A 43,305-nucleotide genomic window follows, 5' to 3' on the forward strand; every position below is an offset into this window, starting at 1 on the left:
CACCTTCCGCCCGGTGGATGGTGCCCTGCAGATGGGCGATACTGCCCCGACCCTGCCGGATGTACCGCCGCCACCACCGGTGGATAGTGATGACGGCTGTGGTGCGCTGGGCATTATTGTGTTGGTGGTGGCTGCGGTCGTTTCTGGTGGCGCTGCGCTGGCGGCATATACAGCGGTATCCGGTGCTATAGCCGGTATTGGCGCTCTTGGAGGCTTGGCCGGTGTTGCTGGCTTCGTTGGTGGGGTCGCCGCAGCCGGGATCGTTTCACAGGGCATTATGCAGACTGGCGCTATTATCGCGGGTTATCAGGATGGCTACAGTTTCAGTTGGAAAGATGTCGCAAAAGATGGGCTGATAGCTGCTGCAACCTTTGGTATTGGCGAATTGGCCGGGGTTGGCGACAAAGTGAAAGGTCTGGCCGAAGCGCAACAGGGGCTGGCAGTTGCGCAACAAACGAAAAATGCGGCAGAAGTCGCCCGGCTTACCAACCAAGTGGCCAAATTGCAGCAGGGTCTGCGGGTCACAAAAGCATTGGTAGCCGGTGCCAGCAGCATAGCGAGTCAGGGAATCAACAAAGCATTTGACAGCGAATATGAATTCAAGTGGGAGTCCGTCGCCAGCGCTGCCATAGGTTCCTACGCTTCCAGCTGGGCCACCGACAAGCTCGGATTCAACCCATCGGCGAATGAATCCTGGTGGGCAGAGCCTGTACGCACCATAACAGCAGGAACCATCAATGCAGGCGTGCAGAAACTTACTGAAAACGAAAGCTTTGACTGGGCCAATGTCCTGAACAATGCCGTTGGGGGGTATGCTGGAAACCGAATCGGACAACCACTGAACGATGCTATTGAAAAATGGGGTCAGCAATTCACGGGTCCGGCACCGGAAACTCCCAAGACAAACAGTCGGGGCGTACAAAGCGCTGAAACGGAAACAGCCACAGAGCAGCGAACTGCAGTGATTACTCAGTCTGCGAATTCGCTGGTCCAAGAACCAAATTATCCGACACAAACGTCATTTTCCTGGTATACCCATGACGGGGAAATGGAGAATGTTGTCGTAATTGGTAATCCAGAAACTGGCCAATCCTCCTCCTATTGGATGGATATGCGCCCTGGTTACGGAGGGTACTGGGCTGACAACTTAGGGCGACCCGCAGATTTATCCAACAATGCATATGCCCGGAGTGTAGAGACAGGTTATGAGGCCAGAGTAGCGGCACAAAGAGCGGCGGAACAACAACAAGCAATTTGGTCTGCGGACGTAACCGCAGCCGACTACAGGCCTGGTAAGTACGGCAAGATGGCCATAGGAATGCTTGATGATATGCAGGCAGACCATGATCGGGCGGTGCAGCAAAAAGGGATATGGCATGCCCAGAAGATGGCTGCAGAAGGTAAGCGACCGGATGGAACAAGCCTGTACGGGCCTTACCGAGATGGTTATGTGTTCCCTGGTATGTCAGAAATGGAACGGAACATCTATGCAGCGGGGCTGGCGTTAACAGATACAACGGCAAACAACGGCATTACTTCTGCCCTTGCATTCGCATCACAAATTAACTATCTATCGCTGGATGTAAGTGGAGCAAGGTACCTGACACTAGATGCCCCAAGAGGCGGAGGGAGGTGGTTGCCACTTTGGGGCTTGCAAAACCCAATGACGCCCGGGACATTGTCAGTAGGAGTTTATGGGGAGGGGCTTGGTAATTTAAGTCAGTTAAACGGCAGTTATCAGTTTAATGTAACGAAATATGCCGGATGGGCAGATGCTGGAGGTAAAGCATTTACAGGTCTTTCCGTAGCCGGGAATTTGGCAATGGTATCTGGAGGTGTCTATTACAATAATGAAGAAATGAGGGTCACGGGCCAAGTTGGGCTTGCTTGGGACGGCCTGATGTTCGCTTCAAACGGATTGCTTGCAGGGGGGCCAAAGGGGTGGCTCGCATGGATAGGTGTACAAGCAATAGATATATTCGGTAGTGATTCTCTAAAACAGCGAATGGTTCAGCATCACTTGAATCCAAAAAATAAGTTCTCAGAAGAAGATTTGCGGTTGCGTGAAGAGGTTGAGGCTAAATATGACTTTATGGGATACAAGTAAAGACACCCCCTTGCCAGAGGTTGAACGTAGTAGTGAAATGGATTTTCTTGTTGGCCATTTGACCTGTGCGCCTGTTTGTGAGTTGGAGAGAAAAAGTGAGATTTTCTAATTTGGTGAGGCGCGTGGCATTGGCATTTATTCGGGAAAAACAACTACCTGAAAGCGTTTGGAATGGAGAGACTATCAGTTTTCACTTTACTTCATTGTTTTGGGCGGCACTTTTATTCTCTGCTTCTATCGTGTTTTCCCCATTGCTATGGCTAGTATTCCAGCCAGTGATCTATCTTATGGCTCAGTATATTAGTGATCCTGTAGAGAGGTGGCTCTGGCTTTTTCTGGTCGTACTATTTATGCTCATCGTTAACCTACTCGATGGCTTTATTCAGAAGGCAGATAGAAGTCTTAAAATCTCGTATGGGGATTTGGGTCTGGGAGAGAAAATAATCTATTGTCTGGTTTCAATGGTTGCCTTCAGGTGGATGTTTTCTCCTGTGTTTAGACTAATGATGAACAGGCTGTTTACAGCGCTCTTATGTGCCTGGTATGTAATTTTTAATGCATTTCTTGCTGGGATGTTTTGAATAGAATAACTGCATAATTGAGATCAGGGTACATTTTTCAATTTACCAACTAAGCTGTTGATTGTGCCGCCCGGGAACATTGGGCTAGATACAATACGGAAAACTATAGCCATATCAATATTTGCTGGATCAAGGTAAGATAACAATGGCTGATTACCTATCTCTAGTGAAGTGATAGACATGGCGTTTGAAGAAGAAATATTATCTATAGAAGAAGAGCACGAAGCTTGGTTAGATAGGGAAGGGGAAGATTCACTTCTCCCTATCTTAATTCTTATTGCTTTACATAAGAATAAATCTCTGGAAAGGTGCGAGTTATTGCCAGAGTGGGTGAGGGATTTTCCGGAAAAGGAGTTGGAAGGTTATCGTGAAAGTAGAGAATTTAAAATTTGGCATGCTGAAGGGGAAGTTTATCTTTCAGATAAAATATAAACTTTTGATCGCCTATTGAGAGAGTTAGCGTAATAAGATTAAAAGAGTTAGTGAAGATCAAATTGATATTAATGATGAGATGGTTTGTCTTTTTGAAGGCAAACCATTCTCGGGCACTATTTTTGATGAAGAGGGTGAGAAGATGAGGGTGTTCAAAATTCTGTGTCAGCCAAATAGCCTCATAGACTGATGTATTTCTCCAGGCGGCCAGCGCAGTGCTGGAACCACGGCATCTTCGGGTGCAACTGCCGGCCACTCCAATCTGTCAATTCCAGATAGTGATCCAGTCGAAAGGGCGGGCCCTTTGGCATATTCAAAAACCCATCCCCACCAAAGACGATTAATTATTGGGTTGCCCACCCGGAATCATGATACGAATACGCTGCTGGATTGAATTGTGTTCGCTCCGGCTGTGAAAATAATCAACTGCTCGGCGGCTTAAATGTCGGATCCCAGTCAGACTTAATTACCTAATCTGAATCTGTCGTAGAACCGGGGACCTCAGGGCCCGCCTTTTGGCACTTTCCGACTGAAGATCAAGTATAAAATTGAACCACGTTAGAAGGTGTCGCCGGTTAACCGTAATAATTCCTAGTAATTTTAGTTCCGGTTGCTCCAGGTTAGGTTGCAATTAAGCGAAAAGCGCCATTCACAGATGTACAAATTATGATCAGCAGGAGGATGAAATAGATACAGATAGTACAATAAGTAGTCTGTAATGGCGTGTAATGCGACGAAGTTGGCACTAATGCATTGAAAAACTATTTAATATCTTGAGGCCTGTGCTAGAGTCTGCCCATTCGCACGTAGAGGGTATGCTTCGGGGGAAGCGGCGGTGAATGATCTAAAAGAACAAATAAAAAAACTCGAATCTTTCCTGGAGCAAGACCCGAATAACTCGCGACTGGTCAGTGATTTGATTGATACTCAGCTCCGAGCCGGTCAGTTGGATCAGGCCGAGTCCCATCTGGTACTCGGGAAAAAACGCTGGCCGGAAAACTCGATTTTTTCCTTTCAAAGTGGAATGCTTTCACTCTACCGGGGGCAGTTCCAGGACGCTATTGTATATTTTACTTCCCTGTTAAGTACGGATGTGCCTCAGGATATGGTGCGCTATAACATGGCCTGGGCTCAGATGGCGATGCATCAGCCTGAGCAGGCACTGGAAACACTTAGCGTGTTGACTGAAATTCCAGCAAGGGGCTTGCTGCTTAAGGCCAGAGCGCTCCACTACCTGGGTCGCATGGAAGAAGCGGAAAAGTTACTTGTTGCCCTAGAGATGGATACTGAACTTTCAATGGAATGTAAATCCATGCGCGCGCTAATCGCCCTGGATAATGAAAAATCCGAAGCGGCCCTTTCTCTGGCTAAGGAATTGTTGAATAAAAATCCCGACAATGTAGAAGGGAACCTCGTTGCCGGCACCTTGAGCTTGACAGATGGTAACCTGAGTGAAGCAGACAAATGCTTCTCTGTTGTTTTGGCGCAGAAACCAGGAAGTGGGCGAGGTTGGCTGGGTAAGGGTTTGCTGGTGATGCTCAAAGGTGACTTTGTCCATTCTGCCGAATATCTGGAGCGTGCCGTTGAATTAATGCCGAATCACTTGGGTACTTACAATGCTTTAGCTTGGGCTTATATTTGCTCGGGTGAGCTAGGCAAGGCAGAAGAAGCAGCAATGCGTGCTAACACTATTGAACCGCGTTTTGCAGAAACCCAGGGAACGCTAGCAGTAATCGCGCTAATGAAAGGCGATAAACCCGTGGCTAATGTAAAAGCCAAGTTGGCAAATCGGTTGAGTGGAAATTCTTTTGCAGGCCGTTTTGCAAAAGCGCTTTTAGATTCAGGTGTCGGAGAGCAGGCCAATGCTGAAAGACAATTAGAGCAAATACTCAATTCAGAAATTAATAATGAAGGAGAAACGCTGGTTAGAGCACTAACCCGGTTTCAGCAAAAAATTGGGCAGGGAGCAGATCCGGAAAAATCAAAAGGATCAAATCATTAGGCTTTAGTATGAATTTGCCTGCGTAGCTGGCAATTATAAAACCACAACAATAATAACTGTACAGAATGACTCCTGACGCCGCACTAGAACTCGTAAAAAATATGTTGACTACTGCAAGTATGGTGTCTGCCCCAGTTCTTGGGGTGGCGCTATTGGTTGGGCTGGTTGTAAGTATTTTTCAAGTTGTAACGCAAATCCAGGAAATGACTCTTACTTTTGTACCCAAGATTCTCAGTATTGTTGGTGTCATCTTTATCTTTGGTGCATGGATGTTAAGCACCATTGTCGCCTACACGGAAGCAATGTTCAGGCAAATTGCCGATTTAATGTGATGTTGGTACAAGTCAGTTTCGACCTAGCCGCAAATATACTGTTAATTGCCACGCGCCTTGCCCCAGTATTCCTTGCACTACCACTACAGGCGGTAATTTACTTGCCTCTGCGGGTCAGATTTTATCTGATAATAGCTCTATCAATGTTATTTGTAATCCTGCTGCCTAATGGTGAACTTGCTATCCAGTCCAGCTATGATTTAGTGATAGCAATGCTAAAAGAACTGGTAGTCGGCTTGGCCTTGTCGGTGGTGATCATGGCTGCGTTTTCGGCATTTAGCATTGCAGGGCGACTGATCGATTTTCAAATGGGACTTGGAGCGGCGAGTTTATTTAATCCATTATCACAGTCTCAAAATTCACTGATAGGCACCTTACTGACACTATTGGGGACAATGATTTTTTTTCTAATGGATGGTCACTTGATGCTCATACGCGGAATTAGGCAATCGTTCATACTAATTCCTTTAGGGGGCGGATTGGGTGCAAGCGGACTTCTGGAGGCATTTTTGATGGGTACAAAGATGTTTCTTTTTGGTTCCGTTCTTGCAGCTCCCATCGTACTTGGACTTTTTATGATCGACTTCGTAGTCGCAATTTTTGCCAGAACTATGCCACAGGTTAACCCCTATTTTGTGGGATTGCCTTTCAAGATCTTTATGGGACTGACGTTACTGGTTTTGTCCCTCAATTATATGTCCACGCCAATTCGGGCCATATTTGAGTCAATTTTTGGCGGGTGGACCAAGGTTCTGGTGAACTAATGGCACAAGGCCAGGAATCCTCGGAAGAGAAAACAGAACCGGCCTCACCCTTTAAGCTGCGAGAAGCTAAAAAGATGGGTCAGGCGGCAAAAAGTGTAGAGATCGTGTCGGCAACCATGCTGATGGGTTTCTTACTGGCGCTGGTGGGAATGGGTGAAGAGTTGATCTATCGGTTGCTGGATAGCGCTAGCGGAATTGTTTCTGTCGCGGGCCAGCTCAATCTCAGTAAGGAAGGGCTCAGTATATGGGCTGGGCAGCAGTTTCTGGTATCAATTAGCGTACTTGTGCCAGTATTGTTGATTGCCGCGCTTTTTGCTGTCATTGGGAACGTGGTTCAGACAGGGTTTATTTTTTCTTCTTACCCACTTAAACCAGATTTCAAGAAATTAAATCCGGTTAACGGATTGAAAAAGATATTCTCGCTTAAGACATTATTTGATTTATTTAAAACATTAATAAAGCTCGCAATACTTGCTGTATTCTTGTATTTTTTTATTAAATTTTCAATAGGAAAGTGGTTGGCGCTTTCAAATTCAGATGCTTCTTCCGCGGTGAGCGGGTTTATCGGTACATTAGTCCTGGCGCTGGTATTATTGATACCGATTATGGCCGCTATCGCGCTATTGGACCTTTTGTTTGCTCGAAAAAGTTTTTTTAAGCAGATGCGAATGACGAAAAAAGAGGTTAAGGACGAGATAAAAAGGCGGGAGGGTGATCCGAATATTAAGCAGCGCCGGAAGGAATTACAGCAGGAGTTACGAAGCCGGGGAGGGGGTGTAGGAAACGTGCCTTCTGCTGATGTAATTGTAACCAACCCTACTCATATTTCGGTGGCATTGCGATATGATCCCGGCACAATGGTGGCCCCAAAGGTGATTGCTAAAGGTCAAGACGATCTGGCGATGGCCATTCAGGAAGCAGCTAGAAAACATGGTGTAAAAATTATTCGGCGTGTGAAGCTTGCTCGGGAGTTGTACAAATCAACAAAGTTAAATGACTATATTTCTGTAGAGTTATATATGCCAGTGGCTAGATTGTTGCATGAAGTTAAGCGAAAGAGGCGATCACGCAACTTTATTGCTGAAGTATGACTGGAAATAGGTAAGAGAAATGTTCGAACGTGCCTTTGGAACAAAAAGCGAAATAGCTCTCGTTGTGGGGGTAATAGGAATACTGATAGTTCTATTTGCGCCGATACCCTCAGCTGTATTGGACTTCCTATTGCTTTTCAATTTCAGCACCGCCTTGATAATTCTGCTGCTAACCTTTTATATGGACAAGCCAGTCGAATTCTCTACTTTTCCAGCAATATTGCTTATAGCAACTCTGCTTAGGCTTTCTCTAAATATTGCAGCAACAAGGTTGATTCTAAGTGATGGAGACGCCGGTGAAGTTATCGGTGCTGTGGGCGAATATGTGGTTGGTGGCAATTATGTAGTTGGCTTGGTGGTCTTTTTTATTCTAATCGTTGTCCAGTACATAGTTGTTACAAGTGGTGCGCAGCGGGTAGCGGAAGTAGCCGCCAGATTTACTCTGGATAGCATGCCGGGCAAGCAGATGAGTATTGATGCCGATCTTAATATGGGGCTTATTGATGAGAAAGAGGCGCAGAAAAGACGCAAGGAAATCGAGAAAGAGGCGAACTTCTACGGATCAATGGATGGTGCCAGCAAGTTTGTAAAAGGCGATGCTATTGCGGGAATTATTATTATTCTTATCGATATTGTAGGGGGATTGACAGTAGGTATTGCGCAATTGGGGATGAGCTGGGCCAATGCGCTTCAATCTTATACATTGATGACTGTAGGTGACGGTATTGTGACTCAAATACCGGCGCTAGTTATTTCCACGGCTACTGGCATTATCATTACCCGTGCCTCCAGTGACTCATTTCTTGGCAATGAAATTGGCAAACAACTAACACGCTATCCCAAAAGTCTGGTTTTAGTATGTATAGCGCTTCTGATCTTCGCTTTACTACCCGGGATTCCAATTTGGCCAATCGCAATTCTCTTGTCAGTATTGGCACCTTTTGCAGTTCTCACATTGCGTTCAGGAAAAGATCTGCAAGAAAAAGGAAGCGAAGAAGAGATCGATCACGAAGGCTCCCCTTCTGAACAAACTTATGATGATATTGTTGTCGAGGCTTTGGAGATTCAGGTTGGATCTGAATTGGGAGAGGGGCTCTCATCCAATACGGTACTGCTTGAAAAAATTCGTAGTTTCAGGTCACAGTATGCGCAAGAGATAGGGGTCATTATCCCCAAGCTGAAACTTAGTATTACGAAAAAGTTGGCTCCTAGCGAATATGAATTGAGAATATTTAATACAAGAGTTGCAGGTGCTGAATGTCATTTGGAAAAAAGTTTGGCTATTAGTGCAACAAATAAACTCTCACTGCCTGGAATCGAAACAAAAGATCCATCTTACGGGCTACCTGCAGTATGGATTGATGTCGAACATAGAGGCTTGGCAACCGAGAGAAATTATACCGTAGTGGATGCGATAACTGTTTTATTCACACATTTCACCGAGACCGTACGACGACACACAGCCGAATTCATCACACGCCGCGAGACAGATGTACTATTAAATAAAGTAAAGCTGGTACAGCCAAGTTTGTATGATGAGCTGATACCCGAAAATCTTTCGTTAAGTGATATTCAAAGAGTCTTAAAACATCTCCTCAAGGAAAAAGTTCCAGTAACCAATATAGAATTAATCGCTGAAACCTTAGTAGATAGGTCCCGGATAACAAAAGATATCCAGATACTATCTGAATTGGTTCGCCAGCAATTGGGAAGGGTCATATGTGAACCATTGCTAAATGATCAGGATGTACTCCAAGTATTGACGCTCGAGCCGGCTTTGGAGCGCAGACTGTCGGAATGTATTGTCACCCTAGAAGGGGCTTCCAGACTAACCATAGAACCAGATTTATCTGAAAGATTTACTGTAAATCTAATTAAAGCTGTGGAAAAAATGATGCAGGCTGGGCTCAAGCCGATTCTATTGTGTTCAGCAAGTTTACGCTATCACATTCGGCAGCTCGTTGATAGATATATATCCCATATATTTGTGATTTCCTTAAGCGAAGTCCCAAGTACTGTGCAGGTACAGTCCTTTTCTATTGTGTCTACAGGTACAACAGAACAAAAATTAAGAAATGAGGAGTTGGTGGCGTGATTGATGGAATAGATATTGTTGCAGGCTCCATGCAAGCCGACATAAATAGGTTAAATGTAGCGAGCCAAAATTTGGCAAATATGGATACAAATGCATATAAACGAGTGACTGACGAAGTAACTGTACCAAAAAATAGTGCGCAAAATATTACTTCTGTTGAATCAGGTTCCGGCCAAATCGATTACTCTCAGGGCGTATTGAAATACACTGGCAGGAAATTGAATTTAGCAATAGAGGGAGATGGTTTTTTCCAGGTGAAAAATGGTGATTCATTATTTCTAACTCGGCGCGGCGAGCTAAAAGTGGATAACCAGGGGTTTCTAACGTTACTCAATGGTGCCAGGCTGCAGAACGAAAATGGAGATGTACAACTGGCGTCCGGAGATTTTAAAGTAGACCGGCAGGGAAATATCTACCAAGACGGAAATCTTCCGCTATCTAAACTTTCAATAGTCCATGCTTCCCCAGAGCAATTGGTCTCTGTAGGTACGGGATTATACACGGGTCGATTGAGCCAGCCAGTAGAAATACCATCAGTACGGCAAGGTTTTCTAGAGACATCAAATGTCAATCACTTGCAGGAGATGGTTAAACTAGTTGAGTTGACACGACATTTTGAAGCCAGCCAATTGGTTGTACAGGGCTACAACACCATGCTGGAGGAGGCGATAACAAAGATTGGAAGGCTTTAGGCTTGCAAAAGTCAAACGAAACAAATATGAATAATTTAATTGGTCGACGGAAATATGATTGAAGCTCTATATATTGCAGCGACAGGTATGCACGCTGAAGCCTCGCAAATTGATGCTATCTCCAACAATATGGCAAACTTGAACACTCCGGCTTATAAGAGACAGGGCGTTAGTTTTGAAAGTTTGATGTATCAAATACAGGGAAACTCCTCGACTGTAAGTACTCAATCCAAAGGCATGGGCGCTGTGGCAGATAAAATCGTAAGGTTTTTTGAACCTGGGGATATTAGGGCTTCTGAAAACTGGCTGGATGTGGCGATTTCCGGCAAAGGCTTCTTTGAGGTAGAACTACCAAATGGCGCCTTGGCCTATACGAGGGTGGGTAACTTCGAGCTAGATGAAAATGGATTTCTAACAACAAAAGAAGGCTATATGTTAGCAGACCGTATACAAGTGCCGCCAAATTCTGGCGAGGTGAGAGTAACGGAGCGCGGTGATGCATATGCCTTGTTCGCTGACAATACAGAGGAGTTAATAGGAAGTATCTCTCTCGCAGGCTTTATTGCGGAGCAAGATTTGAATGCGATTTCCGGTGGCTTATTCGTGGCGACGGATGCTTCTGGCAATGCCTTTTATTCTGAGCCCGGCACCGATGGCTTAGGAATGGTGCGGCAGGGATATATTGAAACATCCAATGTCGATTTGGTTGAAGAAATGCTGAGTTTGACTATGGCGCAACGAGCTTATGAAGGAAACTCTCAGGTCATTCGAGCAGCCGATGAGATGATGCGAATCAATAACTCCTTAAGAATTTAGAACTGACATGAAGCCGATTCTGCTAATTTTTGTTTTTGTATATTTCGCGTTTATGTTCTGCGTTAAGTTAGATGCATCGGTGTTAAAGCTCTATCCAGTATTAATCGAGGAAAAGCAGGGATTACGCTTGGACAAGCTTGGGATTTCAAAGATTAATTTTGAGCCCAGCAAATACATAAAAGTACCGAAAAAATATAGAATTGGTAAAAGCATAGATGGCTACTGGTTACAAAGAGAAACGCTACTAGAGCTAATAACGGATCAATATTCTGCACAAACTATAGAAATTAGAGGCCCGGCGCGGGTTAAGGTCGAATGCAGGGTCAACGAGTTGTCTTCTAAGTATATATTAGAAGCGGCGGAAGAAGTTTTTGAAAGGGAAATTGGAAGAATGGAATCTGTGAATCTCTATTTCGGGTCTAAGATACCCCAATTTTATGTTTGTGATAATGCGAACGAAATACGTTTGCGTCGGGTGGCTAACGGCAAAATTAGTCGTCACGAGGTCGTAATCATAGATTTGTATCAGAAATCGGAAAAATTACATAGTCTTCCAGTTTGGTTTGAGGTTGAGCATTATAAAAAGGCATGGGTTGCAGTCGATGAGCACGCACAAAGCAGATATATCGATACTTTGGCACTCAATCGGGAATATGTAGATTCAGCGCTAATTAAGGGAAAAATAAGTGTAGAATTACGCCCCGGCACTCGTTTGGCTAAAGCTCTGCATAAAGGGGACGTTTTAACAGAGGAATATATCGAAGAAATTCCAATGGTGGAACGTGGTGACAACGTGAAAGTTTTATCTATAATAAAAAATATCACGATAACCGCTCAAGGTGTTTCGAAAACAGAGGGAAATGTGGGTGATACTGTTTTTGTTAATTTAATTGGACAAAAAAAACTATTCAAAGGCAGGGTAATAGCCAGGCAAACGGTATTGGTCCAAGGTTAATTATGAATCGTTTCTTTTTATCTATCAAAGCATCATTGGCTCTTTTAATAGGAGTGAGCCCCGCTTTTGGCGGAAGCTTATTTAACGAGGAAACATTTGTTCCTCTCATTGCGGACTACCGGGCGCTAGGAGTAGGGGATAGTGTAACGATTGTCATTGTAGAATCTTCTCTAGCAAGGGCTAGTGACGGCGACGACCACTCTGCTTCAATTGCGACCCGTGCTAATGGTGAATTTGGAACTACGCAAAGAGAGGAATTTGCGGAAGGAGCCTTGAGCCTAGCTTACGATACAAATAGAGTAAGCGAAACCAACCGTGACGGATTGTTTAAAGCGGTTATTACTGCAGATGTGACCGATGTAGATATCCATGGAAGATTGTTACTACATGGGAAACAGCACTTGATTGTAAATGGGGAAGATCAATTTATAGCGGTTACGGGCTGGGTTCGTCCTATCCATATCGATCAGGAAAATACAGTTCTATCAAGTAGGATTAGTCAAGCAAAAATAGTGTATTCAGGAAGGGATCCAGATCGTCTTAGTTTTTGGACTAGGTTTAAAAATGCATTTTGTTGTTGGTTTCCCGGTGAAGGTCTATTTTCAGCTAACGGGCAGGCGGAGGGAGAAGCATTGGAGAGGGGTGTTCCGAGTGAAGCGGTGGAGAGGGTCAAGTAGAGTTGTGCAGGATGAAATCAAATTTTTATAAATTAGCAATTAATTTTATTCCGGTTTTCCTATTCGCAGTGCTAGCGGCGACGGGGACAGCTTCAGTTCGGATCAAGGAAATTGCGCGGGTAGAAGGAGTAAGGGATAACGCACTGGTTGGATATGGCTTGGTAGCAGGCCTGGCGGGAACCGGTGATACACGCCGGTCTGATGCGACCGTTCAATCAATAGCGAATACACTTGCTCGATTTAATGTTATTGTGGATGAACGTGACATAAGCAGTCGAAATGTTGCAGCAGTATTGGTTACTGCAACGCTGCCCCCATTTGTCCAGCCTGGTGAAAAATTAGACATTAATATCGCGTCTGTGGGGGATGCACGAAGTTTGATCGGCGGGACGCTAATGATGACACCACTCACTGGAGCGAATGGTCGGATCTATGCCCTAGCGCAAGGGCCAGTTTCGGTGGGGGGGTATGCGTACGGTCTTAACGGAAATGTCATTCAAAAAAATCATCCAACGGTAGGGATAATCGCAAATGGGGCGACAGTTGAGCGAGAGGTGGAAACCGATCTTATTCAAAGTGGCAAGTTAAGTGTTGTGTTAGCGGCGCCGGATTTTACTACTGCATCACGTGTCAGGCATGCTCTAAAAAGTAAGTTTCCAAGTTTGCTGGTGTCGTCCGCCCATGCAGGAAAGATTGATATAGATGTACCTAACGATATAGACGTCGTCGAGCTGATTTCCCAAATCGAGAACGTCAATGTGGAACCTGACTTAATAGCAAAAATTGTGGTTAACGAACGAACTGGAACGGTAGTCTCAGGTGGAAATGTCCGAATTGATGCGGTATCAATTTCGCACGGAAATATTGAATTAAATATATCCACTGATTATGCGGTATCGCAGCCCAATATCTTTGCACTAACGCTTAAAGACTCCAAAATTTCGGACCGCCGGGGAAACGGGATACAGACAGTGGTTATTCCTCAAACCAATCTTCAAGTTAAAGAGCAGGCGTTGGCGTCGGTGGCATTACCTGCTGGGAGTACTGTGAACGATCTTGTCCGTGCCCTGAAGCAGATTCATGTCAGTACTCGAGATATGATTGCTATTCTTCAGGCAATTAAATCAGCGGGTGCTTTGCATGCTCAACTGATTGTCAAATAGGATAAGTATAAAATGATTGACATATTAACTAGTGTAACTAGCGAAATTTTGGGGAAAGCCCTTGAAAGAACAAGCCTGGAAAATCGATTAATTGCAGGCAATGTAGCTAATATCGATACGGAGGGCTACCGGCCGAGAACAACGGAATTTGGAATTTATTACAATGAACTTATAGATGCAGCAAAAGAAAATGATATAGGAAGATTGCAGGAGATCGCCAGGAATTGGTCACCAAAAAATGAAATCGACATACATCCAACTGCTGATAAAGTGTATACAGACGTTGAAATGGTGAAACTTGCTAGGAATGCGTTGCATTATCAGTCGATATTGACGGCAAAGTCCCAGCTATCAAGCATATTGAAACTAGCGATTAAAGAAGGCAAGGAATGAGTGTAAGTGTTTTTGATATCAGTTTATCCGGCCTGGAACTGCAGCGTTTGAAATCTGACGTGGTTGCGCTCAATATTTCAAATAGTTCAACCGTAGCCCGGTCTGCTGCAGAAGTATATCGACCGATCGAGGTGCTAGCGACAGCAGGTAACTACTCTGATGGAATCGGCAGTATCAGTACCGTTGAACGCAATGTAGAACCGCATCGGATTCATGACCCGTCACATCCATTTGCTGACGATAAGGGCTTTGTATACAAGCCTGCGGTCGACAGCGTTCGCGAGATGATTAATCTCATGACCGCCACCCGTTCATATCAGGCCAACATACAGGTATTGGAAGCTTCGAAGAAACTAATTCAGTGGGCTATTGAGTCAGGAGCTAAATAATGGAAATTTCGCCGATAGTATCCTCGCCTGAAATGGCTAATATAGCGGAAGTCAATCGAAGCCTTGAAAAGCATTCCTCACTTTTTGAAGCTACAATCAATCAATTACGAGCGATAGATATGCAATACAAATTTGCCGAAAATCAGGCAATTAAATTAGCGGCAGGTGAGTTGGAAAATGTCCACCAGGTAATGACGGCCATCAATAAGGCTAAATTGAGTTTTGAACTAGTATCCCAAATGCGGAATAAGTTATTGGAAGGTTATCAAGAAATTATGAGGATGCAGATCTAACTGTAGTTATATTATGTGGAAAAATATAAGTTTAGGACAAAAAATTATTTTTGTAACTGCAGTAGTGCTGATCATCAGCGTGCCACTGGCTTTGCTTTTGCTGAAAAAAAATGATAGCAAACTTCTTGTGGAAAATCTTGAAGAGGGGCAGGCTTCTGATGTAATAAGAGATTTAAATTTACAGGGTATCCCGTATAGTTTTTCCACGGCTACTAATTCGATTTCAGTGCCCGCTGCAGAACTGGCGAGTGCCCGTATGGTACTGGCAGAAAATGGTACTTTGGAATCAGGAAGTCTCGGGTTCGAAATTTTTGATGATGCGTCATATGGCATGACTGAATTCTCCCAGCGGATCTACTACCAGAGAGCGCTACAAGGGGAGCTTGAACGAACCATAATGGCGTTTGATGAAATTCGCAGAGTTCGAGTGCATTTGGTTTTGCCAGAAAACTCTTTATTCAGAAGAGACCAAGAGCTTGCTAAAGCCTCCGTAATCCTGACATTAAAGGATTCATTGCGTTTAGGGCAATCCGAGCTATTAGCAATACAGAACCTTGTGGCAGCTGCAGTACCTAAACTCGACCCGGAAAAAGTGACTGTCACAAATTCGGATGGTGAATCATTATCTAATGGTCACGTTAACGGATTCCAAGTGGGTACGAATCTACAATTCAAGCAAGAATTGGAAAATTACTATACGGAAAAAGTATCTGCAATCGTACATAGAGTAATGAGTGATGAAAATGCAGTCGTGTTGGTTGATGCATCTATAAATTTTACAAAATCTGAAAGTACGAGACAGTCAGCAATTCCATTAGGAGAAAATACTGCTGGCGTATTGGTAAGGAACAGTGTAAGTAGAAGTTATAGGACGGTTGATCCCAAAGTGGATAATCTGCCAACCAAAGAGAATAGCATTACATCAGAGAAAATTGACAATGAATATCAAATTTCAAGTGAAGTTGTAAAAACTGAAACCAGCCCCGGAACGCTTAGAAGCCTCACGGTCTCTGTTCTGTTGACTAAGGAGGTTACTGCTATAGCCATCGATAACTTAACGGTGTTGGTTAGGGAAGCCGTGGGATTAAATAGTGAGCGTGGTGATAGGGTATCAATTAAGGCTATTTTACCGTTGCCGAAACCTCTGGAAGTGTTTGATTTAGAATCGAGCGTGAAATCACAACCCATAATTTCAGAACCACAAGGTCAGGCTACAAATAATTTACAAGGTGAGCCAAAGATAAATCGTGCTTTAGTTTCAACTTCGATTCGGGATAATCCGTATTATGTGATACTCATTGCAATTATAGCAATACCATTAGCAAGCATCTTTGTATTTCGAACTCGAAGTTTAAATAATGTTGAGAGAATGAAGTTACTTGAAGATATGAAGTTATGGCTAGAGACCGGAGTAAATGAAAAAAGTAGAACAGCTAAGTAGTTGCGCCAGGTTAGCCGTGCTAAAATATCAATCATTAGGCTTGATGGATCGATTTTGGCTAAGAAGACACTTGAGCTCGATCGAGCGCCAAATTCTTGATGCTGCGATGTGTAGTGCTGGAATTTCAAAGTTTGCCAAATTGGATTACAAGCAAATTGAGAATGTTGTAGATACTATTGATTTGGCAGGTGATAATTTACTATCTAAGTATAACAGTAAAGAAATATTACCTAGAGCAGTAGTGGAAATTATTGAGAAGGAAAACGAAGGATCGAATAAAAGTATCAACGCCACTAATCACGTAAAAGAAATAATTGCAGTTCTCTACGATAAATATAAACTCGGAGAGTTATGATGTCGGCAATTATTCGTGGGTCCGTGCTGCGAGGTGCAAGAAAAATTGGCAAATATCACGAGGGGGAGAGGGCTAAGGTAGAACATGCCCAGGAATATGGACCCGAAGAAGCGAAACAGTCAAAATCCATAGCGGAATACGAACTCGAAATTGAAAATTTAATTTCTCAATTAGAGGAAGCTAAATCTAAGCTTGCTAAATATTCCGATGAGATTGCATTACTTAAAGGTAAAAATGGCGAACTGGTGAGACGTGTGTCGGAGTACACCGAAAGCATTGATCAAGAAAAAAGTAACGCTAAAGCTGATGGTTATCAAGAAGGTAGGAAAAAAGCTGAAATAGAGTGTAAGTTTGAATATGATAATTTCGTCAAGGAAACGGAGTCAGAATATGCAGAGCAGCTTGATCTTTTGCAAAAAGTAACGGAAGCAAACTGGAGCGATTTATTTGAATGGGCTGCAGAGGTCGGATTTGAAATAGGATGCAAGATTTTAGGTGAATCCTACTGCAAAAATGATGGATTAAAGGCGCAGATAATAACAAGCCTTCAAACTGCAAGCGTAAAGTTAAAGTGCCCTATAAGAATGAGAATGTGTTCGGAGGATTTGGTACGTTTTGATAAAATGCGTGACGCAATCGAGCTAAAAATGAATTGCGAGTTAGTGGCTGAAGCTGATTCAAAAATTGAGACGGGCGGAGTAATTATAGAGTCTAACTCTGGAATCTGGGATGCGAGATTAGATAAGCAACTGAAAATTATCAAAAAAGCACTACAAAATGTTTCCAATGAGGTTCTCGTCTAGATGTCCGTTGCGGTAGAGAAGGCACAATTTATCGAAGCAATTCGAACTGCAGAGGTTGTTAGCAGTTCGGGCAGGTTATTGAATTTCCGTGGGTCGGCGTTAGAAGCGGTGGGCGTAAACGCTAAGCTGGGAGAACTATGCGTTGTTAAAAAGGACGGAAGAAAAAATAACTTGTTGGCCGAGGTGGTGGGCTTTGAAAATAAGAAATTACTTTTAATGCCGCTTGGTGATACATCTGGCATTAGTCCAGGTGCGCAGGTTTTTGCAGCTGGAAAATTTCCCGGTATACTTTGCAGTTCGGAACTTTTGGGTAGAGTAATCGATCCTCTCGGTAATCCTTTGGATGATGGCCCGGAGGTTAAAGGGAAGTATCGTAATTATTGGTCACAAGAAATCAATCCGTTCAATCGTAAAAAAATAGAGAGTATTTGCGAAACTAAGATCCCGGCAATTGATGGTTTTATTACACTTGGCTTGGGACAAAGGGTCGGAATATTTGCAGGTAGTGGAGTTGGGAAAAGTACTTTAATTAATAATCTCGTGAGTGGTCATGCGGCTGATATCAATGTCGTTGCTCTTATTGGAGAGCGCGGCAGGGAAGTTACTGAGTTTATACAGGATGTGCTTGGTGAAGAAGGTCTAAAAAATTCCATCGTAATTGTAGCTTCAGCTGAATTACCTGCATTATTGCGAGTTTATGCAGCAATTTCCGCTACTACTATTGCGGAATATTTTTCTGAGCGGGGAGATTCAGTCCTTATGACGATGGATTCCATAACCCGCCTAGCAATGGCTCAGAGAGAGGTTGGACTGGCAGCAGGTGAACCGCCAACTTCGAAAGGATATACACCATCCTGTTTTAATTTACTACCAAAAATCGTAGAAAGGGCTGGGGCGTTTCGAAGTGGTGGCTCAATAACTGCGTACTATACAGTACTTGTAGAGGGTGATGATTTTAATGAACCGATTGCGGATCATATGCGCGCAGTATTAGATGGTCATATTGTATTAGATAGAGAGCTTGCATCGCAGGGAAAATACCCTGCTATCAATTTGCTTGACAGTGTTAGTCGTATAATGCCACAGTTAATCAGTAAATCGGAATCTGAGCTGGTCAGGGCGCTGCAATCAATTCATGCTTTGTATGAATCTTCAAAGTCCATGATCCACATTGGTGCTTATAAAAAAGGAGAGGATGAAGCCATTGACAGAGCGATTTCTGTCGAGGCTAAACTGATCGAGCTTATATACGGTGGACAGAAAATGGACAGATCAAGCACTATGCAGTTACTATCCGAATTATTACTTATAAATTAAAATGCTCTATAATGTAAAAATTTAAAGCCTGTATTATGTATGAATCATAAAAAACTTCAACTTAACATGTTGTCAATGTATAAGTATCTGGAGTGTCTGGCTGTTGATAAGAAAAACATATGTAAAGCAATTAACGAATTTCGGGAAAAAATAGAAAAAAATGATTTCTCCATACGAAAATTGAAATTTGCAAGATATTCTGCATTAAAATCAATCGAGCAAATGTTAACCGAAGACGAATTTAAACCTGAAATTATAAATAGCTATTATCAATTGATTTCAAGCAAGGAAGTTTCAATAAGAAAAATACAGATGGAGAAAGATATCAATTTAAATGAAATGGACAGTAATTTACAAAAACTTCTGGTTTTGAATTGTAAAATGGATGAACTTGGTAAAAAGATTAAAGAATTGCATAGGAAGTTGAATTTAAGCTACTCCGCAAGAGAGTTACAGGAAGTCACTGACCGCCATGCAGCAAATGTAATCATGAGTCTTTATTAGGATCTGAAATGACAGCTAGCAGCCTCGAAGGGCCGGGATCCACGGTTAAAACTTTTTTCAAAAATATTGATTTTGAAATAGACGAAAAAAAAGTAAAGCACGAATGGCTAAAAAAATGGGAAAGTTCGCTTGAGGTAGTAGCCGAACATGAATCAAATGAACATAAAAGCCAGAAAAATGAGTGGACCAAGCTACTGAATGAGAGTGACAATTCTTTCGTTTTTAGGACTGATGGACTACATAGAGAATTGGAAATTAATACCGATCCACTAATAGTGAGATCGTTTATATTCCAAAATAATAGCTGGGTAAGTATAAATAAGCAGAATTCACTGTCATCGATCGATAACAACTTTGATCAAGGCCTATTTAATCCCTATCGCCATGCAGTTGCCAAGAAACAAGATTCAGGCGTGCGCACCAGATATAATTGTTCTGCGCGCATTTCTATAAGGCGAGTTCTTCCTGATAAAACGTTATTTTCGATATTTAAAAATGATACTCTTCTCGATATTAAAATTCGCAATTACATTAATTCTAGGGAGTCAATAATTTACGATTTGTCGGATTTATTGTACTCCTTGGAAAAAGAGTTTGGCCTTCTATCGGTGCGTGTATATCTTAATGGACGTCCAATAGTTATTGATAAGTGAGAACAGTATGCCTATAGATGCAATAGGACAGGTGGCGGGAACGGAAACTATAAATGAGCAAAGTTCTGTCAACTTAGACGAATTTATGCGTATTTTTATAACGCAATTAAATTATCAGGATCCTTTAGACCCTGTGGACAATCGCGAGTTTATAACGCAATTAGCAGAATTCTCAAACCTAGAACTGTCTCGGGCTACTCAAACAGACATTGCAGACTTGCTAGAGGTAAATGCTGTCAGTCAATCTCTGGGCCTGTTGGGTAAGACAGTGGAGGTTTCAGGATCTGATAGTGCAGTGGTTGGAAGTGTTTCTTCTATCCGGTTTGTTCAGGGGTCACCTTTGCTTTCAATTGTAACAAGTAGTAACGAAATAATACCAAACCTTTCACCGTCAGAGATACGAGTAATTACGGAGTAAGTATGTCTTTATTAAACGTAGTTAGCAATAGCTTATCTGGATTTAAGGCATTCACGACTTCACTGGATAATCTTAGCCACAATGTTGCGAATATGAATTCTCCTGGATTTAAAAAGCAGGACAGCTTTTTTAGAGAATTAAATGATAGCCAAGGTGGTAATGGTGTCCGTTACTCTGGCTCTATTATTAATTTCGAACAAGGCGATATTTATACTACAGGGCAGGGGACTAATATCGCTATTGAAGGCAAAGGGTTTTTTATTGTTGAAAATAATGGTCAATTGTATTATACGAGGGCTGGTCAGTTCGAAATAAAAGACAATAAGCTAGTGGATGCGGGAAGCGGGGGAATAGTAAAAGCGCTTTCTGAGCCTGGAGAACTCGTGGATATAGATATTTCCGGCTGGCAAGTCTCGCAACCTGAAGTTACTACGTTCGTTGATTTATCTGGCAATTTAAGTTCATTATCCGCTATTGGATCGCAATTTCCGTCGGATGGTGAATCCCCTGTGCAATTCGATATTTACGATCAGCGGGGTGAGCAGCATACACTGAATATTGTTTATACGAAGGAGCCGACGGGTGACTGGAAAGCCGAGGTGCGAAATTCCGACAATGATCTTGTAGGTGGCGGAATTCTGAGATTCACATCGGCAGGATCGCCAATGGCTGATTTTAGTTCCTTTTCTTTTGAAATTGAGCATCAAGATGGAATTACACAAACTATCACGGCCAATGCGGGAAATCCAGGTGAGTTTACAGGGTTAACAAGTTTTCCGTCTCAAACCAATGGTATTTCTGCAAATAGTAGAGATGGTAAATCTCTAGGTGCTTTGATTTCTACTGCTTTTGATGATCAAGGTAATCTGGTGCTTACTTACAGTAACGGTTCTACAGAAACGCCCTTTTCGATAGCACTGGCCTATTTTAAAGATACTGGTAATCTTTTAGCTTTTACGGATAGTTTATTTCAGAGTTCTACTTCACCAGAAATATTGGCTACTGCTGATGAAGAAATTGTCGGTAATATAAGAGTACAGTCATTAGAAAGGTCAAATGTAGATATTACAGAAGAATTTTCGAGTATTATAATAATTCAGCGCGGCTACCAAGCTTGCTCGCAGGTTCTTTCTGTTTCGAATGAAATGTTGGAAGAACTATACAATAGTTCAAAAGGTGGTTAAGTGAATTTATCCCCTTTTTATGTCTATCCCGAAGATGAGCTAAAGATTATTGAGTCTCATATTTCGAGTTTAATCGCAAAGTGGAGTGAAAACTGGCTTCCTGCCGAGACCGTTCAGGTTCATGCAAGCAATGCGTTTAAAGAAAATTTTAGTACACAGGACGTGACTATTACATATGGTAGTCATAATCGCTTTTACTTATCTGTGAACCATGAGTCCCTGCGGATGTTTGCAAGTCACTTTCTAGGGTCGCAAATTAGTTTTGATGAATTAAAGCACCCGGTTGTACGAGAGCTGTTATTAAATGCATGGCAGGAATTGTTGGAGTCAATTCCAGCAAGGGGAAGAGTCGCGCAGTTAGATAACATGCCACCTAACGTCCTTGATTATGGTGTCGGCTGGGCAGCAGTTACGTTGACTCTCAAAGCTGAAGCGAGGATTAAGCTGTTTCTTACCGAAGAGACAGTTAGGTCCCTTTTTGGAAACATTAGGGAATTTATTCCAGATGAAACTCCGCTAGTTCCGGTAGAGTCAGTTGTTCATGACGATGTTGTAGGTGTGTCAGTAGAGCTAGGTAGATCTAAGATTGGATTTGCGCAATTAAATGGACTGAAGATTGGAGATGTCGTTCAATTGGAGGTAAAAATTGGAGAGCCGGTAAAGGCTGTAACGTCTAATAACGTTCCGATTTTTTCCGGACAAATATGCGAGACAAAAGGAAATATCGGGATTTTGGTAGAAAATAAACTATAGACAAACATTTAAATGAGAAGTTAGTTATGTCAGAACCTGTTGAAGTTGAATTAGTGGAGCTAGAGGAGGCCACCGAGAAATTAGGCGAGAGGATTTTTAAGCGATTAAACCCTAATATACTCAAAGGTATTGAGGTCGAAGTCAAGATAAATATTGGTAGCGCAAAAATTTCAGTTGAAAGATTAATGACACTCTCTAAAGGGGAAATCGTTCAGCTGGATACACCATCTTCGCAAAAAATTAATCTGCTAGTCGGATCTCAAGTGGTCGCAAAAGGTCTGTTGGTTGTGGTGAACGGCCACTATGGGCTTCAAGTTTCAGAGGTTGTAGCGTAGTGAGCTCAAGCATATTCTCGAGTATGAATGATGTATTCCTAACTACTTTATTTTTCCAGCTCTCATCGGGTTCAAATGATATTGTAAAAACACAATCTGGAACGGGTATGGAGTTTAAAAATAGCTCCGGGCTGGTAGCGTTAATTCCAGATATTTATTGGATTGTAGTAATATTATTAACACTCTCTTCTATTTATATTTTCTGGAGATCCAAAGATCGGTTGATACACAATTTTATTGCAAAGAGAAAGCCAGGCAAAATTGAGATTTTGGATAAGACTGTGGTGGATAGAGGTCTTTATGCGTATATTTTGGACGTAAATGGAAGTAAGTTCTTATTAGTACGTCAGTCCGCTGGTTTAAATATAACCCCCGTGCAATTGGAGGAATAATTGTGCGGATTTTCTTTGCATTACTTTTATTTTTTTTCTCAGCTGATCTTGCGGCCCAACAAAGTCCGATTAATATTTCAGGTGGTGGTTTTTCTTTATCCGTGGATCCGTCATCGGATAATGATAATTTATCAGCACCAATACAAATCTTACTACTACTAACATTGTTGAGTGTTGCTCCAGCGCTTCTTATGCTTTTAACAGCCTTTACTAGGATAGTTATTGTTCTGTCCATGTTGCGGCAGGCACTAGCGATGCCAAGCACACCACCCAACAGTGTATTAGTTAGTTTTGCTTTAATATTGACTATTTACGTCATGATACCTGTATTTGAGAGTATTAAAGCTACTGCTATTGAACCATTTTTTGAAAAAAGGCTTTCGGCAATGGAGGCGGTAGAAGCTGCGCAAAAACCTATCCGCGAATTTATGATTAATCAAATTAGAGAAAAGGATATTGCTTTAATTCTCGAATTATCTGAGGAGGAAGCGCCGGATTCTGCTTCCGACTTGAAATTTAGTACAATTATACCGGCTTTTTTGTTAAGTGAGCTCCAATCAGCATTTCAAATTGGGTTCATTTTATTTCTGCCATTCATAATGATTGATTTGATCGTTGCTAGTGTGCTTATGTCGATGGGGATGATAATGCTTCCTCCTACGACTATTTCGTTACCTATCAAAATACTGGTATTTGTATTGATTGAAGGTTGGGCATTATTGTCCTATTCACTGATTGGAAGCTTCTCTTGACGGCGAATATCTATGGGGGATTCTGTTTCCAATGTTTTTGCACAATGGAATACTTTTCAAAGTTCGCGATGCAATAGCGCCCGTAATTGGTTATATGAACATTATCGTGATTACTCACGTGCGGTGGCACGCAGAATATATTCTCGGTTGGGAATTTCGGCAGTTGATATTGAAGACCTTTATCAGTGGGCTGATCTAGGATTGATTGAATCTATCGATAAGTTTAATCTTGATAAAAATGTGGATTTCCGTACTTACTCGGGTTTTCGAATTAGGGGGTGTATTTTAAACGGTTTAGCCAAGTATTCAGAGGTTACTAGCTACTACAAGTTTAAAGCTAATTTGCCTGACTCGGTAACCACTGCAATCACCTCTGGAAATTCCAATGAGCAGTTATCTATAGATAATTTAGTGGGAGCTACCCTTGATTTCGGGTACTCTTTTTGGATTAGTATGTTTCTGGGACGGGAAGAAACTTGTGCAGATGGCAGTTTCTATTCATCTCCGGAGAGGGAAACATTTCATTCGGAAATTATCCGGAAAATTTCTGTCCTTCCAAAGCGGTCTCAGGAAGTTGTTCGAAAATGTTATCTTGAAGAGAAAAGCTTTTCAGAAATTGCGGATGAACTGAATCTAAGTAAGTCAAGAGTGGCGCAGTTGCACCAGCAGGCATTAGCCACGTTGCGCACGGCTATGGAAGTATCTTTACGGATCTAGGCTAGCTTCTGTTGGGGAACTTACATTTGTATAAATAATTTGCTTTTTTTGCACTGTAATCTCGGACAGCCGACTGCCAGGGTCCACCTGTCCGCTTTATTGTATTGGCTGCTGAGCTGGGGTAGATCTTTGGAGTACCAACGGCATCTGCTTAATTTCTTTTGGTTGTGGCAAGGTATTGCTGTTGGGACAAACCAAGGGAACCACTCGGGCGATGACATTATTACTCATTGGGTAGCTCGTTAGCGTTCCCCTTGTAGCCAGGAAACCGGTATTAAATGAGATTCAAGGCAAAGAAGAAAGCCATAATTGCGTTTTGGATATCCTTTCTTGCTGAGAATAAATTCCTGAAGCGGATAAAACCCATTACACATGTTTACTAAATAACTATTTGCGCGTGTGCTTATATAAAGGGTGTCAATTTTCGCAGGTTTCTACGAGAGAAGAATTCTGTCTTATGTGAAAGATTTGCCACCGTTACACTCGTTCTCGATTGACAAGTAACAGTATGACATTGGCGTGATGTTATTCTTTAGTGAAATGATTCAGGATTATGAGGTTGTATCAGAATTTTTGGAGCGGGCGGCACAAACTTGTACCGCATTGCCCCATCTACTTATTCAATTACAGCGTTAGTGGCTGTCTGGGGCCCCTCGCAAATATAGAATTTGGCCCATTCTGGAAAATCGCCATAAAAAACAAAGAAATCATCTATATAGCGCAGACCAAGGGAGCCCAGCCGCCTGGATAGCTCGTCAGACGCCTCAGCACCAAAGTGAGGACCAAAGGAAATCAGTTCCTCATTTTCTCCCAGTGATTCATCTGTCTCCATAACGTCAAATAGTATAGTGGGTGTCACTTCATTTTTTTCTAAGGCAGACTTCCTGATGATTATTCCGTATTCTTTTGAAATACTGATTTTTTCCACAGGGGGTTCCTGCATCAATTTGATGGCGAAATAATAAAGGTGTTGTGTATGGGCGCGTTACTGGCTGGCTGTATTATCTGGTACCAGCCGGGCTTTCCTGTCAGTTGCAAGACGGACTGTGGTACCGCAAAGCTAATCTGGTTGCCCCCTGTCCCGATGGGTTTGGGAGCACCTTGCCGGGTCACATAGACCCTGCCATTTGACCCAACTCCCAAAGGTACACTCGCCCCCCCGGTTTGCAACCACAATGGTATCTCTGATGAGTTTGCCCACCTGGTTACATTGATATACCTGGGTGGCAATGGACCAAATGCCGCGCCCGGACCTCTTGGAAAGGTGAAGTTTGCAGCTCCAGGTCCACAGAATCCCGCGCTCTGGGCGTTATGCAGGAACTGTCCTAACTCAAGTAGGTTTTGCCGGGAATAATTTGTAGGCTGCCCCTGTCCGGAGGGGGATGCCAGAGGGTATCGAAACGCGGGGTCAATTTGTCTGATTTGGTTAATCAGTGACGTTGCCTGTGCATTGCGGGCGGACTGTAAATTTGAGCTAACATTGGAAAAACCATTGCCAGCCCTTTTACTCAGTCCATCCGGATCGAAGTAAACTACAGGACTGTTTCCGGTGTAAACGTAAGTATTGGGCCCATCATCCAGCCCAATCGGATCACTCTGGAGGTAGCGCCCGGTACTCGGGTCGTAATCCCTGAAGTAGTTATAGTAGTGCGGTGCTTCCCCTCCCTTGATCTGCCCCGGAAAACGCAGGTTGATCGTGGTCGGATTGGTATCGTTGTCCGGATCATTATTCGGAGCCAACCGCCCAAAGGCATCGCTGTCCCAGCGCCAGACAATGACTTCGCTACTATTGGTACCGATACGCGGGGTGTTGAGGTGGTCGGTGTGCAGGTAGGTCAGAGTGGTGCTTTGTACCTGCCCTTCATCGTAGGTCACTTCGACCTGTGCGACCGGCATGGTATCCAGGTAGATATAGTCAATCCGGCTCTGGATGTCGGTGCCGTTGCTGGCGTACCTGGTTTCGCCCAGGTACTGACCACCCAGGTCATAGTGCAGCAATGCGTCCTCGGCCTTGTCGGTGCGTACCCGTTGGCCGATAGCGTTGTAGTAGTAGGTACCTTTGAGTGTGCTGTTTTCGGTATAGGTTTTGAGCCGGTTGGCGTGGTTGTAGCTGTACTGCTGCTGTCCCCCGTCGACGCTGGTGGTATTACCGGTGGCGTCGGTCACCCAGGGCTGGCTGTCTTTTTGGGTGAGGCGGTTGGAGGTGGGTTCATGGCTGTAGCTGGTGGTGCTCAGGGTGCCACCGGTATCGGTGGCGTTCTTTTGGGTGCGGTTTCCAACCGCATCGTACTGGTAGTCGTTCTGGCCGGCGATATAGCCTTCGCCGGTGAGGCGGTTCAGATTGTCGTAGACAAAGGCCCTGTCTTTGCTGGTATCCAGGCTGTCGGCGATACCGGTGATATTGTTGGCCAGGTCATAGGTGTAGAAGTCGGAGCGGATATTGCCGATGCCGCTAGCGGTGACGGTCTCCAGCCGGCCGTCCAGGTCGTAGCTATAGCTCTGGGTGATACCGTTGCCATAGTCCATGGAGGCTATGCCGCCATAGGGTTGATACTGGATATTGCTGACCAGGGTCTGGGCCGTGGCCTGGGCATTGTCCTGGTGAGTTATGGCACTGATACGACCCAAGGTGTCGCGGCTGTAGCTGACAATACGGCCGGAGGGATAGGTGATACTGGCGACACGACCCAATGTGTCATAGCTGTACTGGGTGCTGAAACTCCAGCTGGCGATGGTGTCGTCCTGTTGGGTGATACGGCCCAGGTCGTCATAGATCAGGGCGGTAGCGCCGGCATCGTTACTGAAGCCGGTCAGCCGGCCCACGCCCTTGTTGTTGTTATCGGTATTGTCGTAGCTAAAGGTCGCATTCTCGGCGGTGCTGCCGGGATAGGTGATGGCGGTGAGGCGGTTGAGGGCATCGTAGCTGTAATTGGCCACGATACCGCGCGCGTCGGTGCGGGCTGTGAGGTTGCCGGCCGGGTCGTGGTCGTAGGTGGTAATACCGGTATCGGGGCTGGTGAGTTTTGTAAGGTTACCGAGGAAGTCGTACTCGTAGCTGGTGGTATTGCCGCGCTGGTCGGTGACCGAGGTAATGCGGTCGGCAGTGTCATAGGTGTACTGGATCTGGTTGGTATTGGCATCGGTGACGGTCTTGACCCGGCCCAGGGCATCCCGGGTCTCTCCGGTGGTGTTCTGGTTGCCGTCGGTGGTGGAGGTGCGGTCGCCATTCTTGTCGTAGGCGATGGAGGTGTTCTGGCCGTTGTTGCCATCCACATCAATCAGGCGGCTCAACTCGTCGTAGCTGCGGCTGACGGAGCGCACCAGGGTGGTGCCGTCGGCGGCAAACACCTTTTCTTCCAATACATTGCCGGCGGCATCCAATGTGTATTCCATCCGCTCGCCCAGGGCATTCTCCACTGCAGTGAGACGGCGGGCGTCGTCGTATTCAAAACTGATGTCGGAGCCGTCCGGGTAGGCGATATTGGTGACCTGGCCCACGGCATCGTAGGTGTAGGTAGTGACCTGATCGCCGGAAGCCGCCTTGACGGTGGCGGTTTTCAGCCAGCCGCGGGGGGTATAGGTGAAATGAATCTGCAGGCCATTGGCATCCTGCACCCTGAGAGGCCGGCTGGCGGCATCGTATTCGAGCACCGACTCCACCTGCCCCAGGGCATTGGTGGTGCTGGTGAGACGGTTGTTGGCGTCATAGCCGTAGGTGGTGATGTCCGAGACATCGGTACGGGGACCGTTGGCGGTCTCCATCTTGCCCGCTGCGGTGTAGGTATAGGACCAATTCTGTTGTGTGACGGCCGCGCTGGTGCCATGGGCCACCAGCAGGCTCAGCGCCCCCGCGAGGACGGATTTGGTAAAGTGCATATCGATTCCTTGGAGTTCTTTTTGTAATTTGTAATCCATCAATAACAGGCTGTTTTTCTGTTCTCTCATTTATTTCCGGACTCTGGGAGTGGTCGCCAGGGCGATTGGCGCGCTGACTAGTGGCTCCAACTATCGTAAATAATTCTCAGTTACCGACTCCTTTGTAGAGGCCTCGAGCGGGAGATTTAAGCTATTGTATAACTGGGTTGTGAATAGCCCTCCCAGCAAGTCTCACCGGTGTCATAGCTACTGGTATCTTAGCAATAGCTTTTGCGATCACACAGTTGGCCAAGGCTTCGCTGTGCACCAAGGTGACGCGTCTGGTACCGTTCAAATCCGCATAGCGGCGCTGGGCCCAATTGCTAAGGGCATGGGTCAGACAGTACATACAGGCATCCACATGGGTCGCATTGATTAGCTTGACACCATTGACAGCGCATGGGTACTCGACCCCCACAACTATCAACCCGGCAACCCAATAGATGATCCCACATCGATTGAAGCGGCCCTAAGGAAAGTGCGAAATTACGCGGAATGACGTGGATATTACGGGCTTGTACCGGCCTCCGCGCGGCTGTGGCACGTCCCTGTAACCACATTTGTCCGGCAATTAATTTAGTTGCCGGACAAATAATCCCATCAAATAATCGTTGGATTTGGTGGAGCCGGATTAGGTTAACTGAGATGGCCCAGATAAGCAAAAGCGCGAGAGCACTGGGTTCGTGGGGTTTTCAGGGGTTGCCTGGGGCAGTGATTTGGTGGCGGGGCGGGATGCGGGCGCTGTTCCCTAGCCCCGGTTGCTGAAGTTCAAAACCAGTTCCTGTAGGGACTTGCGGGCCCGGAGGAAACCAGTCACCAATGCGGGGTGACTATGAGCCATTTCCTTTCAATCCAATAGTATGAGAGTGGGCATTCACTTACGGTGATTTGTGGTTGTAGTGATGGATTACTTTCGGCCGGCCAGGAGGTGACTATTTTCTTTCGAACTGGCGAGCGGTTCCCAGTACTTTGTCGATGGGGCATTCCCAAATGTAGTCAGGCAGCAAGCGATGCCTCATCCAGCGATTTGGCTCGGTGGTGGCGCCGTAACAGAGAGGCGAAATCCTCCCTTCAGACTACGAAAGAGTCCGAGGCCTCAACCAGGAGTTGGTTGTGGGCCATTCCCGGAAGGTGCTCCCAATGACCCGACAGGCTTAGGGCCCATAACCGTTGCCGGGTAGCAGCAGCGTAAGCCAGCGCAAAAATAGGGGATATCGCCACAGCATATTTAATGTGATTTATATTGCGGAAGTTTTCGATTTGATCCCTGCGGATTCTTCCAGGAAAAATCCTGAGGAAATGATTGCTGAGGCCTGATTACAAAACAGAAGCGGGGTCCAAATACGCAAACAAAGTATCGCGATAGGATCGGCTGAGTTTAAGTTTTGTGCCATCCTCGATTACTACTTCATAATCACCAGAATCGAGACTTGTTAATTTGACAATGCTATCCACTTTCACAATCAGCGATCGATGGATTCTCTGAAAGCCAGCATTCTCGAGCCGTTTTTCCATATTGCGCATGGTATCGCGCAGTAAATGTTTTCGGTTGTGAGTATGTACAGTGACATAATCCCCTTTTGCTTCCACCCATTGGATGTCTTGCGGGCGGATAAAATAGACATGGCCATGAGAGCGCACAATAATTCGCTGTGAATTTTGGGTATCGATAGCACCAGATTCCGGGTTTAGCCCCTGTAAGAGCTTGTTAAGCTGCTGCGAATACTGGGTTATGTGCTTTTTCTTAATCTCACTACGCGCTCGGTTCAGGCTTTCGTGAAACAAGGTGGGATTTATTGGCTTCAACAGGTAATCAAGGGCATTGATCTGAAAAGCCGCAATAGCATACTGGTCATAAGCGGTCATAAAAATAACCAGTGGCATCTTGTCTGCACCCACCTCCTTGATCACATCAAAGCCGCTTTTACCAGGCATCTTGATATCAAGAAAAACCAGATCAGGCTGGTGGCTGTTAATAAAGGCAATTGTTTGTGCTGAATTTGAACACTCCCCTATGATTTCCATATCGCCCTGGGATTCAAGATGTAATTTTACACCATCACGGGCCAAAGGCTCGTCATCAACAATGAGAACTCTGATAGTCATTGCCGATGCTCCCTAAATTTCCTTATTGGCAGTTTCATCGTGACGGTTACACCCTTGCCAGGCTCTCCTTTCAGGTTGAATAAATGATCATTATCATAAAGTTGGATCAATCTTTGCCGCACATTCTCTATGCCAATACCAGGATTGTAATCCTTACCTGCAAAATTGCAGCCCACGCCATCGTCGACAATCTGTATTAACAGAAAATCATCAATCAGTTCACATCTCAACATCAGTGTGCCTGATCGGATTTTCTCACCCAGACCATGAGTGATAGCGTTTTCGACCAGGGGTTGCAAAATCATCGACGGAACGGTGATAGACAGCGTATTGTCATCATTATCCAGTATTACATTTAATCGTTCGCCAAAACGTGCTCTTTCAATAAACAGATATTGCTCGATAATATCTATTTCAGTCTTTAGCGGAACCCATTGAGTTTCTGACCTCTCCAGTGTCTGACGAAAAAAAGCTGACAATTTCTCCAGCAACGCAGCAGCTTGCTGTTTCTCTTCCTTTAGTACGAGTACCGATATGATGTTCAGTGTGTTAAACAAGAAATGAGGATTAATTTGCATGCGCAATGCGAGCAACTTTGACTCAGCTAATTGTCTTCTCAGGATTTCGCTCTCCAATTCCTTTTCTTCAGCGAAATTATAAAAATTGCTTAAATTCTGGCTGGCCACAAATATGGTATAAATAATAAAATGAAAAAGAAACAGGTAGTCACCAAACAAAAAATGGCCTATATGTTGCCATGGCTGGTAGCCTACCATTGACTCACTCATGGTTTCGAAGAAATGATAGTGATAACTGATCACAGAAGTCTGTAACAATGATAAACTCATCAATATAACAAAATGCACTCCTATCATGGGTAACCAATTTGCAGGAGTAATGGGGTATCGCTTGGCCAAGTACAAAACCAGTGGGGATAATAGCGCCCAGGGAAACCACACCTTTATCATCAAATATGCGAGCTGAGCCACAGGGTTGGGCTGGTAATCGCGAATGGTTAACATTCCCGATAGCTGTGTCAGCACCACATAGCAGCCAAGACCTACTGCAAGGCAAAGCAGAATGACCGAAACCTGCTTATAGTTCTTTGCTTTTTCGCCCACCTGTTGTCTTACCTCGTTCATACCAGTCGGAGTTACGCTGTTATAAATGGATAGGCATATTATTGCAATAACTGTCCGTCCAGCAGTTTAATAGTCCTTGTAGCCCTTTGTGCAAAGCGGGCATCGTGGGTCACCATACAAATGGTTGTGCCTTGCTGATTCAATTGATCCAGTAAATCCATGATTTCCTCGCCATTGGCAGAATCAAGGTTGCCAGTGGGCTCATCTGCCAAAAGGATGGAAGGATTAATAATCATGCCCCTTGCCACAGCGACCCTTTGCTGCTGTCCGCCCGATAATTGAGCGGGGAAGTGGTCCTTTCTGTGAGCCATGTTGACCTGATCAAGTATCTCCATGACCCGTTGCTTTCGATTATTTTTTTTCACATTACTGTAGGTAAGGGGAAGTTCCACATTTTCGAAGACAGTCATATCGCCAATCAGGTTAAATGCCTGAAAGACAAACCCAACTTCCTTATTTCTCAATGCGGCTTTTTGATAAAGATCGAAGTGCTCAACTTTGTGTTGTTTTAAGTAATAGTTGCCTTTGGTCGCACCGTCGAGCAGTCCCAATATGGATAATAAGGTGGATTTGCCGCATCCAGATGGACCAGAGATAGAAACGTATTCCCCAGGATATATTTCGAGATCGAGATTGTGAATTGCGCGGGTCACCAAGCCATTGCTATTAAAGTGGCGGCATAAGGATTCCAATTTGATCAGGGGTTGTTTAGCATTCATACCAATTCCTTTATTTTATTCATTTCTTAGTGCTGAAGAAGGGTCGAGCTTGATCGCTCTTAAGGTTGGAGCGGTGACGGCAAAAATAGCGGCCACGACCAAAACCAATAAGATTGTCAGGTATATAAGCGGGCTAAAAGCGTTTGTTTGATACAAAAACGCTTGAAGCTTAGGGCCAACCAACCACATGCCAATCAGTCCAATGGAAATACCAGCTAGGATCATCCTGATGCTGTGTTTAAGCATCATCCGCATAATTGATTTAGGCGTTGCACCAACAGCAATACGTATTCCAATTTCCTTTAATCTCTGGCCTATGCTGTAGGACACTACACCGAAGATGCCTGACAAGGTAATAAGAAGCGACAGGAATCCAAATAATCCCAATAAGCTGGCAATCAATGTGGGCGTAGCCAACCAGTTTTCTTTTACATCTGACATCGATTGAATTGATGCAATCGCTTGCTGGGGGTCCAACAGGCCGACAATATTTATGATGGGGTCTCGTAATTCATAGGGTGAAATACGTGACTTAACCAACAACCTGACGCGGCCTGAAGGGGATTGCATGAAAGGGACATAAAATGCTAACCCTTCGGTTTGATCAAGTCCGGTGGATCTTACATCTGTCACCACCCCAATAATTTCGAGCCAGTTTTGCCCTCCATCAACGGACAGCCTTTCACCAAGGGGGCTGATATCAGGAAAAAACTGCTTTGCAAGGCTGCGGTTGATTAATACCACACCAGGATTGTTTTCATCATCTGATGCGTTGAAATAGCGTCCCTGCAATAGGGAAATGCCGAGCAAGGGGTGAAACTGATGGGTAACGGAGACTACTCGGGCTCTTGGCCGCACCTCGTCCCGATCCAGGTTTTGTCTTTGCGTCTCGAAATCAATCGGGCCAAGTACATTGGAAGCAAGGGGAAAACTGGCCGACACGCTGACTTGTTCACTATCCGGCAATGCGGATACCTCGCGCAGTAAATTGCGAGTGAAGTCGCGTACCTGTTGCCCGTTGGTGTAATTGCTGAAGTTAAGGTCCAGGTTCACCGCCAAAATATTTTCGGCGTTGAAGCCGGTTTCCTGGTTGCTGAGCTTGTACAGGCTCATGGTCACAAGGGCTGAGATGGTCAATATAACAAATGACAGGGCCATTTGAACCGTTAACAATCCACTTCGCCATTTTTGTCCTGTAACACTGGCAGTGACCTTATCCCCGCCCTCCTTCAGTGCGCTATTAATGTTTCTCCTGCTGAATGCCGCTGCGCTGCCACTGATCACTCCCGCAATTACAGATATAATAAGGGAAAAAAACAATACCATAGCATCCATTTTTACCTCACTGGCCAGGGGCGTATAATCCGCAGCAAAGTCAGATAAAAGTGTAAGCGTCGGGTAAGCTAGTAACAGGCCGGCGACTCCGCCAGCCAGGGCATATAAAATACTCTCGGTTAGCAATTGCTGTGCTATTCGCCCGGGGCTTGCACCAATCGCCTCGCGAATGGCGAGTTCCTGGCTGCGTGAAGAAGCCCTGGCCAGGTTTATATTGGCAACATTAGCGCTGGCAATCAGTACTACCAACCCTGAAATAATCAACAGTAGTATGAAAGTATTGGAAGAATCACCAATCATTTCAGTTTTTAACGATATCAAATTTGCACTGTAACCATTGCTGGTAGGGTAATCATCGGGGTATTGAGCCTGTAACTGCCCTGCAATAGTATTTACTTCCCCAGTTACCCTTTCCAGGTTCTGGCTCTCTTTGAGCTTTCCAAATAATGTCAACATACCCGGACGTCGATTGTTGATCATGCCCGTGCTGGAGCGAAATGGGCAGCTTGCGGCCGAAATATAGATGTCGTTATCGTCCGGGTAGGCCGGCATGGGTGGTAGAACACCTATCACTTTATGCACGGCATTATTCATTTCAAGGCTAAGGCCAATCACATCCTCTTTCCCGCCAAACTGCTCCTGCCAGTATCGGTGGGATAGCAAAATAAGAGGTTCGGAACCGGGCTCGTCTTCACCATAGACAAAATCACGCCCCAATATGAGCTTAACCCCCAGCATCTTAAAGAAATTCCAACTGACAACACCCGTCTGGACTCTTTTTGGCATGCCATCGCCTAAAAGAGTAAATTGCATGGAATGATATTCAACCAGGGTCTCCAGCCCCGTCGTTAATCTTCTGTAGTCAAAAAAGCTCTGTACGGATGAACCAAAGTCCATTCTATCCGCGACAGGTTGATGCTGTTGCAGGCGCACCAGTCTATCCCCCTCTGGATAGGGTAATGGTGCTAACATGACATGGTAAACCATACTAAAGATCGCGCTATTTGCGCCTATGCCTAAGGCAAATGTAATAACAATCAGGGCACTGATTGCCGGTTTTTTTATGGCAGCCCGCCAGGCGTATCCTATGTCTTGTAAAATACGGCTCATGGTTATTCCTATATTATTGAAGGCTAAGCAAAGGGCTGTCATTGAATTGTGAAACATCAGAAACAATGACTTTGTCACCGGCCTTAAGTCCGTCAGTTATCTGGATTCGGTCAATCGAGCCACTGCCCAGGGTGACGGCGACCAACCTTGCCTGGCTTTCGCTTATCAGGTAGAGATTGTTATTACTGTTTTCCCGGCTCTGCACAGGTCTTCTGATTGTTAGTGCATTTTGTATTCGCTCTATTTCTATTACGCCATTTACCCTTAAATCCGGCCTTGAACCGGTGAGGCCTGACTCATCAAAAATCACGTCTACCAAAACCACACCGTTTTGTACCGCGGGATCTATACGGCTTATGTGGCCAGTCGCACTATTTCCCCCGGCACTGACGACCACTTTCTGGCCCAATAACACATCTTTGACCAGGCTTTCCTGGACCCTGAGTTCGGCTTTGAGATCATCTTCCCGAGCCACCCTGGCCAAAACATCGCCTGTATTTATCTGCTGCCCCTGTTCTACCGGGACGAACTGTAGGACACCGGTTAATCCGGCCTTTACATTGAGATCATTTTTAAGGCTTTGCTGAAGCTTGAGTGCACTTCGCGCCTGGTTGACCTGGGCCTGTTTGGCTGCCAATTCGGCCAGCTGAAGTTCCTTTAGGTGTTGCAGACGTTTCTTTTCTATACGAAGCCGGGATTGGTATTGATGTTGAAGCAACTTGGTTTCTTTGACATCCAAAGCGGATACTATCTGCAGATCCTTTAGTGCTTCGTTGGCTTTGAGTCTGAAATCGGCGTTTTCGAACCTGGCCTGATAATCGTTTACCACCGCCTCCTGGGCCAGGGTGTCACTTTTAAGGCGTTTTCCCAAAGCATTGAATTCCGCCTGTGCTACCTCCAGAGCGTAAGTGGCCCTTTCCAGTTCCCGTGTCAAGGTAGGGTTCGACAGCCGCATGATGATGGTGTCAGCTTCCACTTTTGCGCCGGGGTAGACAAGAATTTGTTCCACCCTTGCCCTGGAAGTAGCGGCAATCCAGCGAAATGTCTGGGGCTGCAATGTGCCCGGTGCGCGAATATCCCGAACGAATTGCCCGGTCCTGACACTGTCAATTACCAGTTCATTGATATTTGCGGTAATGGTGTCGGATTGATTGACCAGGAGTCCCCAGGCGGCGAGAACAATCACGGACAGTATCAATACAATCATGCCAAGTGGCTTTAAAACCACTTTGGGCGGTTTAGCCTGAGGTATATCCACTCCCAAAGCCCCCTTGTTGTGTTATTGCCACCATAAGGAATCGGGTTTTTACTTTCAGCAGCCAATCGGTAAAGCCCAGTTGGTTGCGGACAAGGCGCAGGGATACACGACTAATGTGCCTTGTGGCGGCTATGGTTCCGGGGCGTATGGGCGCCAGCGTACAGGGGGGGGCGGGTTTTGGGGACGAGTGGCAGGTTGCAAGCGGGCCGGCCCGGAGGGCCAGGCAGTTCGCCATTACCCTACTCGCTGGCGCCCAGAAAGGGCACCTGGAGGTGGTAGAGCAACATCCGTATTCCGGGCTGCCTGCCGGGGCTATGGGCCGGTGGGAATGGACCTGGCCAACGGCGTGTAGCTGCCGGCCTGGAGTGTGGGGATCAAGGGGGCAGGAGGCGGAATTGGCGTAGGGGCTGACCTCACTGTACGGAGATCAGCCACCCGCTTCGAAAGGAATCAAGGCATCCAATGACAAGGAAGAAGGCGCCAACACTTTACTGCGGCCCTATTTGTTACTGGTTATAAACAGGTCAATTATTCAACGATTTCCCTTGTCTGACTCCCGCTCCTTCTGGATGCGCGCATAGATTTCCTCCCGGTGCACGGGCAGGGATTTGGGGGCCTTTATGCCTACCCTGACCTGATTACCCGTCACACCCAATACTCTGACGGATACGTTTGTTCCAATTCTGAGGTTTTCGCCAATCCGGCGGGTTAAAACCAACATAGGCCTGTCCTTCTGGGTCGCAAACCATGGGGTGATGTCCCGCGATAGGGAAGCGCGGAAAGTAATATTTAGGAGAGGTGCAGGGCGGTGCGCGGGAACGGTAGACGCAAAAGCAGAAAAGACGAACGCAACGCTCCCAGGACCTGGGAAATCGCTCCAAACTACTGTAACTGTTCCAGTTTATTGAAGACGAGCGGGCTTCTAGCGTATTATCCATATAGCCATTTTGATAGTTTAGTTATCAATTTGGTTAGCTGGCCCCTGGTGTTCGTGCACCTTGGGTCAGCGCCTTTTCTCTATTCTCAGGTCACGCTACCGTTCTCCTGTTGCAGGGAGGAATCTGCTGGACATTGCCCGGGCCGTTTGGGTTTTTTTATTCTTGGTTGACGGAAACCTGCCCAATCCTGGCCCGAAATGGCGAGCAATGCCTCTGAATCTTACGCCGCTTTACCCCTAAAGAAAACCGAATACAATCCAATAAGATTATTTTGGTGCCTATATTTCCAGGCTCCTGCACATGGAAAGAGCGCAATCTGCCCTGGTCTGCTAGGGCCTGTTCACACTAACCGAGATGACCCTGTTACTCGAAGGCCAATGGTCGCGCTTTTTAAGGCAAACATTCAGCGCGCTGGGGATGGGTGCTATATAGTTAGGATCGGCTGACCTTTCCCATCTACAGACTGGGTTCGCTGGCATCCCGCTTATGGGGCAGCCGCGCAGTTTGTTCCGGGCAAACTCAGGCCGGTGAAAACCCGCTCGACCCCTGCCCGGAGAAGCTACAAAAAAACAAGAAAGAGACTGCAAGCCAGAGTCGGGATTTGCTTGCGATTGTGGCAGCGCCAGCAGGTTTTTGGGCAATAGCGGCCACCTCTTTAAGATATGGAACATGCTGGAGTATCGAAGAAAGGCTTGTATTAAAATTTTTACAGGATTGAAATATGATCATCTCTGCTCCCACCGACTATCGTGTCGCCGCCAAAGCGAAATTGCCTCCATTTCTTTTTCATTACATCGATGGTGGTTCTTACTGTGAGCATACATTAAAAAGAAACACGGAAGATCTTGCTGGGATTACGCTTAAACAACGCGTATTAAAGAACATGGAAGAACTAAGCCTTGAAACTGAGATTTTTGATGAGAAATTTGCTATGCCAATCGCACTTGCACCGGTTGGCTTAACGGGCATGTACGCACGCAGAGGTGAGGTGCAGGCGGCAAAGGCTGCAGAGCATAAAGGCATTCCCTTTACTATGTCTACGGTTTCGGTCTGCCCGATAGAGGAAGTGGCCCCCGGTCTCAAGCGTCCAATGTGGTTTCAGCTGTACGTTCTTAAAGACCGCGGCTTTATGAAAAATGTGTTAGAGCGCGCGAAAAAAGCCGGTGTTACCACTTTAGTATTTACCGTTGATATGCCAGTACCGGGTGCCCGCTACCGCGACATGCACTCAGGTATGAGCGGACCCAACGCGGGTGCACGTCGAGTGTTCCAGGCCATGCGCCACCCCAGCTGGGCACTTGACGTGGGATTGCTTGGTAAACCACACGACCTGGGTAATATCTCTAGGTATCGTGGGGAACCTACCAGCCTGGAAGATTACGTAGGGTGGATTGAAGAAAACTTCGATCCTTCAATTTCCTGGAAAGATCTGGAGTGGATCCGTGAGTTCTGGAATGGCCCGATGATAATTAAAGGTATTCTGGATAAGCAGGATGCTAAAGATGCGGTCTCTTTTGGCGCAGACGGTATTGTGGTATCCAATCATGGTGGTCGCCAGCTCGACGGTGTTCTCTCCACGACAAAGGCATTTCCCAGTATCGCCGATGCAGTCAAAGGCGACCTCAAGCTCTTTGTCGACTCGGGTATCAGAAGCGGCCTGGACGTGGTTCGTATGCTTGCACTGGGCGCGGACTGTGCCCTGTTAGGACGCTCTTATATCTATGCACTGGCTGCACAGGGCCAAGCCGGCGTTGAAAAACTTCTCGACTTATACAAACACGAGATGCGTGTGGCAATGACTCTGACGGGAGCTAAAAGTATTAGAGACTTGAATCGGGATTCACTGGTTAACTTTCAGCTGACGATATAATCGCCGGCGGCAATCTCATCGCGAAATTTCAGGAGCATGGCCAGGGCATTGGCGGTGGCCACAGGCTTATCACTGCCATAAATCTTGATGTATTCGTCCCGCAAGCTCTCGGTGCTTGAATACTGGCTTAGGTCTCCCAGCTGTGACCAGCCGATTGCGGCAAAGCCTTTCTCGAAGTCTTCACTGTAAATACCGCCGCGTCCGGCGCGGATCATCCATGCGTTTTTCTGCATTGGCTATTCCTGCTGTCCACTGTCTCCAAGGCTTCGCCGCGGGCTATTGGGCTGCCTGCACCGGCAGAGGGCCCAATTAGTGATTCTGTGTCGACAGGGGGCCCTGTCCGGTAGCCACGACGGGCGAAGCGCCCCAGTCTACCGGGACGGCTGCCACCCACCGGGGGCACCGGTCGCAGGGCGCAAATCAGGCGATGGTTGAGGCGGTAAATACAGTTGCCGCTGGTCCTGCGCGGCCTAACTGTGGGGTGCATCGCAGGAAATTCGGTTAAAAAATACACAGAGCTGCTGAAGCCTTGCGTACTGGCAGGGTGGGAAAGGGCCGGTAAGCCGAGAGGGGGCGCTTTTCAGTCTGTAGGCCCCTTATTCAGTGTTGAAGCGGCAATGGGAGTCTGGCATTGGCAAGGGCGCGTAAACATTGGGGCGACGAACTTTTGCGGGTAGCGACAGGGCCGCTGGAATCGGGCAAAATTGGGCGGGACAAGATCCCCAGCCTTGCCCGATCCCCTGTCACGGCGCGGGCGGCACTCACAAGGAATACCCGGTAGATGGTCAAGAACTCCGCAAAACCCAAGCAAACCGCCTCGTCTGAAGAGTCCCTCTGGGACAGCGCCAACAAATTGCGCGGCTCGGTAGAGTCCTCTGAATACAAACATACCGTCCTGAGCTTTATCTTCCTCAAGTTTATCAGCGACAAGTTTGAGGCCCATCGCCAGGCGCTGATTGAAGATGGCAAAGAGGCGTTTGTCGATATAGTGTCGTTTTACACCCAGAGCAATATCTTCTATCTGGAGGAAGCGCTCGCTGGGATCACATCATAAAGAATAGCGAGCTAGCGACACCGTTGGATACCATTAACAATTAATAGAAGTCTCAGGAGAGGGTTTTCCCCATCTCCTCTAGACAAGGGAAGTTGATGAGGATGCACATTGAATGATCTAGACGATATTAAAGAAAATCTTCGCAAGTTCGCCCAAGCCAGAGACTGGGATAAATTTCATTCTCCAAAGAATTTATCCATGGCCCTAGCAGGCGAAGCGGGAGAGTTACTAGAGTTGTTTCAGTGGCTCACAGAAGAAGAGTCAAAAAATCTGACTCAAAAGCAAAGAAAGGAAGTCGAGGAAGAGGTGGCAGATGTTTTCCTCTATTTGCTCAGACTGGCAGATAGATTAAATCTTGATTTATTGGAGGCAGCTAAAAATAAAATGATTATAAATAAACAAAAGTATCCTGTGAGTAAGGTAAAAGGTAGCTCCAAGAAATACACGGAATATTAAACATGTTGGTATACAGTGGAAGTAAAAAAAAATTCATTGAAGATGTTAAGGGAAATGCCATAGAAAACGTTATTCTATCAGAATTTGAAAGGAAGTTATTCAAGCGCCCATCTCAGAATGAAGTGCTTTCATGGAAGAATTCTATGCAATACATGTTTAAGATTATGATTGATCCAGGTATTCCGCAAGATTCTGGTATTTCGATTGAATACGTATTGCCACTAACAAGCAAACGCGTTGATTTTATTCTGACGGGAAAGGATGAGGATAATCGAGAGACTGCAATTATCATCGAACTTAAACAATGGAGTAAAGTAAAAAAAATAGAAAAGGATGGCATAGTTAAAACATTTCTGGCCGGAGGAGAGAGGGAAACCAGTCATCCCTCCTATCAGGTATGGACATATGCGGCGTTGATCGAGGATTACAATGAAACCGTCCGACAAGAAGGTATAAGGTTAATACCATGTGCCTATCTACATAATTTGATTTCAAGTTCGGCGATAAATGACCCGTTTTATGCTAAGCATATTGGGAAAGCACCTGTTTTCATTTCCTCAGATGCTGAAAAATTCGCTAAATTTCTCAAGAAATATATCAAATATGGCGATAACGATAACATTATGTATCGTATCGAACATGGCAGAATTAAACCTTCCAAAGGATTGATTGACAGTCTTCAATCTATGTTAACTGGCAATCAGGAATTTCTGATGATTGATGATCAGAAGTTGGTTTATGAGGCAGCAATTGATCTGGCGTATAAGGCGCAGAAAGGAAAAAAACAAGTTCTTATTGTAGAGGGTGGACCAGGAACGGGAAAGTCTGTGGTAGCCGTCAACTTATTAGTTGAGCTTACTAAGCGAGAAATGAATGTGCAATATGTTTCCAAGAATGCGGCACCGCGGGATGTATTTTCCGCAAAATTGGCGGGCACTTTAACCAAGACAAAAATTAACAATATGTTCAAAGGATCAGGTTCCTATATTTCTTCTGAACAAAATTTATTTGATGCTCTTATTGTAGATGAAGCTCACCGATTAAATGAAAAATCAGGACTATATAGCAACCAAGGTGAGAATCAAATTAAGGAGATTATTAGTGCATCCAAGTTCTCTATTTTTTTTCTTGATGAAAATCAGCGTGTAACTCTGAAGGACATAGGTTCTATAGCGGAAATTGAAGGTTGGTCAGAGAAGGTGGGGGCGACTATTCATCGCATGGATTTGAAATCCCAATTCCGTTGCAATGGTTCCGAAGGATACCTTGCATGGGTTGACTCTGCTTTGCAGATACGAGATACAGCTAATACCGAGCTTGATAATATCGACTACGACTTCAAGGTGTTTGACTCACCTATTAGTTTACGAGAGGAGATATTTAAAAAAAATATTATTAATAATAAGGCTAGACTAGTTGCTGGATATTGTTGGAAATGGGAGAGCAAGAAGGATAGGCAAGCAATGGATATCCATATACCGAAATATGGGTTCGAAGCACAATGGAACCTCTCAACTGATGGTGGTCTCTGGATTATATCACCTGAGTCAGTAAGAGAGATCGGTTGTATTCATACGTGTCAGGGTCTAGAAGTGGATTATATAGGTGTAATTATTGGTCCTGATTTCGTTGTGCGGAACGGTAAGGTAGTTACCGATCCAAGCAAAAGAGATGGTAGAGATAAAACAATCAGAGACTATAAAAAACTCTTGGAGGAAAATTCGAATGAGGCAGCCAGAATCACCAGTGCCATTATTAAGAATACGTATCGGACGCTGATGACTCGTGGGATAAAAGGCTGCTATCTGTTTTGTACAGATCCAGAAACTAACGAATACTTTTCAAGACTGATTGATCGGGCCCGAATAATTCGAGAAGTAACGCTGGAGGAAAAATATCCTGGTTTAAATCTCCGGATATTGTCATCACAGGCGAGTAAGCCATGCAAAAATTTTGTCCCTATATATAACTTGAAAATTGCTGCAGGTGATTTCAGCGAATATCAAACTGCAGGTGAGTTTGACTGGGTTGAAATGCCAGAGCATATTCGTATAACAGATGGCTATTTTGTCGCACAGGTATTGGGTGAGTCTATGAACCGGCATATTCCAAATGGTTCATGGTGTCTTTTTAGGGCAAATCCTGCTGGCTCTCGTGAAGGGAAGATTGTGCTTGTACAACATCGAGATATTCAGGATGTTGAGCAGGGAGGGCATTACACGGTTAAGGAGTATCATAGTGATAAGGTTGGTTCGGAGGATGAAGGATGGCGTCATTCTAGGATCATTCTGAGGCCAAAAACTAATGCGCTTGGATATAAAGACATTCCATTGACTGAAGAGCAAATCGGAGATTTAAGGGTGGTTGGTGAATACGTTTCGATTCTAAGTTAGTTGGTTTTTTGTTTGTAAAAGCTAGAGATTAATTGTATATCGATGTACCAATGTAAAATAGCAATCTAGCCCGGATTTTGCGCGAGTTCAGATACAAGAACGGCGGAAAGTCTTATCATCGCTGGTGTTTAAAACAGTCTGATAAGAAATTCCGCCGTGACTAAATGCTACCAGCCTGAGATCCGTTTTTCATCCCTTTCCCGCCGCAAAATCACCGCAGATTTCACTGGTGGGGATTTAACCTCCGATGCCGGTTTGTTGCTGCTTCGTGAATGCGATCGCCGCCTTGGGCTTTCCCATGCGGTGGCCGATGTCGTCAATGATCCCCGTCGCATTTCCTCAGTTGCTCACCAGGCGGAACAGCTGGTGCGACAGCGTTTGCTTGCGATTGCTGCTGGGTATGAAGATCTCAACGATCACGATCAGCTGCGATTTGACACAGTCCTGCAAGCCGGGTGTCAGCGCACGAAGACACTCGCCAGTACCGCCACTCTGTGCCGCTTCGAGCAGGGGCAGGATCGATCCGTTGCGGTAGAGCTACACAAAGTGTTGCTGGACCAGTTCATTGTCAGACATAGCAAACCCCCACGGCGACTCATTCTG

General features: G+C 45.2%; 42 protein-coding genes and 1 pseudogene. 34 read left to right on the forward strand and 9 right to left on the reverse strand.

From position 1 onward, the window contains the following. The 29 genes and pseudogenes from ABVT36_RS16395 to ABVT36_RS16535 all read left to right on the forward strand — a co-directional run. Nucleotides 1-2,107: pseudogene (locus tag ABVT36_RS16395) on the forward strand (hypothetical protein); the annotation flags it as partial. 95 nt (nucleotides 2,108-2,202) lie between these two features. Next, a complete protein-coding gene (locus ABVT36_RS16400) occupies nucleotides 2,203-2,688 on the forward strand; it encodes a hypothetical protein (protein WP_368457504.1) in 486 nt (161 codons plus the stop codon). A 180-nt stretch (nucleotides 2,689-2,868) separates the two neighbouring features. Continuing rightward, nucleotides 2,869-3,120, forward strand: a complete 252-nt coding sequence (locus tag ABVT36_RS16405) for a hypothetical protein (RefSeq protein WP_368457505.1) — start codon at nucleotides 2,869-2,871, stop codon at nucleotides 3,118-3,120. 835 nt (nucleotides 3,121-3,955) lie between these two features. Continuing rightward, nucleotides 3,956-5,122 carry a tetratricopeptide repeat protein gene (locus tag ABVT36_RS16410; RefSeq protein ID WP_368457506.1) on the forward strand — a complete coding sequence of 389 codons (1,167 nt, stop codon included), beginning with the start codon at nucleotides 3,956-3,958 and terminating at the stop codon, nucleotides 5,120-5,122. 65 nt (nucleotides 5,123-5,187) lie between these two features. Further along, nucleotides 5,188-5,454, forward strand: coding sequence for a flagellar biosynthesis protein FliQ (fliQ, locus tag ABVT36_RS16415; RefSeq protein ID WP_368457507.1), 267 nt, complete (start codon nucleotides 5,188-5,190; stop codon nucleotides 5,452-5,454). Beyond that, nucleotides 5,454-6,218 (forward strand): flagellar biosynthetic protein FliR, encoded by a 765-nt coding sequence (locus ABVT36_RS16420; RefSeq protein ID WP_368457508.1) that lies wholly within the window; start codon nucleotides 5,454-5,456, stop codon nucleotides 6,216-6,218. Before fliQ ends, ABVT36_RS16420 begins: the two co-directional genes overlap by 1 nt. Continuing rightward, nucleotides 6,218-7,309, forward strand: a complete 1,092-nt coding sequence (locus ABVT36_RS16425; protein WP_368457509.1) for a flagellar biosynthesis protein FlhB — start codon at nucleotides 6,218-6,220, stop codon at nucleotides 7,307-7,309. The genes ABVT36_RS16420 and ABVT36_RS16425 overlap by 1 nt, the downstream gene beginning before the upstream one ends. A gap of 19 nt (nucleotides 7,310-7,328) precedes the next feature. Beyond that, nucleotides 7,329-9,404: a flagellar biosynthesis protein FlhA gene (locus ABVT36_RS16430; RefSeq protein WP_368457510.1), complete on the forward strand. Its 2,076-nt coding sequence runs from the start codon at nucleotides 7,329-7,331 to the stop codon at nucleotides 9,402-9,404. Next, nucleotides 9,401-10,096: a flagellar hook-basal body protein gene (locus ABVT36_RS16435; protein WP_368457511.1), complete on the forward strand. Its 696-nt coding sequence runs from the start codon at nucleotides 9,401-9,403 to the stop codon at nucleotides 10,094-10,096. The genes ABVT36_RS16430 and ABVT36_RS16435 overlap by 4 nt, the downstream gene beginning before the upstream one ends. Nucleotides 10,097-10,150: 54 nt before the next feature. Then, a complete protein-coding gene (locus ABVT36_RS16440; RefSeq protein WP_368457512.1) occupies nucleotides 10,151-10,912 on the forward strand; it encodes a flagellar hook-basal body protein in 762 nt (253 codons plus the stop codon). Nucleotides 10,913-10,919: 7 nt separating this feature from the next. Continuing rightward, a complete protein-coding gene (flgA, locus tag ABVT36_RS16445) occupies nucleotides 10,920-11,867 on the forward strand; it encodes a flagellar basal body P-ring formation chaperone FlgA (RefSeq protein WP_368457513.1) in 948 nt (315 codons plus the stop codon). 2 nt (nucleotides 11,868-11,869) lie between these two features. Next, the gene (locus ABVT36_RS16450; RefSeq protein WP_368457514.1) at nucleotides 11,870-12,544 is read left to right on the forward strand and encodes a flagellar basal body L-ring protein FlgH; all 675 of its coding nucleotides are present in this window, start codon (nucleotides 11,870-11,872) and stop codon (nucleotides 12,542-12,544) included. An 11-nt stretch (nucleotides 12,545-12,555) separates the two neighbouring features. Beyond that, nucleotides 12,556-13,707 carry a flagellar basal body P-ring protein FlgI gene (locus ABVT36_RS16455; protein WP_368457515.1) on the forward strand — a complete coding sequence of 384 codons (1,152 nt, stop codon included), beginning with the start codon at nucleotides 12,556-12,558 and terminating at the stop codon, nucleotides 13,705-13,707. Between the two features lie 12 nt (nucleotides 13,708-13,719). Next, entirely contained in the window at nucleotides 13,720-14,100 is a 381-nt protein-coding gene (locus ABVT36_RS16460; protein ID WP_368457516.1) for a flagellar basal body rod protein FlgB, read from the forward strand. Beyond that, on the forward strand, nucleotides 14,097-14,489 hold the full coding sequence (gene flgC / locus ABVT36_RS16465) for a flagellar basal body rod protein FlgC (RefSeq protein WP_368457517.1): 393 nt from the start codon (nucleotides 14,097-14,099) through the stop codon (nucleotides 14,487-14,489). Before ABVT36_RS16460 ends, flgC begins: the two co-directional genes overlap by 4 nt. Continuing rightward, the gene (gene fliE, locus ABVT36_RS16470; protein ID WP_368457518.1) at nucleotides 14,489-14,782 is read left to right on the forward strand and encodes a flagellar hook-basal body complex protein FliE; all 294 of its coding nucleotides are present in this window, start codon (nucleotides 14,489-14,491) and stop codon (nucleotides 14,780-14,782) included. The genes flgC and fliE overlap by 1 nt, the downstream gene beginning before the upstream one ends. A gap of 13 nt (nucleotides 14,783-14,795) precedes the next feature. Then, nucleotides 14,796-16,223 (forward strand): flagellar basal-body MS-ring/collar protein FliF, encoded by a 1,428-nt coding sequence (gene fliF, locus ABVT36_RS16475; protein WP_368457519.1) that lies wholly within the window; start codon nucleotides 14,796-14,798, stop codon nucleotides 16,221-16,223. Then, entirely contained in the window at nucleotides 16,198-16,578 is a 381-nt protein-coding gene (locus ABVT36_RS16480) for a hypothetical protein (RefSeq protein WP_368457520.1), read from the forward strand. The genes fliF and ABVT36_RS16480 overlap by 26 nt, the downstream gene beginning before the upstream one ends. After that, nucleotides 16,575-17,381 (forward strand): hypothetical protein, encoded by an 807-nt coding sequence (locus ABVT36_RS16485; protein WP_368457521.1) that lies wholly within the window; start codon nucleotides 16,575-16,577, stop codon nucleotides 17,379-17,381. Before ABVT36_RS16480 ends, ABVT36_RS16485 begins: the two co-directional genes overlap by 4 nt. After that, on the forward strand, nucleotides 17,382-18,698 hold the full coding sequence (locus ABVT36_RS16490; RefSeq protein ID WP_368457522.1) for a FliI/YscN family ATPase: 1,317 nt from the start codon (nucleotides 17,382-17,384) through the stop codon (nucleotides 18,696-18,698). Nucleotides 18,699-18,773: 75 nt separating this feature from the next. Next, nucleotides 18,774-19,202, forward strand: coding sequence for a hypothetical protein (locus ABVT36_RS16495; RefSeq protein WP_368457523.1), 429 nt, complete (start codon nucleotides 18,774-18,776; stop codon nucleotides 19,200-19,202). Between the two features lie 8 nt (nucleotides 19,203-19,210). Further along, complete coding sequence (locus ABVT36_RS16500; protein WP_368457524.1) at nucleotides 19,211-19,855, forward strand: hypothetical protein; 645 nt, start codon at nucleotides 19,211-19,213, stop codon at nucleotides 19,853-19,855. Between the two features lie 7 nt (nucleotides 19,856-19,862). Next, nucleotides 19,863-20,273 (forward strand): flagellar hook capping FlgD N-terminal domain-containing protein, encoded by a 411-nt coding sequence (locus ABVT36_RS16505; RefSeq protein WP_368457525.1) that lies wholly within the window; start codon nucleotides 19,863-19,865, stop codon nucleotides 20,271-20,273. 2 nt (nucleotides 20,274-20,275) lie between these two features. Then, nucleotides 20,276-21,457, forward strand: coding sequence for a flagellar hook-basal body complex protein (locus ABVT36_RS16510; protein WP_368457526.1), 1,182 nt, complete (start codon nucleotides 20,276-20,278; stop codon nucleotides 21,455-21,457). Further along, the gene (locus ABVT36_RS16515; protein WP_368457527.1) at nucleotides 21,458-22,210 is read left to right on the forward strand and encodes a FliM/FliN family flagellar motor C-terminal domain-containing protein; all 753 of its coding nucleotides are present in this window, start codon (nucleotides 21,458-21,460) and stop codon (nucleotides 22,208-22,210) included. A 26-nt stretch (nucleotides 22,211-22,236) separates the two neighbouring features. After that, nucleotides 22,237-22,545 (forward strand): FliM/FliN family flagellar motor switch protein, encoded by a 309-nt coding sequence (locus tag ABVT36_RS16520; RefSeq protein WP_368457528.1) that lies wholly within the window; start codon nucleotides 22,237-22,239, stop codon nucleotides 22,543-22,545. 23 nt (nucleotides 22,546-22,568) lie between these two features. Continuing rightward, nucleotides 22,569-22,937: a hypothetical protein gene (locus ABVT36_RS16525; protein ID WP_368457529.1), complete on the forward strand. Its 369-nt coding sequence runs from the start codon at nucleotides 22,569-22,571 to the stop codon at nucleotides 22,935-22,937. A 2-nt stretch (nucleotides 22,938-22,939) separates the two neighbouring features. Next, the gene (fliP, locus tag ABVT36_RS16530) at nucleotides 22,940-23,689 is read left to right on the forward strand and encodes a flagellar type III secretion system pore protein FliP (protein WP_368457530.1); all 750 of its coding nucleotides are present in this window, start codon (nucleotides 22,940-22,942) and stop codon (nucleotides 23,687-23,689) included. Between the two features lie 12 nt (nucleotides 23,690-23,701). Continuing rightward, nucleotides 23,702-24,406: a sigma-70 family RNA polymerase sigma factor gene (locus tag ABVT36_RS16535; protein ID WP_368457531.1), complete on the forward strand. Its 705-nt coding sequence runs from the start codon at nucleotides 23,702-23,704 to the stop codon at nucleotides 24,404-24,406. A 616-nt stretch (nucleotides 24,407-25,022) separates the two neighbouring features. On the opposite strand, the gene ABVT36_RS16540 is transcribed toward ABVT36_RS16535, so the two are convergent. The 8 genes from ABVT36_RS16540 to csrA form a co-directional block, all read right to left on the reverse strand. Next, on the reverse strand, nucleotides 25,023-25,334 hold the full coding sequence (locus ABVT36_RS16540) for a hypothetical protein (RefSeq protein WP_368457532.1): 312 nt from the start codon (nucleotides 25,332-25,334) through the stop codon (nucleotides 25,023-25,025). Between the two features lie 14 nt (nucleotides 25,335-25,348). Beyond that, entirely contained in the window at nucleotides 25,349-28,351 is a 3,003-nt protein-coding gene (locus ABVT36_RS16545) for an RHS repeat-associated core domain-containing protein (RefSeq protein ID WP_368457533.1), read from the reverse strand. Between the two features lie 1,287 nt (nucleotides 28,352-29,638). Then, nucleotides 29,639-30,427 carry a LytR/AlgR family response regulator transcription factor gene (locus tag ABVT36_RS16550; RefSeq protein WP_368457534.1) on the reverse strand — a complete coding sequence of 263 codons (789 nt, stop codon included), beginning with the start codon at nucleotides 30,425-30,427 and terminating at the stop codon, nucleotides 29,639-29,641. After that, nucleotides 30,424-31,569, reverse strand: a complete 1,146-nt coding sequence (locus ABVT36_RS16555; RefSeq protein WP_368457535.1) for a sensor histidine kinase — start codon at nucleotides 31,567-31,569, stop codon at nucleotides 30,424-30,426. Before ABVT36_RS16555 ends, ABVT36_RS16550 begins: the two co-directional genes overlap by 4 nt. A 38-nt stretch (nucleotides 31,570-31,607) precedes the next feature. Beyond that, the gene (locus tag ABVT36_RS16560) at nucleotides 31,608-32,288 is read right to left on the reverse strand and encodes an ABC transporter ATP-binding protein (protein ID WP_368457536.1); all 681 of its coding nucleotides are present in this window, start codon (nucleotides 32,286-32,288) and stop codon (nucleotides 31,608-31,610) included. A gap of 15 nt (nucleotides 32,289-32,303) precedes the next feature. Then, nucleotides 32,304-34,733, reverse strand: a complete 2,430-nt coding sequence (locus ABVT36_RS16565) for an ABC transporter permease (protein ID WP_368457537.1) — start codon at nucleotides 34,731-34,733, stop codon at nucleotides 32,304-32,306. A 13-nt stretch (nucleotides 34,734-34,746) separates the two neighbouring features. Continuing rightward, nucleotides 34,747-35,940, reverse strand: a complete 1,194-nt coding sequence (locus ABVT36_RS16570; RefSeq protein ID WP_368457538.1) for an efflux RND transporter periplasmic adaptor subunit — start codon at nucleotides 35,938-35,940, stop codon at nucleotides 34,747-34,749. 583 nt (nucleotides 35,941-36,523) lie between these two features. Further along, a complete protein-coding gene (gene csrA, locus ABVT36_RS16575; RefSeq protein WP_368457539.1) occupies nucleotides 36,524-36,712 on the reverse strand; it encodes a carbon storage regulator CsrA in 189 nt (62 codons plus the stop codon). A 938-nt stretch (nucleotides 36,713-37,650) separates the two neighbouring features. Between csrA and lldD the strand changes: the two genes are divergently transcribed. Beyond that, a complete protein-coding gene (lldD, locus tag ABVT36_RS16580; protein WP_368457540.1) occupies nucleotides 37,651-38,799 on the forward strand; it encodes an FMN-dependent L-lactate dehydrogenase LldD in 1,149 nt (382 codons plus the stop codon). Here lldD and ABVT36_RS16585 read toward each other — a convergent pair. Further along, nucleotides 38,784-39,032, reverse strand: a complete 249-nt coding sequence (locus ABVT36_RS16585; protein WP_368457541.1) for a hypothetical protein — start codon at nucleotides 39,030-39,032, stop codon at nucleotides 38,784-38,786. The genes lldD and ABVT36_RS16585 overlap by 16 nt on opposite strands. Before the next feature lie 548 nt (nucleotides 39,033-39,580). Here ABVT36_RS16585 and ABVT36_RS16590 point away from each other — a divergent pair. The 4 genes from ABVT36_RS16590 to ABVT36_RS16605 all read left to right on the forward strand — a co-directional run. Next, nucleotides 39,581-39,853 (forward strand): type I restriction-modification system subunit M N-terminal domain-containing protein, encoded by a 273-nt coding sequence (locus ABVT36_RS16590; RefSeq protein ID WP_368457542.1) that lies wholly within the window; start codon nucleotides 39,581-39,583, stop codon nucleotides 39,851-39,853. 108 nt (nucleotides 39,854-39,961) lie between these two features. Then, nucleotides 39,962-40,309 (forward strand): nucleotide pyrophosphohydrolase, encoded by a 348-nt coding sequence (locus ABVT36_RS16595; RefSeq protein WP_368457543.1) that lies wholly within the window; start codon nucleotides 39,962-39,964, stop codon nucleotides 40,307-40,309. 2 nt (nucleotides 40,310-40,311) lie between these two features. Then, entirely contained in the window at nucleotides 40,312-42,702 is a 2,391-nt protein-coding gene (locus ABVT36_RS16600) for a DNA/RNA helicase domain-containing protein (RefSeq protein WP_368457544.1), read from the forward strand. A 156-nt stretch (nucleotides 42,703-42,858) separates the two neighbouring features. Continuing rightward, on the forward strand, nucleotides 42,859-43,305 hold a 447-nt coding region (locus ABVT36_RS16605), incomplete at its 3' end, for a transposase (protein WP_368457545.1).

This window comes from Microbulbifer sp. TYP-18, from assembly GCF_040932045.1.
In the GTDB taxonomy this organism is placed as follows: domain Bacteria; phylum Pseudomonadota; class Gammaproteobacteria; order Pseudomonadales; family Cellvibrionaceae; genus Microbulbifer.

What these genes read in the sequence shown, in the direction of transcription:
- ABVT36_RS16460 (WP_368457516.1), top strand. Translation starts at nt 13,720, where the DNA reads ATGATTGACATATTAACTAGTGTAACTAGCGAAATTTTGGGGAAAGCC.
- flgA (WP_368457513.1), top strand. Translation starts at nt 10,920, where the DNA reads ATGAAGCCGATTCTGCTAATTTTTGTTTTTGTATATTTCGCGTTTATG.
- ABVT36_RS16585 (WP_368457541.1), bottom strand. Translation starts at nt 39,032, where the DNA reads ATGCAGAAAAACGCATGGATGATCCGCGCCGGACGCGGCGGTATTTAC.
- ABVT36_RS16525 (WP_368457529.1), top strand. Translation starts at nt 22,569, where the DNA reads ATGAATGATGTATTCCTAACTACTTTATTTTTCCAGCTCTCATCGGGT.
- lldD (WP_368457540.1), top strand. Translation starts at nt 37,651, where the DNA reads ATGATCATCTCTGCTCCCACCGACTATCGTGTCGCCGCCAAAGCGAAA.
- ABVT36_RS16430 (WP_368457510.1), top strand. Translation starts at nt 7,329, where the DNA reads ATGTTCGAACGTGCCTTTGGAACAAAAAGCGAAATAGCTCTCGTTGTG.
- ABVT36_RS16455 (WP_368457515.1), top strand. Translation starts at nt 12,556, where the DNA reads ATGAAATCAAATTTTTATAAATTAGCAATTAATTTTATTCCGGTTTTC.
- ABVT36_RS16545 (WP_368457533.1), bottom strand. Translation starts at nt 28,351, where the DNA reads ATGAGAGAACAGAAAAACAGCCTGTTATTGATGGATTACAAATTACAA.
- ABVT36_RS16520 (WP_368457528.1), top strand. Translation starts at nt 22,237, where the DNA reads ATGTCAGAACCTGTTGAAGTTGAATTAGTGGAGCTAGAGGAGGCCACC.
- ABVT36_RS16500 (WP_368457524.1), top strand. Translation starts at nt 19,211, where the DNA reads ATGACAGCTAGCAGCCTCGAAGGGCCGGGATCCACGGTTAAAACTTTT.
- ABVT36_RS16505 (WP_368457525.1), top strand. Translation starts at nt 19,863, where the DNA reads ATGCCTATAGATGCAATAGGACAGGTGGCGGGAACGGAAACTATAAAT.
- flgC (WP_368457517.1), top strand. Translation starts at nt 14,097, where the DNA reads ATGAGTGTAAGTGTTTTTGATATCAGTTTATCCGGCCTGGAACTGCAG.
- ABVT36_RS16550 (WP_368457534.1), bottom strand. Translation starts at nt 30,427, where the DNA reads ATGACTATCAGAGTTCTCATTGTTGATGACGAGCCTTTGGCCCGTGAT.
- ABVT36_RS16535 (WP_368457531.1), top strand. Translation starts at nt 23,702, where the DNA reads ATGGGGGATTCTGTTTCCAATGTTTTTGCACAATGGAATACTTTTCAA.
- ABVT36_RS16450 (WP_368457514.1), top strand. Translation starts at nt 11,870, where the DNA reads ATGAATCGTTTCTTTTTATCTATCAAAGCATCATTGGCTCTTTTAATA.
- ABVT36_RS16440 (WP_368457512.1), top strand. Translation starts at nt 10,151, where the DNA reads ATGATTGAAGCTCTATATATTGCAGCGACAGGTATGCACGCTGAAGCC.
- ABVT36_RS16490 (WP_368457522.1), top strand. Translation starts at nt 17,382, where the DNA reads ATGTCCGTTGCGGTAGAGAAGGCACAATTTATCGAAGCAATTCGAACT.
- fliQ (WP_368457507.1), top strand. Translation starts at nt 5,188, where the DNA reads ATGACTCCTGACGCCGCACTAGAACTCGTAAAAAATATGTTGACTACT.
- ABVT36_RS16405 (WP_368457505.1), top strand. Translation starts at nt 2,869, where the DNA reads ATGGCGTTTGAAGAAGAAATATTATCTATAGAAGAAGAGCACGAAGCT.
- csrA (WP_368457539.1), bottom strand. Translation starts at nt 36,712, where the DNA reads ATGTTGGTTTTAACCCGCCGGATTGGCGAAAACCTCAGAATTGGAACA.
- ABVT36_RS16485 (WP_368457521.1), top strand. Translation starts at nt 16,575, where the DNA reads ATGATGTCGGCAATTATTCGTGGGTCCGTGCTGCGAGGTGCAAGAAAA.
- ABVT36_RS16555 (WP_368457535.1), bottom strand. Translation starts at nt 31,569, where the DNA reads ATGAACGAGGTAAGACAACAGGTGGGCGAAAAAGCAAAGAACTATAAG.
- ABVT36_RS16570 (WP_368457538.1), bottom strand. Translation starts at nt 35,940, where the DNA reads ATGATTGTATTGATACTGTCCGTGATTGTTCTCGCCGCCTGGGGACTC.
- fliF (WP_368457519.1), top strand. Translation starts at nt 14,796, where the DNA reads ATGTGGAAAAATATAAGTTTAGGACAAAAAATTATTTTTGTAACTGCA.
- ABVT36_RS16590 (WP_368457542.1), top strand. Translation starts at nt 39,581, where the DNA reads ATGGTCAAGAACTCCGCAAAACCCAAGCAAACCGCCTCGTCTGAAGAG.
- ABVT36_RS16600 (WP_368457544.1), top strand. Translation starts at nt 40,312, where the DNA reads ATGTTGGTATACAGTGGAAGTAAAAAAAAATTCATTGAAGATGTTAAG.
- ABVT36_RS16565 (WP_368457537.1), bottom strand. Translation starts at nt 34,733, where the DNA reads ATGAGCCGTATTTTACAAGACATAGGATACGCCTGGCGGGCTGCCATA.
- fliE (WP_368457518.1), top strand. Translation starts at nt 14,489, where the DNA reads ATGGAAATTTCGCCGATAGTATCCTCGCCTGAAATGGCTAATATAGCG.
- ABVT36_RS16510 (WP_368457526.1), top strand. Translation starts at nt 20,276, where the DNA reads ATGTCTTTATTAAACGTAGTTAGCAATAGCTTATCTGGATTTAAGGCA.
- ABVT36_RS16495 (WP_368457523.1), top strand. Translation starts at nt 18,774, where the DNA reads ATGTATAAGTATCTGGAGTGTCTGGCTGTTGATAAGAAAAACATATGT.
- ABVT36_RS16425 (WP_368457509.1), top strand. Translation starts at nt 6,218, where the DNA reads ATGGCACAAGGCCAGGAATCCTCGGAAGAGAAAACAGAACCGGCCTCA.
- ABVT36_RS16420 (WP_368457508.1), top strand. Translation starts at nt 5,454, where the DNA reads ATGTTGGTACAAGTCAGTTTCGACCTAGCCGCAAATATACTGTTAATT.
- ABVT36_RS16560 (WP_368457536.1), bottom strand. Translation starts at nt 32,288, where the DNA reads ATGAATGCTAAACAACCCCTGATCAAATTGGAATCCTTATGCCGCCAC.
- ABVT36_RS16480 (WP_368457520.1), top strand. Translation starts at nt 16,198, where the DNA reads ATGAAAAAAGTAGAACAGCTAAGTAGTTGCGCCAGGTTAGCCGTGCTA.